This window comes from Hymenobacter mellowenesis (assembly GCF_030581005.1).
Lineage (GTDB): Bacteria > Bacteroidota > Bacteroidia > Cytophagales > Hymenobacteraceae > Hymenobacter > Hymenobacter mellowenesis.
This window is the reverse complement of record NZ_JAUQSX010000001.1, coordinates 979,846-1,022,491: the sequence shown is the minus strand read 5'-3', so window position 1 is coordinate 1,022,491 and position 42,646 is coordinate 979,846. Positions and strand designations below refer to the sequence as shown.

Here is a 42,646-nt window from a genome sequence, read left to right as displayed (position 1 = left end):
AAACTCCCCTGGAGATGAGATTTCCCAATGGAAGGCCCGTCGGAGATGACGACGTGGATAGGCGGCAGGTGAACAAGCGGAAACGCAATAGCTGAGCCGTACTAAGTGGCCGAGGGCTTCTGGTAAGTCCGCAAGGGCAGCGTCAAGCGCGCGCCATACGTTTCGTTTTTGTCCCCTTACGTCGAGTTATTGAGTTGTTGCACGAACACGCAGCAACCCGCCAGCAATGGTGGCTTTAGCCCGGGTGTTCACCTCTTCCCATTCCGAACAGAGCCGTTAAGCCCCGGTGCGCCTATGGTACTGCCTTCACCGGTGGGAGAGTCGGTCGCCGCCAACCTTACACAAGGAAATCCCCCTTTTGGATGCTTTCACCAGCAATCAAGAGGGGGATTTTTCTTTTAAAATGATTTGTACTAATAGACAATGCCGCCCACAGATTATCTGTGAGTGGCATTGTCTATCGTATCCGGGGGTTATCGACCCATCCAACCACCGTCGACGGTGAGTAAGGTGCCGTGTACGTAGTCGGCTGCGGAGGAAGCTAGAAAAACGGTGGGGCCTTTGAAATCGTTGACGTGGCCCCAGCGGCCAGCTGGGATGCGGGCTAGGATAGTGGTAGAACGTTCGGGGTCTTGGCGTAGGGCTTCGGTGTTGTCGGTGGCGATGTAGCCGGGGGCGATGGCGTTGACGTTCACGCCACGACCGGCCCATTCGTTGGCTAAGGCTTTTACCAATGAGGCAATCGCGCCTTTGCTGGCCGCATAGCCAGGGACGTTGATGCCGCCTTGGAAAGACATGAGTGATGCTGTGAAGATGATTTTTCCGGCGCCTTGGGTTAGCATCTGGCTGCCGATGGCGCGTGCCAGGCGGAAAGGAGTGTCGAGGTTGATGGCTAGGACTTCGTCCCACGGTTCATCGCTATGTTCGGCGGCGGGGGCGCGACGGATGGTGCCGGCGTTGTTTATCAGGATGTCGACGCGGGGGAAGTCGTGCTGGACTTGGGTGATGAATGCATCTACCGAATCGCGCTGGCTGAAATCGGCTTGGTAGGCACTGAAATTGCGGCCTAGGGCGCGGACTTGCTGCTCGGTTTCGCTGCCGCTGAGGGCTAGGGTGGCCGATACGCCGATGATGTCGGCGCCGGCTTCGGCGAGGCCCAGGGCCATAGCTTGGCCGATGCCTTTGTTGCAGCCGGTGACTAGTGCGACTTTGCCGGTGAGGTCAAAAAGGGGAGTCATAGCTATCGAATAAAACGAGAAGGGGATGGATTGCCGGGTGAGGCTAGTTTTTAAGCAACTTGGCTAATTCTTTTTGGGTGATGCGGAGGACGGTGCCGTGGCGGGTGCCTTTGGGGAAGTTGAGGCGGTCGGAGACGTCGGTCCAGTGCTCCAGGTCAGTGGATGAGACGGCGCCGTATTTGTGCTCGGTGTATTTGTCGAAATACACCAGCCATTCGCTGCCTAGCTGGATGGCGGTGGGGCCTTCGGCCCAGTACTTGCCGGTGATGGGGGCGGAGGGTGGGCCGTAGGGGCCGGTGGGCTGGTCGGCGAAGGCGACGCGGAGGTTTTTTTGGACGGGTTGGCGGGTTTCGTCTTTTAGGAACATGACGAAGCGCTTGCCGGCGGGCTGGATGGTGGCGTCGATGACGTTGAAGCCTTGGTCGTAGAGGATTTGGGCGGGGGAGTAGGTTTTGAAGTTTTTGGTGGTGACGTAGTAGATGCGGTGGTTGTTGCCGCCTTCGAGGGTGGTTTCGCCCTGAGGGAAGCGGCCGGGGATGGTGGTGGCCCAGTATATCAGGTACTGGCGGTTTAGGGCGTCGTAGGTGATTTCCGGGGCCCAGCAGTTTTTGGCGGTGGGTTCGGCAGCCATGACGGGGACGTTTTGCTGCTCGGTCCAGTGGATAAGGTCGGGGGAGCTGGCGTAGCCGATGCCGCGCTCGTGCCAGCTGGTGGTCCATACCATGTGGAAAAGGCCGTCGTGGCCGCGGATGATGCAGGGGTCGCGCATAAGCTTGTCGGTGCTCACGGTGGGCTTCAGGAAGGACTGGTCATTGCGCAGGGCAGTCCATTTGTAGCCGTCGGGGCTGCTGGCCAGGTGCAGGCCGTCTTCGCCATTGCCCCGAAAGGAGGCGAAGAGCAGGACTTCGTTTTTGCGGAGCGGCTTTTGGGCCTGAGCGGGTTGGGCGGCGGCTACACAGAGACTCAGGCCGCAGGCAGTGGCAGCTAGCTTGTTGAGGAAAAACATTGCGAGGGATTTTATAGCGCGTGGTCGGTCTTCACATCCTGGCCCGACCAGATGCGGCGGGCGGTCCAGTCCTGCGCGGAAGCGGCCCAGAAGGGCGCACTGGCGGGCAGGCCCAGCGGCAGGAAGGCCGTGGTGCACAAATAAAGGCTGCCCGTGGAGATGTAGCCTTCGCCGATGCTGGGTTGGTGGCCGCAGAGGCCGATTTGCAGCCATCCCTGGGCATCGAAGGTGCCTTTGGGTTCCAGGGTGCGGCGGATGACGGCGGTGAGGGCGCTACGGACCTGGCCGGCGGGCAACTCGGCGGGCAGCAGGTTTTGGAGGCTGACTTGGGCGAGGTGCTGGAAGGCGCCGCAACGGTAGGCGAGGGAGCGGCCGAAGGCGGCAAAGGAGCCGTCGGGGCCGATGAGGCGCTCCTGGACGGCGGCGTAGCGTTGGGCGCGGGTTTGGAGGCGCTGGAGCAGGTCTTTGCTTTCCTTGCCGGCGGCTACCAGCGTGGCTACGAGGTCGAGCAGCATGGGCTGGATGACGTAGCTGTTGTAGTAGTCCCAGTGGAAATCGGGGCCGTCGCCGTAGGTGCCGTCGCCTTTGTACCAGGTTTGGTGTTCTTTGATGGCGTAATCCATCCGCATGAGGTCGGCGCTGCCGGTGAATTTGAGCAGGGCGGCTTCGATGATGCCACTGAAGAGCAGCCAGTTGCTGTACACGGGCTTGATGACGCGGCTGCTTTGCAGGGCTTGAATCAGCTGGGGCTTGGTGGCTTCGGGTAGCTTTTCCCAGAGCTGTTGGGGCGCCCGCAGCAGGGCGTGCGCCAGGAAAGCGGCATCGACCACGGGCTGACCGCCCTGGTTGAAGTTCAGGAAGCCGGGCGACTGCGGGTTCACGGCGTGGGCAATGGCCTGGCGGGCCTGCTCAGCGCAGCGCTGTTGGGGGGCCTGCTCGGCGGTGGGCACTTCGGCCAGCTCCAGCCAGGGGGCCAGGCCGGCCAGGGTGCGGCCTAGGGCTTCGAGGTGCGTGACCTTGCGGCGGCCGTCCTGCTGGCCGGCGGCGGCTTCGACGGGCATGGCCGTTTTTAGGGTGCCAGCGGCCCCGGCGGCCAGTACGGGTCCGACGATGCGCAGCAGGGTGCTGACCCAGTACTCGCGGTCGGAAACGGGCTTGGCGGGGACGTTGGGCAATGCCTCACTCGCTGCGGGGGCAGCGGTAGCGGGCAGGGCCAGCGCGGAGAGGCCGGCTCCAACGCCGGCGATGAATGAGCGGCGCTCCATGCGCTACTTCAGCTTCAATTTCATCACCTCGGAGCCGGCCAGCAGGTAGGCGCCGGTGCCGTACACTTCCCAACTGTCGGCCGAGAAGTCGCGGCGCGGGTCGGCGCCAATGGGCTGCACCCAGCCCACTTTGCCGTCGGCGCCGACTACTTTATCGAGGGCCAGCCAGGCTTTTTGCACGGCGGGGAGGTAGGTGGCGCGGTCAAGGATGCCGTTGTTGATGCCCCAGGCCATGGCGTAAGTGTCGAAGCCAGAGCCGGAGGTTTCGCCGCCGGGGTAGGCGGCGGGGTCGAGGAGGCTGGAGCGCCAGAGGCCGTCGGGCTGTTGGAGCCTGACGAGGCTGGCGCTCATTTCCCTGAGAATGTTGATGTAGAAGGGGCGCGTGGGGTGGTTGGGGGGCAATTCCTGCAGAATCTGGACGAGGCCGCCCATCACCCAGCCATTGCCGCGGCTCCAGAAAATGGGCTGGCCGTTGCTTTCCTTCTTGGTTTTGCCTTCGTTAGCGACGTTCCAGAGGTAGCTGGCGTCGCGCGTGAACAGGTGCTGCTGTTGGTTGTAGAGCCGGCGGTAGGTTTGCGCGTAGAGGGTATCGCTGAAGCTGAGGTACTGGGGTTGGTTTTCCAGCATTCCCAGCTTCACGAGCACGGGCGGGCCCATGAAGAGGGCATCGCACCACCACCAAGTGATGCCGTTGTGCTGCACCTCGGGGCCGGGCACGGTGCGCAGCTTTTCGACCACGGCCAGGGTGGGCTCCAGCATGCGCCGGTCTTTTTTGAGGCGGTAGAGGTTGAGGTAGGTCTGGCAGATGGCGATGTCGTCGGCGTGGTCGTAGCGGCGGTCGGGGCGCCACTGGGTGCGGGTGCCCATGGCCATCAGGGAATCCAGAATTAGCCGGGATTTGGTGGCTTGGTAGGCGGCGAATACGCCGGAGTAGAAGGCGCCGTTGGTCCAGTCCGTGACTTTGTGCTTCGGGTGCGCCAGCTGCCACTGGGTGGCTTTCAGCATCTGTTTCTTGATGTATTTCGGCTTGAAAACGGCCTGGTCGGCTTTGGTTAGCGTCTGGGCGGGGGCGCTGGGGGCGAGGCCGAGCGTCAGCAGCAGGCCGCAGGTTAGCGGACGAAGGGCACGAACGAGAAAGGACATACGGGAGGGTGGGAAGTAAAGGAGATTAAAAATCGAGGGCAGAAACCCCTCAACCTGAAATTTGGGTAACCTACCGCAATATTAGGTTTTTACGGCGTAGGCGGCCGGGGGCATTTTCAGAGATTGAGCGGGCCATTTTTGATGCGCGGCCGAACTGGCCGCGCCAGACGGCGCGGCTGGGCAGGCGCAAGCGCTATTTCTCCTCCACTATCTGTACGCCCCAGGCGCTCAGCGTCAGGGGCTGACCTTTTGCGACGGTGGTGCCGCTCAGCAGCTCCCGGCCGGCGGCGTGCGGGTAAGTCACGGTGGCGGGCTGGGCGGCGTAGTTGAAGTAGTAATGCACTGGGCGGCCCTGCTGGTTGCGGCCGGCGCGGGTGATGAGCGGGAAGGCCAACTCTTGGTCGGCGCTCCAGAGGCCGGCTTTGCGCACGGCGTCGGTCACCAGCTTTTCCACCACGGGGTCGGAGGTGTGGCAGCCCACGTAGGTGGCCAGGCCCTTGCCGTAGTGGTTTTCGGTGATGGCGGCGTAGCAGCCCCACACCGGGTGGTCGTAGCGGGCCAGCACCGTGGCGGTGGTGGGCGTCAGAAATTCCATCCAGCGGTCCACTTTGTTGTCGTTTTCGCTTACCTGGAAGGGGTTGCCCTGCAAACTCACGCCCACGGGCACGGTGAATTCCTGGTAGGTCACGCCGCAGGCCCGGCTCAAGCCGCCGGGCTGCGCGGTGTGGCGCACCTGCACGTTTTCGTCGGAAAAGCCGCTGCGGTAGGTGGTGAGCAGGTGGCCGCCCTGCTGCACGTAGCGGTCCAGGCGTTCGAGCAGGCGGTTGGGCGCGGCGTAGAGCATGGGCACGATGAGCAGGGCGTACTGGTCGAGGCTGGGGCTGCTGGGGTCCACGAGGTCGCAGCCCACGTTGTGGCGGTAGAGCGGGTCGTAGAACGAGCGCAGCACCGAGTTGTAATCCAGGCCGTTGTTGAACCAGCCTTCGGCCGTGAGGGCTTCGTTGCTGAAAAGCACGGCCACCTTGTTGGTCTTTTTCAGGCTGAGGAGCTGGGGGCTGAGACGGGCGAAATCGCGACCGATGGTTTTAGCTTCCTCGTACAGGTAGTTGGGCTGCAGGTCGTGGCTGAGCAGGCCCTTCCAGTAGGTTTCGGCCGAGTTGTGGATGCTGCCCCAGTGCCAGTACTCCACTAAGTTGGCCCCCGAGGCCAGATGGCTGAAGGCCTGCTGCCGCAGCTGGCCGGGGTAGGGCGTCCACTGCGGGAAACCCTGGGCCTCGGTTTCGAGCACCAAGTAGTTCTGCCCGCCCTTCATGCCGCGGGTCAGGTCGCCGCCGAAGGAAATTTCGGTGCCCGTGAGCTGGCTCTGACTGGGGTGGTAGATGTCGACCCCGGCCACATCCAGGGCCTTGGCTGCGGCGAAGTGGTCCACATCGGGCTGAATGCCGAACGAGTAGCCGCGCCAGCCCAGGTCGAAGTTCTGGGTGATGAACTGGTTTGGCTTTTTGTATTCGCGCACGATGCCCGCCTGCCAGGCCAGAAACTCGGTGACCAGCTGGCGCTGAAACCGCGCAAACTCGCTGCCCTGGCTGGCGTTGATGGTGCCCACCATCGACGGAAAATCTTCCCAGCTATTGATGCGGTTGCTCCAGTAGTCGAGCCCGTAGGCCTTGTTCATGGCGTCGAGCGACGCGAATTTCTTTTGCATGTACTGCACGAACAGCGCCTGTACGCCCGGCCCGGCCGTGCCGTAGGCCTTGGTTTCGTTATCGACCTGGTAGCCGATGATGGCCGGATGGTTCTTGACGTGGCCCAGCAGCGCCCGAATCACGGCCTCGCAGTGGCGGCGGTAGTCGGGGTTGGTGATGTCCATGTTTTGGCGCGAGCCGTACTGGTTGGCGCCCCGGCTGGTGGTGGCCAGCACGGCCGGGTACTTGCGCGCCAGCCAGGTCGGGATGGCGTAGGTGGGCGTGCCGATGATGACATGGATGCCGCCCTTGTGCATGGCATCGAGCACCCGGTCGACGTGCGAGAAATCGAACACGCCCTTCTGCGGCTCCAGCGTGCTCCACGTCGATTCGGCAATGCGCACCACGTTGATGCCGGCTGCTTTCATCATCGCCACGTCCTTGTCGAGCCGCTCGTAGGGCATGTACTCGTCGTAGTAGGCCACGCCGTAGAGCAGCTTGTCGGGCTTAGGAATCTGGGCAGCGGCGTGGCCCAGCGAGAGGGCTAAAAGGAGGAGCGAGAGGAAGCGTTTGGGCGAAATCAAAGCTTAGAAGGCAGGAGAAGGGCCGGCAATGGCGTCAATGGATGTCCCTGCAATACTAGCGCGCGGCTTACTGGCTGGATGGGGGCGTTTTCGAGGAATGCAGGGGCCATTTTGGGCGATGGTTGGCGTTCGAAGTAGGGGCGGGGCTTGCCCCCGCCCGGCCGTTGGCACGGAATCGTTGGCACGGTGCAGGCGCCCGGGCGGGGGCAAGCCCCGCCCCTACTCCGCCACTCCGGCCACCTCCCGGCCCGGCCGGTGCTGCTTGGCGTACTCGGAGGGCGAGACGTTGTAGATTTTCTGAAAGGCCTTGCGGAAGTACTTGGCGTCCTCGATGCCCACTTCAAACGCCACTTCCGACACGCGCATCTGCGTCTGGGCCAGGAGCTGGGCGGCGCGCTTCATGCGCACGTCGCGGATGAATTCCACGGCCGTCTGGCCGGTGATGCTCTTGATGCGGCGGTAGAACACCGACTGGCTCATGGCCATTTCCTTCACCAGCACCTGCACGCTGAACTCCGAGTTGTCGAGGTTGCGCTCCACCACGGCCATGGCGCTTTCCAGGAACTGCCGGTCGGCGTCGGCCACCACTATTTCGTTGGGTTCGAGCAGGATGTGGCGCTGGTAGTACTCGTGCAGCTTGCGGCGGTTGCGGAGCAGCGCGTCGGCTTTGGCCTGGAGCAGGGTGGGGTTGAAGGGCTTGCTCATGTACTCGTCGGCGCCCATGCCGGTGCCTTCGAGCTCGTGGGTCTCTGCTGTGCGGGCCGTGAGCAGCAGCACCGGAATGTGGGCCGTTTTGGGGTGCTGCTTGATTTTCTGGCACAGCTCCAGGCCGTCGGAGCGCGGCATCATCACGTCCGAGATGACGAGGTCGGGCAGCTGGGCCAGGGCTTTTTCCCAGCCTTCGAGGCCGTCTTCGGCCGTCACAACTTCGTAATCAGCCGCGAACAGTTGCTGAATGTACTGGCGTACCTCGTCGTGGTCTTCCACCACCAGCAGGCGCGGCTGGCGCGCTGCGGCTGGCTCAGTAGCGGCGGGCGCAGCAGCAGCAAAAGATTCAGCGTCAACAAGCTCCGGTTCAGTGGTGTCTGGCTCCGGTGCTTCAGGTGTGGTTTCAATCACCCCTTCCGACATCGGCTCTTCTTCTTGAATATCATCAGGTTGCAGATGCTGGCGGCCGAAGGGCAGGCGCAGCTCAAACGTGGTGCCCAGCCCCTCGCCGCTGGTGGCCGTGAGCCGGCCGCCGTGCCGCTCGGCAAACTGCCGGGCCAGCGCCAAGCCGATGCCCGTGCCCGTCATGCGCAGCGTATTGGTGTGCGAGGCTTGGTAGTAAGGGTCGAAAATTCGCTCAATCTCGTGGTACTTGATGCCCACGCCGTTGTCGGTCACGGTCACTTTCAGGTAGTTGCCGGTGAGCTTGCCGTTCTGGTACACGGCCTCGCCGCCGGGATTGCCCACGGGCGTGGCCAGCAGTTCCACGCGGCCATTGGGGCGGGTGTACTTGAAGGCGTTGGCCAGCAGGTTGGTGAGGATGATTTCGAGCTTGCTGCGGTCGAAATACAGGCGCACGGGCTCGTTGGGCAGGTCGAGCACGTACTTCACGCCGCGCTCCTGGGCCTTGAGGGTGAAAGCGGGGTAGATGTCGGTGATGAAGGCCACGGCATCGCCGGGGGCGGCGCGCAGGGGCACGTGGCCGGTTTCCACCTTGCGGAAGTCCAGCAGCTGATTCACCAGGTCTAGCAGCTTGCGCGTCTGCTTATGCATCAGGCCCACTTTTTCGTGCAGGCCCGCCACCGGCCCGGGGCTGTTGATGATTTCCTCCATCGGCCCGAGAATGAGGGTGAGCGGCGTGCGCAGCTCGTGGCTCACGTTGGTGAAAAAGCCCAGCTTGAGGCCGGTGAGCTCCTTTTCCTTCTCGGTCTGGAACTGCTCCAGTGCTACTCGGTTTTTCAGCCGCTGCTGGGCCATCTCGATGCGGCGATACAGGGCTACCGCGCCCAGCAGCACCAGAGCATAAAGACCGTAGGCCCAGCCGGTTTTGTACCAGGGCGCGCGAACATCGAAGCGCACGGTGGCGGCCTTTTTCGACCAGGCGCCCTCGCCGTTGCTGGCCTTCACCTCGAAAGTATACTGGCCCGGTGGCAGGTTGGCGAAGCTGGCCGTGCGCTGGCCGGGGGCCGGGTACACCCAGTTTTCGTTGTAGCCCACGAGGCGGTAGGCGTAGCGGTTTTTCTGCGGGTTGGCGTAGTTCAGGCCCACGAATTCGACCGAAAAGTCATTTTCCGAAGCCTTAATGGTCACCGTCTGGGGGCGCGAGAGGGGCCGGGGCAGCACCACGCGGCCGTTCAGCGTCTGGCCCACGGCCACGGGCTGGTTGGCAATGCGCAGGCCGGTGAGCTGCACCACCGGCGGGTAGGGGTTGGGCTGGATGGCGTGCGGCTGGAAGTAGCTGATGCCGTTGATGCCCCCGAAATACAGGGTGCCGTCCTGGGCGCGGGCAGCGGCCCCAATCTTGAAAGCGTTGCTTTGCAGGCCATCGGCCACGTCGTAGCGCAGGTACTGGCGGGTGGCCGGCGTGTAGCGGTAGAGGCCGGTGCCGCCAATCCAGAGGTGGCCCTCGTCATCGGCCAGAATGCTTTCCACGTCGCTCTCGGGCAGGTACTTGGCCAGGCTGTGAATGGTTTCGTTGCCGCGCGCATCAGTCGTCAGTTGGTGCAAACCGCCGCCGATGGTGCCAATCCAGAGCGTGCCCTGGTCGTCGAGCAGCAGGGGCCACACGTAGTTCACGCGCAGGCCGTCGGGCGCGCCGGCGGTTTGCCTGAACTGCTTGAGCACGATGAGCGAATCGGCGGTGACGCGCAGCTTGAGCAGGCCCGCGTCGGTGGTGCTGGCCCAGAGCACGTCGTGCCGCCGGTCGTAGAGCAGGTTGGTGAAGCGGTTGGTGGGCAAGGCGCTGTTGTCTTTGCGGAAGGTGCCCAGGAACTGGCCGTCGGCACTCAGGCGCAGCAGGCCGGTGTTGAAATTGGCCACCCACAGCGTACCAAACCGGTCTTCGGCCAGGCTCTCGATGCTAAAGCTGCGCAGGTCGGGGCCGCCGGGCAGCTGTTCGTAAGTCGTCAGGGTTTCGCGGCCGTTGGCGCGGGTGAGGCGGCTGAGGCCGGAGCTGCGCGTGCCGAACCACAGCGCGCCGTTGCGGCTCTGGAAAATGGTCGACACGTCGACGCCGCGCGTGGCGCCGGCCCACTGCTGGTTCAGGTAGCTGTGCGTGACTTTATGGGCCAGGTCGTAGCCGTACACGCCGTTGCGCGTGCCCGACCACAGCGTATTCGTCCCCTCTTCCTTATAAACCGTGTTCACGTAGTTGTTGGCCAGCGTGGAGCTGCCCGACAACTGCTGGCGCAGCCGCCCAAAGGGCTTCTGGCGCAGGTCGACCTGATTGAGGCCGCCGGCCGAGGCGCAGAGCCACATAATCTGGTTGCGGTCTTCAAAAATCTGGTGCACCCGCTCCGAGTTGATGCCGAAGGGCTCGTTGTCCTGCGGCAGCAGCAGGGTGGGGGTGGGGCGCAACGGCGGCGCTACGCCGGTCACGGCGCCCGCCTCCCACACGTACAGGCCGTAGATGGTGCCCACCCAGAGCCGTCCAAACGAATCCATTTGGATGGCTTGCAGCTGCGGGTAGGTTTGGGGCTGCGGGTGGGCTTGCAGCTGGCGCACGGTGCGGCGGTTGGCCGCGCTCACCCACCACACCTGCTGGTCGGTGCCCACCCAGAGGTCGCCACGGCGGTCGAGGTGCAGCACGCGCACCGTCTGGGTGAGGTCGGTGGGCTCGGCGCGCAGGTCGGGGCTTTCGGGGCGCACCACGCGCAGGCCGGCGTTGTAGGTACCAATCCAGACCTTGCCCTCGGCGTCGGTGGCCAGGCTGCTCACCTGGTAGTTGGCGGGAAGCGGCTTGCCGGGGGGCGGCACCTGGCGCAGGCTGCTGAGGCGGCCCTGCCCGTCGAAGCTGAGCACGAACAGGCCTTCAACCGCCGTGCCTACCCACAGGCGGCCCTGCTTGTCCGAAGTCAGTGCGTTGACACTGGCCTGGCTCAGGCGCTGCATCAGGGGGCGGTAGGGGGCAGGCACCTGCTGCTCGTCGTAGCTGAGCAGGCGGTCGGCGGCGGCATCGTAGAGGCCCAGGCCGGCGCGCTCGGTGCCGGCCCAGAGGCGGCCGTCGGGCGCCACGTGCAGGGTCTTGAAGCGGTTGGCCGAGATGCCGTTGCGCGGGTTGATGGGCAGGGTGTACTGCTTGAGGCCGTAGCCGTCGTAGCGGTCGAGGCCGCGGTTGGTGCCCACCCAGATGAAGCCGGCCGGGTCCTGGGCCACGGCCATGGCGTCGGAGTGCGAAAGGCCTTGGTCGACGGTGAGGTGCTCGAAGCGGAACTGGCTGGGGGCGGTGTCCTGGGCCCGCGCGGCGGGGCCGGACAGCCACAGCAAAATGACGAAAAGAAGGGCCCACTTGGGGGCGAGAAATGCCTGCACGTTGGATGGGATGGGGCGGGAATGCAGCGGAGCGGAGAAGGGCAGTGGCAACGAAAAACCGGCCCGGCCGGGTTCCGAAAAGCCTCGGCCGACGGGCCTGAACCCGGGGCAATGGTCCGGTTTCGGCGGCCACCAAGGGCCGGGTTGCTATGCAAGGTAGGGTTATTTGGCGGGGCTGGCAAAGGCCCCGCGTGCGGGCGCGTAACGGCCACATTTGCTGCGCGAAAGGGAAGGGAGTTTTTCAACAAGGATGCCAATTTCACCCGCTCTTTTAACGAAAATGCCCCCCTTTTTCCGTGCAACCGGCCGGTAGCTTTGTCCTGTCAATATTCCCTCAGTGCTTTAAAAAGCGGCTATTGTGAAATGCTGACGAGTCGCTCTGTCTAGCCCTAAGCGCCGGATACCTGCTGTTCCCACCCACGTCCCAGCTTACCCCCTTCTATGAGAAAACCTGTACCCTCCCCGGGACTACCGCGGCTGCTGTTGCTGGCCGCCGGCCTCACCGGCACCCACGCCGCGCTGGCCCAAACGTTGCCCACCGAAATTGCCCCGCCGCCCGCCGTCACCACCCCTGCGGCGCCCGAGCCCGAGCCGGTCAGCACGATGTTCATCCCGTCGGTAACCGACGAAAACACCGAGCCGCTCCGGGGCGTGAAGGTGGCCAACGCCAGCGGCTCGCTCTCGGCCGTCACCGACTCGGTGGGGCAGGTGCGAATGGACGCGCCGCAGGGCGAGGTGCTTATTCTGAGCATCGACGGCTCGGAGGTGCGGCGCTTTGTGGTGGGCACCAGCCTGCGGCCCATCATCCTGCTCGACACCAAGCACCCGGCGGTGGCCCGCCTCAAGCCGGTGCAGCTGCTCAACAGCACGGCCATCCGGCCTGATTTGACGGCCGCTTCTACACAAACGATTTACTACAACGACCTGCAGAAGCTGCCGGTCACGTCCTTCCTCACGGCCCTCACCGGCCGCGTGGCGGGCCTGCAAACGTTCTCGTTCTCGGGCCAGCCCGGCAACGACATCGTGGGCGCCTCGCTGCTGGGCCAGAGCCCGACGGTGGTGATTGACGGCATCGTGCGGCCGATTTACGCCTTCGATTTGGAAGAAATTGAATCGGTAACGGTGCTGAAGGACGCGCTGAGCTCGGCCATGCTGGGCGTGCGCAACTCCAACGCCGGCGTGCTGAACGTGACCACCCGGCGCGGCACGCCCGGCCAGCCGCGCATCTCGTTCACGGTGCAGTCGGCCATTCAGCAGCCCTTGAAATTGCCGCAGGCGCTGGATTCCTATAATTACGCCACGCTCTACAACGAGGCGCGGGTGAACGACGGCCTGGCGCCGCTCTACACCGCCCGCGACCTGGAGCTGTACCAGAACGGGCAGGACCCCATCGGCCACCCCAACGTGAACTGGCGCGACCAGGTGCTCAAGAAGTCGTCGCAGCTGAACCGCTATACCTTCAGCGCCAGCGGCGGCAATAAGTACGCCAAGTACTTCGTGTCGGTGGAGCACCTGAATCAGTCGGGCCTGCTGAAAACCAGCGACATCAACAAGTATAATACCAGCAACGACTACAAGAGCTACACGTTGCGCTCGAACGTGGACTTGCAGCTCAATAAGAAGCTCTCGGCCGGTGTGCACCTGCTCGGGCGCATTCTCGATTCCAACGACTCGGGCGCGGGCATCAGCAGCGTGCTGAGCTCCATCGTGAACACGCCGGCCAACGCCTACCCCGTGTACAACGCCAACGGCAGCTACGGCGGCACCCAGCAATTTCAGAACAACATTCAGGCTCAGGCCATTGGCTCGGGCTACCGCGAGAACTACCGGCGCGACGTCATCGCCGACTTCTACCTCAAGCGCAGCCTTGATGAGCTGACGCCCGGCCTGTGGGCCCGCGCCACGGGCTCGTACTACGCCAGCTTGTCGGAAAACATTGCCCGCAACAAGGCCTACGCCACCTTCCTGCAAACCACGCCGGCCACCGGCGAGCCCACCTACCAGCAGTTCGGCGCCAACGGCGACCAGGCCAACGGCAACGGCATCGCCAACCAGAACAACACCACCTACCTGGAAGCCGCCCTGGGCTACGACCGGCAGCTGGGCGCCCACGGCCTCAACGCCATCGTGCTGGGCAGCCGCCAGGCTTTCACCCAGGATTCGGACCTGCCCTACACCACGCAGGGCATTTCGGGCCGGGCCTCCTATAACTACCAGGGCAAGTACGTGGCCGAGTTCGCCTTCGGGCTGAACGGCACCAACCGCTTCCCCGATGACGGCGCCTTCCGCTACGGCTTCTTCCCGGCCGGCGGCCTGGCCTGGAACATCTCGCGCGAGGACTTTATGAAGTCGCAGCAGTGGCTGTCGTACCTGAAGCTGTACGGCTCCTACGGCCTGACCGGCAACGACGTGCCGAGCTACTTCACCTACCTGCAAACCTACTTTGATACCTCGGGGCCGTACTTCGGCACCAGCGCCGGGCAGGCCAGCGGCATCAGCGAGCAAGTGCTGGCCAACGTGAACCGCACCTGGGAAAAAGCCCAGAAGCTGAGCGTGGGCGTGCAGGGCGCCGTGCTCGACAACCACCTGGGCTTCACGCTGGAGTATTACAACTCGAAGTACTACGACCTGCTCCAGCAGCGCGGGCTCAGCACCAGCCTCATCGGCCAGCAGTATCCCGACGAGAACATCGGCCAGAACCGCAACTACGGTTTCACCGGCCAGCTCACCTACCAGCAGTCGTTTGGCAAGCTGAGCCTGCTGATGGCCGGCAACGTGGGCGTGCAGCAGTCGAAAGTGCTGTTTGCCGACGAGGTGTACCGGCCCTATCCTTGGATGCGGCGCACCGGCCAGCGCATCGGCCAGAGCTTCGGCTACATCGCCGACGGCTTGTTCCAGAGCGCGGCCGAAATTGCCGGCAGCGCCACCACGGTGGGCTACCGCCCCCAGCCCGGCGACATCAAGTACAAGGACCTGAACGGCGACGGCGTGATTGACCAGCTCGACCAGGCCGTGATTGGCAACACCCAGCCCACGGTGCCATTTGGCGCCAGCCTGAGCCTGCGCTACGGCTCGTTCGACTTCTCGGTGCTGGCCCAGGGCGTGCTCAACCGCACGGTGTACTTGTCGGGCGGCAGCGAGTACGCCTTCCAGAACGGCGGCTTCGGCGGCGCCTTCGAGCAGCACCTCGACCGCTGGACGCCCGACAACCCCAACGCCACCTACCCGCGCCTGGGCCTGGGCGCCAACCCCAACAACCAGGCCGTTTCCAGCTACTGGGTGCACGACAACAACTACCTGCGCATCAAGAACGTGGAGCTGGGCTACACCCTGCCGCTGGGCCTCAGCAGCAAGGCCCGCCTGCAGAGCGTGCGCCTGTTTGCCAGTGCCACCAACCTGCTCACCTTCAGCCAGTACGACCGCATCGACCCGGAGGTGTTCAACAACGCCTACCCGCAGCAGCGCCTGCTCAACCTCGGCCTCAACATCAAGCTGTAATTCCCACCCCCGCTGCTTTTCGCCATGCTTAAGAAACTGAGAACCCCGTTTGTTGCCCTGCTGCTGGCCCTGAGTGCCACGGCGTGCAAAGACGTCGAAACCGAGCCGCGCTACCTCATCGAGGACGACTTCATGTGGGACGAGGCCGACCGCAACGCCACCCTGGCCGGCTGGTACCTCAACGACATTTACAACTACCTGCCCGGCGGCTTCAACCGCATCGCGGCCGGCTTCAACAGCGGCAGCGGCACTTCCGACGGCGACGTGCTGGAAGCCGGCGCCGGCGACGCCGTGCCCTCGCGCCTGGCGCGGCCCGTGGAGTGGTACACCAACGGCACGATAAGCGTGGTGAACAACCCCGACACCTACTGGGCCAGCAGCTACGCCGGCATCCGCCGCGTGAATATTTTCCTGGCCAACATCGACCGCGTGCCGGCCACCGCCGCCACGCTGGTGTTCTGGAAAGCCGAGGCCCGCTTCATCCGGGCCATGCTCTACTTCGAGCTGGTGAAGCGCTACGGCGGCGTGCCGCTCATTGCCGACAAGGTGTTTACGCTGGAAGACAACCTGGCCCTGCCGCGCAACAACTACGCCGAGTGCGTGGAGTACATCGTGAGCGAGTGCGACGCCATCAAGGGCCAGCTGCGCACGGAAAGCGCCATTTCGGACGCCGACTGGGGCCGCATTCCGCGCGGCGCGGCCATTGCCCTCAAGAGCCGCATTTTGCTGTACGCCGCCAGCCCGCTCTTCAACGGCGGCGGGGCCAGCGGCGCGGGCGCCCTGCAAGGCTACCCGAGCTACGATGCCAGCCGTTGGCAGCGGGCGCTTGATGCGTCGCAGGAGCTGATTAACCTGAACTACTACGCGCTGCTCACGTCCACGTCGGCGGCGCCGGCGGCGTTCAACAACGTGTTTACCACGAAGAAGAGCACCGAAATTATTCTGGCCAAGCAGTCGGCCAACAGCTCGATGCTGGAAGCGCTGAACGCTCCTATCGGCTACACGGCGCCCACGGCCAGCCTGGGCCTCACCAGCCCCAGCCAGAGCTTCGTGGATGCGTTTCCGACGCTGACCGGCCTGGATATCAACGCCGCCGGCTCGGGCTACAATGCCCAGAACCCCTACGCCAACCGCGACCCGCGCCTGCTGGCCTCGGTATTTACCAACGGCGTGACTACCGGCACCACCACCGTGGGCAGCCGCTGGCTGAGCCGCAACGTGGAAACCTTTGAGGGCGGCCGCGACCGGCCTGGCGGCAACGCCGTGCAAACCCGCACCGGCTACTACCTGCGCAAGTTCCTGCCCGACCTGTCGGCCGCCTCGGCCTACACCAACGTGAGCCACAACTTCCCGATTTTCCGCTACGCCGAAACCCGCCTCAACGCCGCCGAAGCCCTCAACGAGCTGGGCCGCACCGAGGAGGCCGTGACGCACATCATCGCGTTGCGGCAGCGGGCCGGCATCACGGCGGGCACGCCGGCGCGCTACGGCATTGCGGTGGGCATCACGCAGGCGGCGGCCCGCGATTTGATTCGCAACGAGCGCCGCATCGAGCTGGGCTTTGAGGAGCACCGCTTCTGGGACGTGCGCCGCTGGAAAATTGCCGAGAACGTGCTGAGCGGGCCCATCACCGGCGTGCGCATCGTGCGCGGCGGCACGGCGCCGAACTACACCTATACCTACACTTACCCGCAGGTGACGACCATGGTGTTTCAGCCCAAGCTCTACTACATGCCCCTGCCCTACGACGAGGTGACCAAGAACACGAACCTCTCGCAGAACCCGGGCTGGTAGGCTGCCGCAAACCACCGTCAGGCTGACTAAAAGAACGGTCATGCTGAGCGTAGCCGAAGCATCTCTACCGCGCAACGCAATTCAATCGACAGGATTTACTACTGCGGTAAAGATGCTTCGACTGCGCTCAGCATGACGTTCTTTTTCAGCTTGCCCGCCTTTTTTTAAGCCAGCCCAGCGGCTTTCCCAACAACTTCAAATTCCCACCTTATATGAAAAACTTCTTACTCTTATTAGTACTGCTGCTGAGCACGGCCAGCCAGCTGGCTTTTGGCCAGGCCCGGGTGGTGACCGGCACGGTGCGCGATGCGCAGGGCGCGGTGCCCGGCGTGTCGGTTTATGAAAAAGACATGACCTCCAACGGCGTTTCGACCGACCTGGATGGCGGCTTTAAGCTGACGCTCAAGGGCAACGGCGTGCTGGTGTTCCGGGCCGTGAACTACAAGCTGACGGAGGTGCAGGTGGGCACGCGCACCAGCATCAGCGTGAAGCTGGAGTCGGCCGACCAGAGCCTTGATGAGGTGACGGTGGTGGGCTACGGCGAGCAGAAGAAAATTACCCAGACCGGCTCGGTGAGCCAGGTGAGCGGCAAGGACATCCGCGAAAACCCTTCGGCCAGCTTGCAGAACACGCTGGTGGGCCGCCTGCCGGGCTTCTTCTCGCAGCAGGCTTCGGGCCGGCCCGGCGCCGACGGCGCGGCCTTCTTCATCCGCGGCATCAGCAGCTACAACGGCAACTCGCAGCCGCTCATCATCGTGGACGACATTCAGTACAGCTACGACCAGTTTGCCCGCATCGACCCGAACGAGATTGAAAGCCTGTCCATTCTGAAAGACGCGGCCACCACGGCCATCTACGGCGTGCGCGGGGCCAACGGCGTGGTGGTGGTGACCACCCGGCGCGGCAAAACCGGCCCGCCCCAGATTTCGGCCCGCGTGGAGGGCAGCCTGCAGCAACCCACCAAAATCACGAAGTACCTCGACTCGTACCAGACGGCCTCGCTCTACAACCAGGCCCAGATTAACGACAACGCGGCCAGCCCGTCGCCCACGTTCACGCCGCGCTTCTCGGCGCTTGATTTGCAGAAATTCCAGGACGGCTCCGACCCCTACGGCCACCCCAACGTGAACTGGCGCAAGGAGCTGTTCAAGGAATTCAGCCAGCAGTACCGCGCCAACCTCGACCTGTCGGGCGGCACGGACCGGGTGAAGTACTTCGTGAACGTGGGCTACCTGTTCCAGAACGGCATGGTGAAGGACTTCGGCAGCGCCGAGGGCGTGAACAACAACTACTACCATAAGCGCTACAACTACCGCTCGAACCTCGACGTGAACGTGGCCAAGGGCCTCAACGCCCGCATCGACCTCTACGGCAACTTCGGCGAGGTGAACACGCCGCAGCTGGGCAGCCCCTTCGGCTACAACGACCTGTTCTACGACTACAGCAGCTTCCTCACGCTGGCGCCCTTCGCATACCCCATCTACAACCCCGACGGCTCGTTCGGCTACAGCAAATGGTCGCGCGATGTGGTGGGCACCAGCTACAACGTGAACAACGTGGTGGGCCGCCTCACCAACTACGGCTACTCGCGCAGCAACGAGAACAACATCAACAGCGTGCTCTCCCTGAAGCAGGATTTGGGCGTGTACGCCAGCGCTTTGCAGGGCCTGACGGCCACGGGCCTGGTGTCGTACACGTCGAACTACGTGTACAGCCGCAGCAACATCCGCGACGCTTTCCCCTCGTTCATCTACGACCCCACCAAGGCCGGCGACGACCCCACCGCCTACGAGGCCCGCGACCCCAACCTGTACCGCACCCGCCGCTTCTTCCTGGGCTACAACGGCGGCAGCACCTCGCGCACCGTGAACCTGCAGGCCATTCTGAACTACGACCGCACCTTTGGCAAGCACCACGTGTCGGGCCTGGCGCTGTACAACCGCAACTCGGTGACGGCCCAGAACAACAACAATATCTACAACTTCATCCCGAACAACTTCCTCGGCTACTCGGGCCGCCTGGGCTACGACTACGACGCCCGCTACCTGTTCCAGATTAACGTGGGCTACAACGGCTCCGACCGCTTCAGCGCCGACAACCGCTACGGCCTGTTCCCGGCCGTGTCGGCGGGCTGGAACATCGCCGAAGAAACCTTCTTCAAAACCGCCCTGCCCGTGTTCGACCTGCTGAAGCTGCGCGGCTCCTACGGCCTGGTGGGCAACGACGCCCTGGGCTCGAGCTACAGCTACTACTACCAGCAGAACTACGCCAACAGCAACGGCGTGAGCCAGCCCAACTTCGGCATCAACAGCACGCCCGTGACGGGCATTGCCGAAGGCACCCTGGCCAACAACAGCGTGACCTGGGAAAAGGAAAAGAAGCTCGACGTGGCCCTGGAATTCCGGCTGCTGAAAAACAGCGTGTCGGGCAGCGTGGACCTTTTCCGCAACGAGCGGTACGACATCCTCACCACCCGCGGCACGGTGTCGGGCATCTTCGGCCAGGGCCTGCCCCCGGTCAACCTGGGCCGCGTGCGCAACGAGGGCTACGAGCTGGAGCTGGGCTACCAGAGCCCCATCTCGAAGGACTTCTCCTACTTCCTGAAAGCCAACTACTCGGTGGCCAAAAATACCATCCTGTTTCAGGACGAGCCCAACAACCAGTATTCCTACCAGAACTTCACCGGCAACAGCATCGGCCAGCAGCGGGTGTACGAATTCCTGGGCTTCTACACCCAGGCCGACATTGCCGACTCCAAAGTAGCCAAGCCGGCCGTGGCCGTGCAGCCCGGCGACCTGAAATACAAGGACCTGAACGGCGACGGCATCATCAACGAGTTCGACCGCGCCGTGACCGGCTTCCCCGGCCTGCCCAACACCACCTTCGGCGTGAACCTGGGCATTCGCTACAAGGGCTTCAGCATCAGCGCGCTGTTCCAGGGCTCGCGCAACTTCAACGTGGCCGCCGCCTCGGAGGCCATCCGCGCCTTCAGCTCGAACCTGACCCAGGTGCACACCAAGGCCTGGACGCCGGAGCTGGGCGACAACGCCGCCTACCCGCGCCTGACGCTGCTCGGCGGCATCAGCGACCCGGTGGCCAACCCCTCCACCTTCTGGCAGATTTCGGGCGACTTCGTGCGCCTCAAAAACGCCCAGGTCAACTACGACCTGCCTTCGGAATTCACCCGCAAGCTGGGCATTCCCTCGGCCCGCATCTACGCCAACGGCTCGAACATCCTGACCTGGACCGTGGCCGACAAGCTCTACGATTTCGACCCCGAAATATCCCTCAACACCCAGCGCCTGATTTATCCGCCCCAGCGCATCTACAACCTGGGCCTGAGCGTGACCTTCTAAGGTGGATTTGTGGATTGGTGGAATGGTGGGTTTTGATTTTTTAGCGGCGTCACTTGCGCCAATTGAACAGAAAACCCATCAATCCGCTAATCCACCACCCCACCAATCCGCCACTTCCCACCCGAACTTCTTATGAAAAAGCTACTTGTATTTCTGATGGCCGCCGGGGCTCTGACCACGGCGTGTAAGAAAGACGACTTCCTGGAGCCCAAAACCAGCGCCCTCACCGAGGACACGGTTTTCGGCGACAGCACCCGCACGATGGCCTTCCTGGCGCGCATCTACGGCGACATCGGCTACACCTTCAACAAAGGCCGCTGGTCGTCGCACGGCAACACCGAACAGGTGACCGACGACGCCGAGTACCTGTACTCGGGCGGCGGCCAGAGCGCCGTGCAGCTCTACAGCGGCAGCCTGAGCCCGCTCACCTTTTATGGCAACGTGCCCAGCAACGACTTCTGGCAGGTGCCGTGGGATAACATCCGCCGCGTGAACCTGCTCATGAGCGAGCTGCCGCGCACGCCCTTGTCCAAAGCCAAGCAGGCCCGCATGGTAGCCGAGGCGCGCTTTCTGCGCGCCTGGTACTACCACTGCCTGCTCTCGCACTACGGCGGCGTGCCCATCATCAACGACCAGGTGTTCGGGCTCGAAGACTTCATCAACCTGCCCCGCACCTCCTACGCCGACTGCGTGACCTACCTCATTCAGGAGCTCGACGCCGTGGCCGCTGTGCTGCCCGACGTGAACGGCTACCCGGCCGCCGACTACGGCCGCGTGACCCGCGGCGCCGCCCTCGGCCTCAAAAGCCGCCTGCTGCTGTATGCCGCCAGCCCGCTCTTCAACGGCGGCGCCGAAACCAGCGACGCCAGCCTAGCCTCGGTGGTGAGCTACCCCAGCGCCAGCGTGGCCCGCTGGCAGGCCGCCGCCGATGCCGCCGCCGCCCTCATGACCGGCCCCGACGCCAAGTACGCCCTGAACGTGGACAACACCACGGCCCCCGGCTACGGCTTCTACAACGTGTTTTTGCTGCGCCAGAACACCGAGTACATATTCTTCGTGAACCGGGCGCCGAACCGCGACATGGAGGTATTCTACAACCCGCCGTCGCGCGGGGGGCAGACGAACTCGACGCCCACCCAGAATCTGGTCGACGCCTTCCCGATGAAGAACGGCCTGCCCATTTCCGCCGCCGGCTCGGGCTACGTGGCCACCAACCCCTACGCCAACCGCGACCCGCGCTTCTACAACTCCATCCTATATAACAGCACCGCCCAGACGCCCTGCCGCTATTTCCTGACGACGGCTAACGCTCAGTCCGAGGTGTTTACCTACGAAGGCGCGGCTTCCGACGGCATCAACATTTCCAACTCCTCGACCGGCTACTTCAGCCGCAAGATGTGCGACGTGAACATTGCCGCCAACAGCGGCACCAACACCCAGCGCGGCTGGCCGCTGATGCGCTACGCCGAAATCCTGCTCAACTACGCCGAGGCCATCAACGAGGCCGGCCAGCCCGCCCTGGCCTACCCGGCCCTGATTCAGCTGCGCACCCGCGCCGGCATCGAGCCCGGCACCAACGGCCAGTACGGCCTCACGCCCGGCCTGAGCCAGGCCCAGATGCGCGACCTCATCCGCAACGAGCGCCGCGTGGAGCTGGCCAACGAAGACCACCGCTGGAACGACATCCGCCGCTGGAAAATCGCCATGGTGACCAACAACGCCTTCAACAACCGCATGCGCATCGTGCGGGCCGGCACCTCGCCCAACTTCACGTATACCTACAACGTGGTGCCCACCATCCGCCGCCACAACTTCCGCCCCGAGATGTACCTGCTGCCCATTCCGGACTCGGAAATCCGCAAGGTGCCGTTGATGCGCCAGAACCCGGGCTGGTAGGGTTGGCTAGGCTTTGTTCTGGCGGGCGCCTCACCCCCTGGCCCCCTCTCCCTAGGGAGAGGGAGCACCGGTTTTGCTCGTTTTAAAATCGTCAGGCTCCCCTCTCCCTGAGGAGAGGGGTCGGGGGTGAGGCGCCACATAGAACGAAGCTCGTAAGACGCTCCGCACGAGATTCAGAATTGATTTTCTGAACGGCAAAAAAACAGTTGATTATCCGATTTATGTCCGCTGCCTATATCCCTTTCCGCCGCCACCTGCTGCCCCTGCTGCTGGCCGGCGGCCTGGCCCTACCCGCCGCGCAGGCCGCGCCGCCCACCCACACCTTCGCGCTGGGCACCGAGCAGTTTTTGCTCGATGGCCAGCCGTTTCAGATGATTTCGGGCGAGCTGCACTACCCGCGCATTCCGCGCGAGGCCTGGCGCCAGCGCCTGAAAATGGCCAAGGCCATGGGCCTGAACACGGTGGGCACCTACGTGTTCTGGAATGCCCACGAGCCCCAGCCAGGCCAGTACGATTTCAGTGGTAACAACGACGTGGCTGCCTTCGTGAAAATGGCCCAGGAAGAAGGCCTGTGGGTGGTATTGCGCCCCAGCCCCTACGTGTGCGCCGAGTGGGAATTCGGCGGCTACCCCTACTGGCTTCAGAACGTGCCCGGCCTGAAAGTGCGCAGCCAGGAGCCGCAGTACGTGGCTGCCTACCGCCGCTACCTGCAGGCCGTGGCCAAGCAGCTGGCCCCGCTGCAAGTCAACCACGGTGGCCCCATCCTGATGGTGCAGGTCGAAAACGAGTACGGCTCCTACGGCGCGGACAAGGCTTATCTGGCCTCGAATAAAAAGATGTTTGAGGACGTGGGCTTCGACGGCCTGCTCTACACCTGCGACCCCGTGCGCGACGTGGCCGCCGGCCACCTCGACGGCCTGCTGCCGGCCGTGAACGGCACCGATAAGCCCAGCCAGATTCGGAAGCTGGTGCAGGCCAACCACGGCGGTAAGGGCCCCTACTATGTGGCCGAGTGGTACCCCGCGTGGTTCGACTGGTGGGGCACCAAGCACCACACCGTGCCGGCCCGCAACTACACGCCGGGGCTGGATTCGGTGCTGCGCGCGGGCATGAGCATCAACATGTACATGTTCCACGGCGGCACCACCCGCGGCTTTATGAACGGGGCCAACTACAAGGGCGACTCCTCGCACTACGAGCCCCAAATCAGCTCCTACGACTACGACGCGCCCCTCGACGAAGCCGGCAACGCCACGCCCAAGTTCCGGGCCTTCCGCGAGGTGATTGCCAAATACCGACCTGCCGGGCAGCCCTTGCCAGCCGTGCCCGCCGCCAAGCCCAGCGCCGCGCTGCCCACCCTCACGCTCAACGCCAGCGCCGGCCTGCTCGACCGCCTGCCCGCGCCGGTGGCCAGCGCCACGCCGCTCACCTTCGAGGCCCTGAAACAGGCCTACGGCTTCGTGCTCTACCGCGCCACGGTGCCGGGCGGCGGCACCAAAAAACTCAAAATCACCGACCTGCGCGACTACGCCGTGGTGCTGGTGAACGGCAAGCGCGTGGGCACCCTCGACCGCCGCCTGCGCCAGGATGCGATGGACGTAGCCCTACCCGCAGGCCAGGTGCAGCTCGATATTCTGGTGGAAAACCTGGGCCGCGTCAACTTTGGCGAGTACCTGCTCCAGAACACCAAGGGCATCACCAAAAGCGTGAGCCTAAATGGGCAGGAAGTGAAAAGCTGGAAGCAGTATGGGTTGCCAATGGAGCAGGCCCCCCAATTGGTAAAGGCCGACCGCGCGAATGCGGACAGTACGCCCGCCGTGCGCTACTCCACCTTCACCCTCGCCCAACCTGTTGATACCTACCTCGACATGCGACAGTGGGGCAAAGGCGTGGTGTGGCTGAACGGCCACAATCTGGGCCGCTACTGGGCCATCGGCCCGCAGCAAACCCTGTACGTGCCCGCCGAGTGGCTGAAAAAAGGCTCGAACAACATCACCGTGTTGGAATTGCTCAAGCCCGAGCAAACCAAGCTGCCCTTCCTCGACCACGCCATCCTGAACGACCTGCAGCCGGGCGCGGCGGCGGCCAACGACTGATTTCCGCTCATGAAAAAGACTTACCTGGCCGCAGCCCTGCTGGCACTGGCCGCCGCGGCCCAGGCGCAGCCGCAAAAGCGCACGGCTTTCGAGCCTGGCAAAACCTGGCCCGATAACAAAGGCACCCACCTCAACGCCCACGGCGGCGGCGTGCTCTACGACCAGGGCCGCTACTATTTGTTCGGCGAGCACAAAATTGCGGGCGGCAAGGGCAACAGCGCCCAGGTGGGCGTGCACTGCTATTCCTCTACCGACCTTTACAACTGGACCGACGAAGGCATTGCCCTGACGGTGGCGCCCGCCGGCTCGGGTTCCGAAATCGAGCAGGGCAGCATCATCGAGCGGCCCAAGGTGGTGTTCAATCAGAAGACCGGGAAGTACGTGATGTGGTTCCACCTGGAGCTGAAGGGCAAGGGCTACGAGGCCGCCCGCACGGCCGTGGCGGTGAGCGACCGGGCCACCGGCCCGTATGCCTACGTGAAGTCGTACCGGCCCGGGGTGGGGCAGTGGCCGTTGGGTTTTCAGGAAGCCTGGAAAAAGCCCGTGCCCGGCGAGAAAGACCTGAAATGGTGGACGCCCGACTGGACCAAGGCCGTGGCCGAGGGCCTGTTCATCCGGCGCGATTTCGCGCCCGGCCAGATGGCCCGCGATATGACCGTGTTCGTGGACGACGACGGCACGGCCTACAACATCCACTCCTCCGAAGACAACCTGACCCTGCACGTGGCCGAGCTAACGCCCGATTACCAGGGCTTCACCGGCCGCTGGAACACCATTGCGCCGGCTGGCCACAACGAGGCGCCGGCCCTGTGCAAGCGCAACGGCAAGTACTACCTCATCACCTCGGGCTGCACCGGCTGGGAGCCCAACGCGGCGCGCTCCTTCGTGGCCTCCTCCATCTGGGGGCCGTGGACGGCGCTCGAAAACCCTGCCACCGGCCCGCAGGCCAATATCACCTACAACTCGCAGAGCACCTACATCCTGCCCGTGGCCGGCCGCCAGGATGCCTTCATCTTCCTGGCCGACCGCTGGACGCCGAAAAACCCCATCGACGGCGGCTACATCTGGCTGCCGCTTAGCTTCGAGGGCGACCAGCCCCGCCTGCAGTGGGCCGACCGCTGGGACCTGGGCGTGTTCGATGCGGCCAAAGCCAAGGCAGCGGCTAATTGAACCAGTACCCCGAAGCTCCGCTTCGGCCCGCGTCCGCATCGTTCAACGAGCCGAAGCTGGAGCTTCGGGGTACTGGTTCAACCCTCAACAAATGCACCGCTCCGGTCAGGCCATCCGGGCTTCGCGCCCGGTACAGTGAGTGAGCCGGCGCCGCCCCACGCGGGCGGTTTGGCCCGAAAGGAGGTGGGACTCTTTGCGGCCACTGGCCGGAGCCGTGCATTTGTAGTGCCGTAGCAATGGGAGAGCCTTGCCTTGTCTGATGGATTGGGGCACTGGCGTGCCCGATGCCATTTTTTCAATATCACAGGTTTGATGAATCATTTACGCGCAAAACTGGCGACGCTGCTGCTGGGCGTTGCCGGCGCTGGTCCGGCTGGTGCCCAGTCGTATACCTGGACCAGCAGTACCGAAGGCCACGAGTGGACGCAGGCCAAAACGAGCTTGCAAAAAACGGCGCCGACGGCGCCCCTGCTCACGGTGAAGGGCGGCGAGAAAATCGTCACCTTCAAGGCCTGGGGCACCTGCTTTAATGAGCTGGGCTGGGACGCCCTGCAGCAGCTGCCGCCGCCGGAGCGGGAGGCCCTGCTGGGCAAGCTCTTCGCGCCGGCCGGGGAGCTGCGCTTTTCCCGCGGCCGCTTCGCCATGAACGCCAACGACTACGCCCGCGCCTGGTACAGCTGCGACGAGGTGGACGGTGACTTCGACCTGAAGCACTTCAACCTCGACCACGACAAGGCTACGCTGATTCCCTACCTCAAGGCCGCCCAGCGCCACAACCCGGCCCTGACGTTCTGGATTTCGCCCTGGTCGCCGCCGTCGTGGATGAAAATCAACCACAGCTACGCCGTGCGCAGCGACGCGAAGTACAACCAGCTCGCGCCCGCCTCCGATGTGGCGCTCTATGAAGGCACGACCGTTAAGGACAAGGGCGTTTTCCCGGAGCGGCTGGCCGCCAACGATTACCTGATTCAGGACCCGCGCTACCTGCGCGCCTACGCCAACTACTTCTGCAAGTTCATTTCGGCTTACAAGGAGCAGGGCATTCCCATCACCACGGCCATGTTCCAGAACGAGGCGTGGAGCTACACCATCTACCCCGGCTGCGCCTGGACGGTGCCGGGCATCGTCCGCTTCAACACCGAGTACCTGGCCCCGGCCCTCCGGGCCCAGCACCCGGCGGTGGACGTGTACCTGGGCACCATCAACACCAACCGCTACGAAACCATCGACCAGGTGCTGGCCGACCCGCGCATGGCGCCGGCCATCAAGGGCGTGGGGCTGCAGTGGGAGGGCGGGCAGCTGCTGGCCCGGCTGCGGGCCAAGTACCCGCAGTACCGCTACATGCAGTCGGAAAGCGAGTGCGGCTGGGGCGCGTTCGACTGGAAGGCGGCCGAGCACACCTTCGGCCTGATGACGCACTACCTCGGCAACGGCTGCGACGAATACACCTTCTGGAATGCCGTGCTGGCCGATGGCGGCGTCAGCCCCTGGGGCTGGAAGCAGAACGCCCTGATTCGGGTCGACTCCAAAACCCGCACCGCCACCTACACCCCCGAGTACTACGCCGCCCGGCACTTCAGCCACTTCATCGGGGCGGGCACCACCATCGTGGCCTTCCGCGAAGGCACCGCCGACCAGCTGCCGGTGCTGGTGGCCGCCACCGCGCCGGACAAGTACGTGGTGGTAGCGGGCAACTTCGGCGCGACGCCCCGCAGCGTGGCCGTGAAGCTGGGCGAGCGGTACCTGAGCGCGACGCTGCCCGCGCACTCTTTCAACACCTTCCAGGCAAAATAGGCCGGGGTAAACGAAGCAATGCCGTGAAAACAGGGTGGCTATTTGCCGAAAATGGCCCCGCCGGCCCCTTCCCGGCGGGGTACCTTTGAAATAACTTCTCTGCTCTGATTACGTGCGCTTTTCCTCGCCTTTCCCACCCGCTCGTTCGTTTTTAGTTGCCGCACTGGCCGGGCTGGCGGTTGGGTCGGCCCATGCCCAGCCCGCCGCGCCGGCTGCCTTCGATACCCACGTAGCCCCGGCTGCCACCAAGCTGCCGCTGTTCGAGGTGCAGCGGCCCGACCGGCAGCTCAGCCCCTTCACCGGCATGACGCGCCGGCACTGGCAGGACGCCGCTCGCTACCTGCTCACGGGCGCCTTCAGCTACGTGCACACGCTGGACGACCCCATGCAGTTCCCCAAGCAGCCCGGCAAAAGCTACCCACGCAACGCCGGTCAGGTGCCCACCGAAAAGCTCGAAGGCCTGTGCCGCACGCTGTTCATGGCCGCGCCGCTGCTCAAGGAAGAGCCGGGCCTGACGCTGAACGGCGTGCGCGTGGGCGACTACTACCGCCACCAGCTGGCCCAGCTGGTGAACCCGGCCAGCCCGAGCTACATCCGGCCCCGCGCCAAGGACGGCGGCCCCAGCCAGATTCTGGTGGAGTTCGGCGGGCTGAGCGTGGCCCTGTTCGCGGCGCCCGAAATCCTGTGGGACCCGCTGCCCGCCGCCACCAAGGAAGCCCTGGCCGCCACCATGCTCAGCTACGGCGACGGGCCCACCGTGCCGCAGAACTGGCGCTACTTCAACATCTTCATTCTGAGCTTTTACAAAAGCCGGGGCTACGCCGTCAATGAGAAGTTGATGGAGGAATACCTGCAAAAGCAGCTGGCCCACTACAAGGGCGAGGGCTGGTACGACGACGCGCCCACCTTCGACTACTACAGCATGTGGGCCTTCCAGATGTATGGCCGGCTGTGGAGCGAGTACTACGGGCGCCAGCACTACCCCGCCGTGGCGGCGCAGCTGGCGGCCAATTTTGCCCCGCTCAAGGATAATTATCCCCGCCAGTTCGGGCGCGACGGCAGCATGATAATGTGGGGCCGCAGCATTAGCTACCGCTTCGCGGCGGCGGTGCCCTTCCCGCTCATGGGCCTGCAGCCTGAGGCCGGCACCAACTTCGGCTGGATGCGGCGCATTGCCTCCGGCTCGGTGCTGCAGTTTTTGCAGAACCCCGACTTTTTGCAGGACAACATCCCCACGCTGGGCTTCTACGGGCCGTTCGAGCCGGCCGTGCAGGCGTACAGCTGCCGGGGCAGCGTGTTCTGGCTGAGCAAGGCCTTTCTGGGCCTGCTGGTGCCGGCCACCAGCCCGTTCTGGACGGCCACCGAGAACGAGGGGCCGTGGGCCAGCGAGATGAAGCCCGGCACGGTGTTCAACCAGTTCGAGCCCGGCCCCAACTTCCTCATCACCAACTACCCCAACAGCGGCACGGCCGAAATCCGCAACGCCCCGCGCCAGCCGGCCAGCGACGCCAACCGCGGCAACGAGAACTACAACCGCTTGAGCTACAACAGCGCCTTCCCCTGGCAGGCCGACGGCCCCCACGGCGAAGTGGCCATGAGCTACGTGGCTCAGGGCAAAGACGGCCAGTGGGAGGCGTTGCGCTTCTACACCTTCCGCCAGTTCGAAAACGGCGTGTACTACCGCGATGCCGAGCTGGAAAAAAACAAGGCCGTGAAGCTGCAGCTGGCCGAAATGCCCCTACCCGACGGCATCCTGCGCGTGGACCAGTGTCAGGCCACCGAGGCCACGCCGCTGCGCCTGGGCCACTACGCCCTGCCCGCCCTCAGCGGCAACATCAAGCGCAGCACCCGCCGCCTGCACGGCCGCGAGGTGCAAATCATCGACAACGGCACCTGGCAGCTGGCCCTGGTATCGCTCAGCGGCTGGGACCGCCTCGAAGACGTGGACGCCACCGGCCTGAACCCCGTGCGCCCCGCCAGCACCGTACTCAACGCCGTGGGTACCGCCCCGGCTGGCGCCCCGCAGCTCTACGCCACGCTGATGCTCTGGAAGAAGTCGGGCCGGAAATGGACCGATGCCGAGCTGGAGCCCGTGAAGCAGGTAGCAACCGATGCCACGGGCGGCGCGGTCGTGACGTTGGCCGACAGCAGTACCCGCATTATCACCTTTAAATCAGTTTCTGATTCAACCAAATAACGAACGTACGGCCTTCAAATCAGCGTGACGCAGGCATACGGGCCTGCTGAGTGAGACCACGCGGCGGCGCACCCAAGCCGCCGTTGGCCGCGAGGAGGTGGGACTTTAAACGGCCACTGATGCGGGGCCGTGCGTTCGTAAGTTTTGAGTAGGGGCGGGGCTCGCCCCCGCCCGGCTATTCGCGCCTTCCCAATGGCATCGTTCAACGTCAGGGCGGAGGCCGGCCCCACCCCCTATATCGTTCTGCCGGCTCATTCAGTCCCAAACCGTTCACATGCAGGCACTGCGCTTTCCCTTCGTTGCCCGGCTGGCCCTTGTAGCTGCTCTGGCCGCCACGCTGCCAGCCGCTGCACAAACCCCGGCTGGCGCGGTGGTCACGGTGCGTATCGACGACACCAAGCCCCAGCAGACCATCGCCCACTTCGGCGCTTCGGATGCCTGGGCCTGCCAGTTTGTGGGCAATTGGCCGGCGGCTAAAAAAGAGGCCATTGCCGACCTGCTGTTCAGCACCGGCACCGGGCCGGGTGGGCAGCCTCGGGGCATCGGGCTGTCGCTGTGGCGCGTGAACCTGGGGGCGGGCAGTGGCCAGCAGGGCGAACAAAGCGGCATCCGGGACGAGTGGCGGCGGGCCGAGTCGTTTCTGAACGCCGATGGGAGCTACGACTGGTCGCGCCAGGCGGGGCAGCAGTGGTTGGTTTATGCGGGCCGCCTGGCGGCGGGGCGTGCGCCGGTTTCTGGGCTTTATGAACAGTCCGCCCGTGGCCTTCACCACCAACGGCAAAGCCTTCGCCACCAACAAGCAGCCCAACCTGGAGCCCGCCCGCTACGACGATTACGCCGCCTATCTGGCCACCGTGCTGGATGGCCTGCGCCAAAAAACTGGCATCGCCCTCGACTACCTCAGCCCCGTGAACGAGCCGCAGTGGGACTGGAGCGACGGCAGCCAAGAGGGCAGCCCCTTCCGCAACGAGCAGGTGGCCGGCATCGCCAAAGCCCTGAGCCGCCAGCTGGTGGCCCACAAGCTGCCCACCCAGATTATAGTGCCCGAAGCCGGCAAGCTCGATTACCTGTATACGACGGCCGACAAGCCGGAGCGCGGCAACCAATTGGCCGCCTTCTGGGCCGACAGCACGGCCGTAACCTACCTCGGCGCCACGCCCCGCGTGGCCCGCATTGCGGCCGGGCACGGCTATTTTACCACTTCGCCTTACGCTTTGGCAGTGGGTGTGCGGCAGAAGCTGGCCGCCAAAGTGCAGGCCCTGCCCAAGCTGGATTTCTGGCAATCAGAATATTGCATCCTCAACGACAACGCGGGCGAAATAAACGGCAATGGCCGCGACTTGGGCATGACGCCGGCGCTGTACGTGGCCCGCGCCATCCACGCCGACCTGGCCGTGGCCAACGCCACCTCCTGGCAGTGGTGGCTGGCCGTGTCGCCCCATGACTACAAAGATGGCCTCGTGTACACCGACAAGAACAAGACCGACGGCCGCTACTACCCCAGCAAGCTGCTGTGGGCCCTGGGCAACTACAGCCGCTACCTGCGGCCGGGCGCCGTGCGTTTTTCGACTAGCCTCGATGCGCCGGCCGCTGGTGCGCTGCTGGTGTCGGCTTATCAGGATGCTAAAGACAAGAATCTGATAACCATCGTAGTAAATGATGCCGACGCGCCCGCCGACCTGCGCCTGGAGCTGGTGAAGCGCCGCCTCGGCGCGGGTCGTACATACGTCACGTCCGCCAACGCCGACCTGCAGCCCGGGCCCGCGGTGGCGGCTGGCCAGGTTTTGCACGTCGCGGCGCGCTCCATCACCACGCTGGTGAGCGAGCTGCGCTAGTTTTGGTTGGCAGCGGACAGCAGGGACTAAAAAACACGCGCAACTGGTATCCACACACTCAAAGCGTTGCTGCCGCAGAAGTACGTCAACCAACTCCATAAAACAGCAACGCTTCGATAAGTCAGGGTGCTGCATTCACAATTTCATGCCTCGTAAACTCCTGACCTTTTTGCTTTTGCTGACGGCCGCGCTGCCCGCCGTGGCGCAGCGAACCAAGGCCCCGGCCTTTCTGCAAAACCCCACCTGGACTTCGGACAACGGCAACGGCACCTTCACCAATCCGCTGTTTTACGACGAGTTTTCGGACCCCGACCTCATTCGCGTCGGCACCGACTACTACCTCACCGGCACCACCATGCACGCCATGCCCGGCCTGCCGGTGCTGCATTCCAAAGACCTGGTGAACTGGACCTTCCTGACCTACGCGGCGGGCACGCTGGATTTCGGCCCCGCCTACCGGCTGGAAGAAGGCAAGAGCATTTACGGGGGCGGTATCTGGGCACCGAGCTTCCGCTACCACAACGGTACGTTCTACATCTTCACCAACGTGAACGGGCGCAAAACCCAGCTCTACACCGCCACCAACCCGCGCGGCCCCTGGACGCACACGGAGTTGAAAAAGTCGTTTCACGACCTCTCGGTGCTGTTTGACGACGACGGCAAAGTGTACGTGGTGTGGGGCTACGAGGACCTGCACCTGGCCGAGCTGACCGACGACCTGACCGACATCCGGCTCGGCTCGGAGCAAATTATTGTGAGTAAAGGTAGCGGAGCAGGGGAGGGCTGCCACTTCTACAAGATTGACGGCAAGTACTACATTACCAGCACCGTGTACGACCCGCTGTGCTACCAGGTGTGCCTGCGAGCCGACAACTCGCGCGGCCCCTATCAGGTGCAGGTGATGAGCGCCGAGGAAAACCTGGGCTTCGGCAGCGGCTACGCGCTGGCCGGCGGCAGCCAGCCACCCTTCAAGCTCAATCCGCCGGTGCCGAACCTGGTGCGCAGCATCACGCTGCACCAGGGCGGCATTGTGCAAACGCCAGCCGGCGAGTGGTGGGGCTGGTCGATGATGGACCACAACTCCGTGGGCCGCCTCACCTGCCTCTCGCCCGTGACCTGGCAGAACGGCTGGCCCTACTTCGGCCTGCCTGGCAACTTCACCCGCACCCCCGTCACCTGGATTAAGCCTAACACCGGCGCCACCGAGGCGCCCCACGCGCCCTACCGCCGCAGCGACGACTTCGCGGCCGCCACCCTGCAGCCCGTGTGGCAGTGGAACCACGCGCCCACCGCCGGCCGGTGGTCGCTGGCCGAGCGCCGGGGCCACCTGCGCCTACATTCGCTGCCCGCGCCCGACTTCTGGCAGGCCCGCAACACCCTGACGCAGCGCGCCATCGGCCCGGAATCGGTGGTGACGACGGAGGTGGATTTGAGCAAGCTGCAGGCCGGCGACGTGGCCGGGCTGGCCCTGCTGAACTGGCCCTACGCCTGGCTGAGCGCGGCCCGCACCGCTACCGGCCTGGAGCTGCGCCAGTACGACCACGTGACCGGCCAGACGGCCCGGCAGCCGCTCGCCGGCGCCCACCTGTGGCTGCGCGCCAGCTGCAACTTCGACACCGAGAAAGCCCGCTTCAGCTACAGCCCCGACGGGCGCACCTTCACCGAGCTGGGCCCGGAATGCACGATGGTGTTTCAGCTGCGCACCTTTCAGGGCGTGCGCTATGGGCTGTTCAATTTTAATACGCTGGGCCAGGCGGGCGGCTACGCCGACTTCAACACCTTCGAGGTGGCCGAGCTGCGGCCGCGCGGCCTCACGCGGCCCATCCCATACGGCCAGGAAATCAAGCTAACGAGCCTGGCCGACAGCGCGGTGCTGGTGAGCTGGAAGAACTTCGTGCGCCCGGTGCCGGCCCGCGACAAGCTGGCCGCCGACGGCCCCACCAACCGCTTTCGGGTGGTGGACCGGGGCCAGGGCCGGGTGGCGCTGCAGTCGGTGGCCACCGGCGGCTGGGTGACGGTGCGCGGCCTGGGCGGCATGGCCGAAGTACGCCTCGAAAAAGAAGCGCAGGGCGACGCCTCCCTGTTTCAGTGGCAGGACATGCAGCGCGGCGACCTGATGCTGCAGTCGCTGCTGACGCACCGCTACCTCTTCGCCGACCCGCACGCGGGCAGCTTGTGCTCGGCTGACGCGCCCGGCACCCGCCCCGACCGCCGCGACGGCGCCTGCTTTGCCTGGGTGGCGCTGCCCTAACTTGTCCGCCTCCTTCGACTATTCATCCTGCTTTCTGACCCAATGCCTGATTTTTCCCTTGGCCGTTTCACGGCCGTTCTTTCCCTAGCCGCCGCGCCGCTGCTGGCCCAGGCCCAAACCGTGCAGCTCACCGTGCAGCCCGGCAACCCGCAGCTTATTATCAGCAAGCACATTCAGGGGCAGTTTGCCGAGCACCTGGGGCGCTGCATCTACGACGGCTTTTGGGTAGATGAGAAGCTGAACGTACCCAAGCAGGGCCGCATTCGGATGGACGTGGTGCAGGCGTTGCAGAAAATCCACGTGCCCAACCTGCGCTGGCCCGGCGGCTGCTTCGCCGATACCTACCACTGGCACGACGGCGTGGGCCCCGCCGCCCAGCGCCCCAAGATGCTGAATCTGTGGTGGGGCAACACCCTGGAAGATAATAGTTTCGGCACGCACGAGTTTCTGGAATTATGTAAGCTGCTCGGCACCGAGCCCTACCTGGCCGCCAACGTGGGCAGCGGCACCGTGCAGGAAATGGCCGGCTGGATGGAATATCTGAACTCGAACGAGGACACGCCCCTGGTGCTGGAGCGCCGCCGAAATGGCCACCCCGAGCCCTACAAGGTGAGCTGGTGGGGCATCGGCAACGAAAGCTGGGGCTGCGGCGGCAACATGACCGCCCAGTACTACACCGACGTGTACAAGCGCTACGCCACCTTCGCCCACGACTACCCCGGCACCAAGCTCAAGCGCATCGTGAGCGGCGCCAACGGCGACGACGCCAACTGGACGGAGACGTGTATGAAAAACATCCCGCTCAACCAGATGTGGGGCCTCACCCTGCACCAGTATACCCTGCCCACCGGCAGCTGGAGCGGCAGCAAGGGCAAGGCCACCGGCTTCGGCGAGGACCAGTACTTCAGCACCCTGCGCAACTGCTTGCGCATGGACGCCATCGTGGCCCGCCACGCAGCCATCATGGACAAGTACGACAAGGACAAGCGCGTGGCCCTGCTGGTGGACGAGTGGGGCGTGTGGACCGATGTGGAGCCCGGCACAAACCCCGGCTTCCTCTACCAGCAAAACTCGCTGCGCGACGCGCTGGTGGCCGGCACTACGCTCAACATCTTCAACAACCACTGCGACCGGGTGAAGGGCGCCAACCTGGCCCAGGCCGTGAACGTGCTGCAGGCCGTCATCCTTACCGACAAGGAAAAGATGCTTCTCACGCCCACCTACCACGTTTTCGACCTCTACCAGGTGCATCAGGACGCCGAGTTTCTGCCCGTGCAGTTCGCCAGTCCCGACTACGTGTTCGGCAACGAAAAAATCCCGGCCCTGAACGCTTCGGCCTCGAAGGACAAAACCGGCGCCGTCCACATTTCCCTCGTCAACCTCGACCCCAACAAGCCCTTGACTCTGGAAACCGCCCTGCCCGGCGTGAGCTGGAAAACCGTGACCGGCCGCGTGCTCACCTCAGCCAAAATCAACGACTACAATACTTTCGACAAGCCCAATGCCGTGGCGCTGGCTGACTTCAAAGGCGCCAAAAAGAAGGGCGACAAGCTGGCCGTGACGCTGCCGGCCAAGTCGGTGGTAGTGCTGGAGTTGAAGTAGGAGGAGCACGGCGGTGCGGCCGGGCGCCTCACCCCCTGACCCCCTCTCCTGAGGGAGAGGGGGCACCGGACTTGCGCGGTTAGGAATCGTTGAACGCACCCCCTCTCCCTGAGGAGAGGGGGCCGGGGGGTGAGGCGCCCGTCAGAGCTACTAGAGTAACTATATGAACATGAGTCTGAAAAACAACTGGCTGGCCTTCCTATTCGCCATCCTGCTCCCCGCCATCGCCGCCGCCCAGCCGGCCCGCCCCGTCCGCCTGCAGGTGCCGCTGGATTCCATTCACCTGAGCGACCCGTTTATTCTGGCCGATAAAAAGACGCACCTCTACTACATGACCGGCACGGGCGGCCTGCTCTGGAAAAGTCGCGATATGAAGCGCTGGGACGGCCCTTACCCAGTGGCTCAGCCCGACCCGGCCTCCTGGATGGGCCCGAAACCCATGATTTGGGCCGCCGAAATCCACCCCTACAAAGGCAGGTATTACTACTTCGCCACCTTCACCAACGAGGCCCTGAAAATCAGCGCCAAGGATGGCCGCCAGCTGGACCGCCGGGCCTGCCACGTGCTGGTGAGCGACCGGCCCGACGGCCCCTATAAGCCCATGCAGGACGCCACCTACCTGCCCGCCAACCGGCTGACGCTGGATGCCACACTGTGGATTGATAAGGACAAGAAGCCCTACTTGGTGTACTGCGACGAGTGGCTGAACGAGATGAACGGTACCGTCGAGAAAATCGCCCTCAAGCCCGACCTGAGCGGCACGACGGGCGAGGCCCAAGTGCTATTCCGCGCCAGCGACTCGCCCTGGAGCCGCGAGGACCCGCGCTCCGGCCCCGTGCGTCCCAATAAAGTGACCGACGGCCCTTACGTTTTCCGCACCGGCACCGGCCGCCTCGGCATGGTCTGGACCAGCTGGATATACGACGTGTACACGCAGGGCGTGGCCTACTCCACCAGTGGCACCCTGGCCGGCCCCTGGACGCAGGAGTCCAACCCCATCACGCCGCCCAACTTCGGCCATGGCATGCTGTTCAAGTCCTTCGAGGGCAAGACGCTGATGGCCATTCACAGCCACCGCAGCGAGGGCGGCCGCTACATCCGGGTGCCTCACTTGTTTGAAGTCGATTTGACCGGCGACAAGCTGGTGGTGGGCAAGGCGTATCGGCCGTGAGGAGAGGGGTGGGGCAGACGAGAGAGGAGAATAACAAGAACGTCATGTCGAGCGCAGCCGAGACATCTCGCGTGCCGAAGTAATCAAACCCGTTTTCACGATTGAGTTACTACCACACGCGAGATGTCTCGGCTGCGCTCGACATGACGTTCTCAGTTCGACATGACGTTCTTATCAGTCTAAAAATCAGGGGGTGAATATGCCCCCTTTTTTTACGTGAAATGACCCCGGTACTGGGCAAGAGGTGAGGGTAGTATTGTCTGGCGAAAGCAAGGCCGGGTTGAAACCGGCGGCCGCCTGACGTTTCCACTTCCACCATTTTTCCCACCCAGCAATGGCAAACCTTTCCCCTGCGCGGGCGCTCTGGCGGCGCCCTGTTTCTCTGTTACTAACCCTAGCCTGGGCCTGGCTAAGCGCCCCGGCCGCCCGGGCCCAGTCGACGGCCAACGACCTGACGGCCGCCTGGCTCGGCACCATCGACCAGGCCAACCTGCAGGTGACCGGCCTGCCCGCCAACGGCCGGGTGGCGCAGCTGCTGTCGGGTGCCCGGGCCTCGGCCGGCGCGAGCATCAAAGTGGTGAATGCGGCCGGCGTGCCGGTGGCCAAGGCCACGGTGCTTGGCAGCGGCCTGAGCGTGCTGGTGACGGCCGCCAGCGGCGCCCAGAAAAGCTACGCCCTGCAAGCCGGCGGCGCGGCCCTGCCGGTGCAAACCATCAGCAACGCGCCGAGCAGCACGCAGACCAGCATCACCAACAGCATCCTGAGCATCAGCGGCAACTCGGAGTACCACATCACGGGCAGCAACCCGCTGCCGGGCACGATGATAGATATGCAGGGCGAGGACGTGTGGCTGTACTTCGAGGGCGTGAAGCCGTCGAAATTCAACCAGCGGCTGCTGGCCCAGGTGACCGTCAACGGGCAGCGCGCGCAACTTGATACCACCGTGCGCCTGGTGCAGTACCTGCAGGGCTGCGTGCTCATCAGCCAGCCCGGCACCTACCAGCCGCTGGAGGCCTTCGCGAGCGCCAACTACGGCGGCAGCTCGATGAAATTCAACCAGTATGACTACTACAAGACGCCGGAGCTGGGCGCGTTCAACGACAACATCGGCTCGTTTAAGCTCAAGAAGGGCTACATGGCCACGTTTGCCGAAAACCAGGACGGCACGGGCTTCAGCAAGGTCTACATCGCACCCGATAACGACGTGACCATCAATACGCTGCCGCTGAGCCTGCAGGGCCGCACCTCCCTGGTGCGCGTGCTACCCTGGCGCTGGGTGAGCAAGAAGGGCTGGTGCAGCGCCCCGCTGCTCGGCGACTCGCTGCATATGACCTGGAACTACAACTGGAACAACAACGGCAACTCGACCCTCGACGCGGAGTACGTGCCCATTCGCCAGACGCAGTACTGGCCGGCCTTCAGCATCACCAACGCCAAGAAGAACGTGACGCACTTCCTGGGCTTCAACGAGCCCAACACGGCGTCGCAGTCCAACATGAGTGTGAACCAGGCCATTGCGGCCTGGCCGGGCCTGATGCAGTCGGGCCTGCGCCTGGGCTCGCCCGCGCCGACGGACGGGGGCGCCAACTGGCTCTACCAGTTCATGGACAAGGCCGACTCGGCCGGCTACCGCGTTGATTTTGTGGCGGTGCACTTCTACCGCGGCTGCCAGACGCCCCAGCAGTTTTATTCCTTCCTGAAAGCCATTTACGACCGCACCAAGCGGCCCATCTGGATTACGGAGTGGAACAACGGGGCCAACTGGACCACCTCGACCGGCTGCCCCAAGCCCACCTACGCCGAGCAGGCGGCCAAGATTCAGGGCTTCGTGACGATGCTCGACACGGCCCGCATTGTGGAGCGCTACTCGCTGTACCAGTGGGTGGAAGACACCCGCAAGCTGTTCGTGAACGACGGCGACCCCACCAGCATCACGCCGGCCGGCATCGTGTACCGCGACAAGATTTCGCCGATGGCCTTCAACCCCAACCTCGTGCCGCCCACCGTGAGCGTGCCCGTGCCCATTCCCTTCCAGCGCGGCAACCTGGTGGTGACGCGCTACGGCAGCGCCACCTGGACCGGCGGCACCGGCGTGACCCTGCCCGCCTTCATCGACGAGGTGGTGCCCATGAACAGCACGCTCTACACGGCGGGGCAGTTTATCCGCAGCGTGACCATCCCGACGGGCAGCTACGGGCCGAATTTCGGCTACGTGGGCTCGGCCATGAAAGCCAACGCCGACGGGGCCATCGGCATCTCGCCCGACCGCACCAAGATGGCCATTTCGGGCTTTAGCTCGGCCACCGGCAACGGCAACGTGAACGGCGGCACCTCGCCCCGCGTGGTGGCCATTCTCGATGCCGAGGGCAACCTCGACACCCGCACCGGCTTCTCGGACGGCAACAGCCAGCCCATGCGCACGGCCACCGTCACGGACAGCGCCACGGTGTACATCGCCTACGGCAACAACAGCTACGGCCTGCGCCACGCCTCGCTGCCCCGCACCCTGACCAGCGTGCCGCAAACCCGCACGGGCGTCACGGTTTTCCCCACCATCAGCCTCAAAAAGCTGGGCGTGTACGAAGGCAGCATGTACTTCACCACCTCCACCGTGCCGGGCGCGTCGTCCACTTCGGGCGGCCCCGTGGCGCCCACTACCACCAAGGTGATGCGCCTCAGCGGCCTGCCGGGCCGGGCCTCCACGCCCGCCACGCTGCCGGGCCTGCCGGCGCCGTCGTCCACGTCGCAGCCGGGCGGCTTCGTCATGTTTGACGTGAACCCCAGCGTGCCGGGCTTCGACCTGTTGTATTACACCGACGACACGCCCACGCCCACGCTCAACAAGTACACCTTCAACGGCACCACCTGGACGGCGCGCGGCACCTACGCCATTACGGGCCTGAACGACAACCTGCTGCGCGACATGACCGGCACGCTGGTGCGCGGCGTGCCCACGCTCTACGGCGTGAGCTACACCTCCATTGTGCGCCTCGAAGACCGGTCCACGACCTACACGCTGGCCAACACGGCCTTCACCAACACGCTGAACGTGACGCAAACGGTGCTGAGAAACAACGCCACCAGCACCACCTACGCCTACCGCGGCATTGCCTTCACGCCCGGTACCCGCGACTCGCTGTATGTGCGCGTGCCCCAGACCATTACGTTCGGCGCCATTTCGGACAAGGCGATGGGCGCGCCCGATTTCTACCCCACCGCTACCAGCACCTCGGGCCTGCAGCTGGGCTACGCGACTTCCGATTTGAACGTGGCCACCGTGAACAACGGCCTCGTGAGCATCGTGGGCCCCGGCACGGCCACCATTACCGTGAGCCAGCTGGGCGACTTCAAGTACCTGGCCGCCGCGCCGGTGTCGCGCACCTTCACCGTGCTCAGCGACCTAACCGTAGTGGCCGGGCAGCAGATGACGATGGCCGCGCCCGCTACCTACGGCAACGTGCTGGTGCAGGGCGAGTTGACCCTGAGCGCCCCGCTCACGGCGGCTGGCACCATCACCGTGGCCGGCGGCGGCATGCTGAGCACCGGCTGCCAGCCCATCACGGGCGCGGCCGATTTTAAAGTGGAAGCCGGCGCCGAATTGCGCGTGTGCGACGCGGCGGGCCTCATGCCCACCGGCACCATGAGCGGCGCGGTGCAAACCACCGGCACCCGCACCTTCAGCCCCGATGCCACCTACGGCTACATGGGCACCCAGGCGCAGCAAACCGGTGCCGGCCTCCCCGCCCAGGTACGCGCCCTGCTGGTGCAAAACCCGGCCGGCGTGGCCCTGAGCGCGCCCCTGCGCGTGGCCCAGCTCGTGCGCCTCACCCAGGGCGACCTCAACCTGGGCAGCCAGCCACTCACACTGCTCTCGGAAGCCAGCGGCACGGCCCTGGTGGACAACACCGGTGGCGTGGTGAACGGCACCGTGACCATGCAGCGCTACCTCGACCCCAGCCTGAACCCCGGCCCCGGCTACCGCCACTACAGCGCCCCGGTGAGCAGCACCACCGTGGCCGACTTGAGCACCAGCACCTTCGCCCCGGCCGTGGCCGGCAGTACGTTCCCCACCGTGTACGGCTACGACCAGAGCCGCCTGACGGCCGCCGCCAACTTCTTCGACCAGGGCTGGGTGGCTCCGGCCTCGCTGAGCACCCCGCTGGCCGTGGGCCAGGGCTACACCGTGAACATCGGCGGCACCGAGCTGGTCGATTTCGTGGGCACGCTCAACAACGGCCCCCTCAATCTGAACCTATCGCGCGGCGTGCCCTCCGAAGCCGGCTGGCAGCTGCTGGGCAACCCCTACCCGGCCCCCCTCGACTGGAGCACCGTGACGGTGCCCGCCGGCCTCGGCAATGCCATGTACGTGTACCAGAGCACCGGCCAGTACGCCGGCAGCTACCGCAGCTTCGCCAACGGCATCGGGCAGTCGCCGCTGATTCCGGCGGGCCAGGGCTTCTTTGTGCGGGTGAGCACGGCGGGCGCCACGCCCACGCTGGCCCTCACCAACGCCAACCGCGTCACCACCTTCGGCGCCCAGCCGGCCATGCAGCGCACCGCCGAAACCCGCCCGCTGGTGCAGCTGCAGCTGAGCGGCACTAATGGCGTGTCCGATGATGCCTACGTGTACTTCGAAGCCGGCGCCACGGCCGCGGCCGATGCCCGCTACGATGCCCACAAGCTGCGCAACGTAGGCCCCAAAGCCCTGAACGTCTTCTCGCTGGCGGCCGGCACCGAGCTGAGCATCAACGGCCTTCCACAGCCGGGCGCGCAAAGCCTGGTAGTGCCGCTGGGCGTGGCCATGCCCCAGGCCGGCACCTACACCCTGCGCGCCGCGCAGCTGCTGAACCAGACCGGTAGCGTATCGCTCCGCGACGCGCTGACCGGCACCGTGACGCCGCTGACGGCCCAGGCCACCTACCGCTTCTCAGTAGCTGCCGGGGCTTCGGCCACGGGTCGTTTCGAGCTGCTGTTTGGTCCGCAACAGGTGCTGAGCACTGCCAGCGCCCTCAGCCAGCAGGTCACGCTTTTCCCCAACCCGGCCCACGGCGAGGTGCAGCTGACCCTGACTTCGGCCCTGCAATCGGAAGTGCTGCAAGCCGAGGTGCTGAATGCGCTGGGCCAAACGGTGCTCACCCGCACGCTGCCGGCCGGCGCGCTTCGCACGCTGCCGCTCGGCGGCCTGGCCACGGGCGTGTACACGGTGCGCATGCTGAGCCGCCAGGGCGTCATCAGCAAGCGCTTGGTGGTGCAATAGCCTTTTAGTAGCTGAGTTATCCCTAAACAGCTGCGGCTGTTTGGGGATAACCAGCCTTTTGCTCATGCTTTTCCCCATTACTATGTTTTGCAATTCACCTTTTGGCCGGCGGGCTTTGCTGGCGGCCGGCCTGTTGCTGGGTGCTGCCACCTTGCCCACCGCCCAGGCGCAGCCCGGCTCCGGCGGGCCCGGGCCCGGTACTCCTACAACGCCAACCAACCCCACCGACGTGCCGCTGGACGGCGGCGCTTCCTTGCTGCTAGCTTCGGGCGTGGGCTACGGCCTGGCCCGGCTGCGGCAGGCGCGGGCCGCGAAGAAGACGGTAGGTGCTTAACTGATAGAACAAGGGCGCTATCATTCAGGGCTGGTTGACTTCGCGTCGGCCAGCCCTTTTTGGTTTTGGGGAGAGCTGCCTGAACGACGTAGGGGCGGGGCTTGCCCCCGCCCGTCGTTGAACGAAATCGTGGACATGGCGCCCGCGTCCGGGCGGGGGTGAGCCCCGCCCCTACGTCGTTCAGGCGGTTTTAATGGATGCCGCCCGAAAACTACCCCTCTATTTACCAAAATGTCCCCCCTGACCGAAAAGCCGCGGCGGTAGTATTGTGCTGCTATTACTGCCCCGTTGATTCTATAAAACAAGCCCTGGCTGCGCACCTCTTTTCCACCCTGTCTATGTCCGTTTTTCAGTACCTGACCGCCGCCGCGCTCCTGACCGGCGGCGCGGCCCTGGCCCAGTCGGCCCCGCCCAACGAGTGGGAAAATCCGCAGGCTGTCGACCAGAATAAGGAGAAAGCCCACGCCAGCTTCATGGTGTATGACAAGGCTGCCGACGTGGCCGCCAACAACTACGCCCGCTCGCCCTACTACCAGAGTCTGAACGGCACCTGGAAATTCAACTACGCGCCCCGGCCCGACCAGCGGCCCACGGATTTCCAGCGGCCGGGCTTCAACGACGCGGGTTGGAAAACCATTGCCGTGCCCTCCAACTGGGAGATGCAGGGCTTTGGCGTGCCCATTTACACCAACATCACCTACCCGTTTCCGCGCAACCAGCCGTTCATCGATGGACGCGACAATCCGGTGGGCACTTACCGGCGCAGCTTCACGGTGCCGGCCGGCTGGGCGGGGCGGGAGGTGCTGCTGAACTTCGGCTCCATCTCGGGCTACGCGGTGGTGTTCGTGAACGGGCAGCGCGTGGGCATGAGCAAGGTGGCCAAGTCGCCGGCCGAGTTCGACATCACGCAGTACCTCAAGCCGGGCGAAAACGCGCTGGCCGTGCAGGTGTTCCGC

At 64.6% G+C, this 42,646-nt stretch carries 21 protein-coding genes, 2 rRNA genes and 1 pseudogene (1 of these 24 cut by a window edge); 18 read left to right on the top strand and 6 right to left on the bottom strand.

Features of this window, described 5'->3' with window-relative positions; genetic code table 11:
- Together Q5H92_RS26775 and rrf are read left to right on the top strand one after the other, a co-directional pair.
- Positions 1-125: ribosomal RNA gene (locus tag Q5H92_RS26775) — 23S ribosomal RNA — on the top strand; the annotation flags it as partial.
- A gap of 100 nt (positions 126-225) precedes the next feature.
- Positions 226-337: ribosomal RNA gene (gene rrf, locus Q5H92_RS04110) — 5S ribosomal RNA — on the top strand.
- 136 nt (positions 338-473) lie between these two features.
- Here the strand turns inward: rrf and kduD are convergent.
- From kduD to Q5H92_RS04080, 6 genes are all read right to left on the bottom strand, one after another.
- Positions 474-1,238 carry a 2-dehydro-3-deoxy-D-gluconate 5-dehydrogenase KduD gene (kduD, locus tag Q5H92_RS04105; RefSeq protein ID WP_305010211.1) on the bottom strand — a complete coding sequence of 255 codons (765 nt, stop codon included), beginning with the start codon at positions 1,236-1,238 and terminating at the stop codon, positions 474-476.
- Between the two features lie 43 nt (positions 1,239-1,281).
- Positions 1,282-2,244 carry a glycoside hydrolase family 43 protein gene (locus Q5H92_RS04100; RefSeq protein ID WP_305010210.1) on the bottom strand — a complete coding sequence of 321 codons (963 nt, stop codon included), beginning with the start codon at positions 2,242-2,244 and terminating at the stop codon, positions 1,282-1,284.
- 11 nt (positions 2,245-2,255) lie between these two features.
- Positions 2,256-3,509: a DUF2264 domain-containing protein gene (locus Q5H92_RS04095; protein ID WP_305010209.1), complete on the bottom strand. Its 1,254-nt coding sequence runs from the start codon at positions 3,507-3,509 to the stop codon at positions 2,256-2,258.
- 3 nt (positions 3,510-3,512) lie between these two features.
- Positions 3,513-4,652 carry a glycoside hydrolase family 88/105 protein gene (locus Q5H92_RS04090; RefSeq protein WP_305010208.1) on the bottom strand — a complete coding sequence of 380 codons (1,140 nt, stop codon included), beginning with the start codon at positions 4,650-4,652 and terminating at the stop codon, positions 3,513-3,515.
- Positions 4,653-4,845: 193 nt separating this feature from the next.
- Positions 4,846-6,921, bottom strand: a complete 2,076-nt coding sequence (locus tag Q5H92_RS04085) for a beta-galactosidase (RefSeq protein ID WP_305010207.1) — start codon at positions 6,919-6,921, stop codon at positions 4,846-4,848.
- 219 nt (positions 6,922-7,140) lie between these two features.
- A complete protein-coding gene (locus Q5H92_RS04080; protein WP_305010206.1) occupies positions 7,141-11,439 on the bottom strand; it encodes a hybrid sensor histidine kinase/response regulator transcription factor in 4,299 nt (1,432 codons plus the stop codon).
- Positions 11,440-11,880: 441 nt separating this feature from the next.
- On the opposite strand from Q5H92_RS04080, the gene Q5H92_RS04075 reads away from it, so the two are divergent.
- The 16 genes and pseudogenes from Q5H92_RS04075 to lacZ form a co-directional block, all read left to right on the top strand.
- Positions 11,881-14,937, top strand: coding sequence for a SusC/RagA family TonB-linked outer membrane protein (locus Q5H92_RS04075; protein WP_305010205.1), 3,057 nt, complete (start codon positions 11,881-11,883; stop codon positions 14,935-14,937).
- A gap of 24 nt (positions 14,938-14,961) precedes the next feature.
- Positions 14,962-16,731, top strand: coding sequence for a RagB/SusD family nutrient uptake outer membrane protein (locus tag Q5H92_RS04070; protein ID WP_305010204.1), 1,770 nt, complete (start codon positions 14,962-14,964; stop codon positions 16,729-16,731).
- A gap of 212 nt (positions 16,732-16,943) precedes the next feature.
- A complete protein-coding gene (locus tag Q5H92_RS04065) occupies positions 16,944-20,087 on the top strand; it encodes a SusC/RagA family TonB-linked outer membrane protein (protein WP_305010203.1) in 3,144 nt (1,047 codons plus the stop codon).
- A gap of 132 nt (positions 20,088-20,219) precedes the next feature.
- Positions 20,220-21,983, top strand: a complete 1,764-nt coding sequence (locus tag Q5H92_RS04060) for a RagB/SusD family nutrient uptake outer membrane protein (RefSeq protein ID WP_305010202.1) — start codon at positions 20,220-20,222, stop codon at positions 21,981-21,983.
- A 221-nt stretch (positions 21,984-22,204) separates the two neighbouring features.
- Entirely contained in the window at positions 22,205-24,079 is a 1,875-nt protein-coding gene (locus Q5H92_RS04055) for a glycoside hydrolase family 35 protein (protein WP_305010201.1), read from the top strand.
- Positions 24,080-24,088: 9 nt separating this feature from the next.
- Complete coding sequence (locus Q5H92_RS04050; RefSeq protein ID WP_305010200.1) at positions 24,089-25,249, top strand: glycoside hydrolase family 43 protein; 1,161 nt, start codon at positions 24,089-24,091, stop codon at positions 25,247-25,249.
- A gap of 312 nt (positions 25,250-25,561) precedes the next feature.
- A complete protein-coding gene (locus Q5H92_RS04045) occupies positions 25,562-27,043 on the top strand; it encodes a glycoside hydrolase family 30 protein (RefSeq protein WP_305010199.1) in 1,482 nt (493 codons plus the stop codon).
- Between the two features lie 112 nt (positions 27,044-27,155).
- Positions 27,156-29,240: a DUF2264 domain-containing protein gene (locus tag Q5H92_RS04040; RefSeq protein WP_305010198.1), complete on the top strand. Its 2,085-nt coding sequence runs from the start codon at positions 27,156-27,158 to the stop codon at positions 29,238-29,240.
- A 274-nt stretch (positions 29,241-29,514) separates the two neighbouring features.
- A pseudogene (locus Q5H92_RS26615) lies at positions 29,515-29,886 on the top strand (glycoside hydrolase); the annotation flags it as partial.
- 97 nt (positions 29,887-29,983) lie between these two features.
- Positions 29,984-31,075 (top strand): glycoside hydrolase, encoded by a 1,092-nt coding sequence (locus Q5H92_RS04035; RefSeq protein WP_369811111.1) that lies wholly within the window; start codon positions 29,984-29,986, stop codon positions 31,073-31,075.
- Positions 31,076-31,220: 145 nt separating this feature from the next.
- On the top strand, positions 31,221-33,326 hold the full coding sequence (locus tag Q5H92_RS04030; RefSeq protein ID WP_305010197.1) for a glycoside hydrolase family 43 protein: 2,106 nt from the start codon (positions 31,221-31,223) through the stop codon (positions 33,324-33,326).
- A 42-nt stretch (positions 33,327-33,368) separates the two neighbouring features.
- The gene (locus tag Q5H92_RS04025; protein ID WP_305010196.1) at positions 33,369-34,928 is read left to right on the top strand and encodes an alpha-N-arabinofuranosidase; all 1,560 of its coding nucleotides are present in this window, start codon (positions 33,369-33,371) and stop codon (positions 34,926-34,928) included.
- Positions 34,929-35,097: 169 nt separating this feature from the next.
- Positions 35,098-36,099 carry a glycoside hydrolase family 43 protein gene (locus Q5H92_RS04020; protein ID WP_369811110.1) on the top strand — a complete coding sequence of 334 codons (1,002 nt, stop codon included), beginning with the start codon at positions 35,098-35,100 and terminating at the stop codon, positions 36,097-36,099.
- Positions 36,100-36,433: 334 nt separating this feature from the next.
- Positions 36,434-41,356: a glycosyl hydrolase gene (locus Q5H92_RS04015; RefSeq protein WP_305010195.1), complete on the top strand. Its 4,923-nt coding sequence runs from the start codon at positions 36,434-36,436 to the stop codon at positions 41,354-41,356.
- Positions 41,357-41,438: 82 nt separating this feature from the next.
- Positions 41,439-41,690, top strand: coding sequence for a PID-CTERM protein-sorting domain-containing protein (locus tag Q5H92_RS04010; RefSeq protein ID WP_305010194.1), 252 nt, complete (start codon positions 41,439-41,441; stop codon positions 41,688-41,690).
- 338 nt (positions 41,691-42,028) lie between these two features.
- On the top strand, positions 42,029-42,646 hold the beginning of the coding sequence (gene lacZ, locus Q5H92_RS04005; RefSeq protein ID WP_305010193.1) for a beta-galactosidase, LacZ type. 2,568 nt of this gene lie beyond the right edge of the window; 618 of the gene's 3,186 nt are visible here — the first part of the coding sequence; it begins with the start codon at positions 42,029-42,031; the stop codon falls past the right edge of the window.

Excerpts from the sequence above, each read along its gene's own strand:
- Q5H92_RS04075 (WP_305010205.1), top strand. The coding sequence starts at position 11,881 with ATGAGAAAACCTGTACCCTCCCCGGGACTACCGCGGCTGCTGTTGCTG.
- Q5H92_RS04025 (WP_305010196.1), top strand. The coding sequence starts at position 33,369 with ATGCCTGATTTTTCCCTTGGCCGTTTCACGGCCGTTCTTTCCCTAGCC.
- Q5H92_RS04100 (WP_305010210.1), bottom strand. The coding sequence starts at position 2,244 with ATGTTTTTCCTCAACAAGCTAGCTGCCACTGCCTGCGGCCTGAGTCTC.
- Q5H92_RS04020 (WP_369811110.1), top strand. The coding sequence starts at position 35,098 with ATGAGTCTGAAAAACAACTGGCTGGCCTTCCTATTCGCCATCCTGCTC.
- Q5H92_RS04065 (WP_305010203.1), top strand. The coding sequence starts at position 16,944 with ATGAAAAACTTCTTACTCTTATTAGTACTGCTGCTGAGCACGGCCAGC.
- Q5H92_RS04030 (WP_305010197.1), top strand. The coding sequence starts at position 31,221 with ATGCCTCGTAAACTCCTGACCTTTTTGCTTTTGCTGACGGCCGCGCTG.
- Q5H92_RS04060 (WP_305010202.1), top strand. The coding sequence starts at position 20,220 with ATGAAAAAGCTACTTGTATTTCTGATGGCCGCCGGGGCTCTGACCACG.
- kduD (WP_305010211.1), bottom strand. The coding sequence starts at position 1,238 with ATGACTCCCCTTTTTGACCTCACCGGCAAAGTCGCACTAGTCACCGGC.
- Q5H92_RS04090 (WP_305010208.1), bottom strand. The coding sequence starts at position 4,652 with ATGTCCTTTCTCGTTCGTGCCCTTCGTCCGCTAACCTGCGGCCTGCTG.
- Q5H92_RS04055 (WP_305010201.1), top strand. The coding sequence starts at position 22,205 with ATGTCCGCTGCCTATATCCCTTTCCGCCGCCACCTGCTGCCCCTGCTG.
- Q5H92_RS04070 (WP_305010204.1), top strand. The coding sequence starts at position 14,962 with ATGCTTAAGAAACTGAGAACCCCGTTTGTTGCCCTGCTGCTGGCCCTG.
- Q5H92_RS04015 (WP_305010195.1), top strand. The coding sequence starts at position 36,434 with ATGGCAAACCTTTCCCCTGCGCGGGCGCTCTGGCGGCGCCCTGTTTCT.
- Q5H92_RS04035 (WP_369811111.1), top strand. The coding sequence starts at position 29,984 with ATGAACAGTCCGCCCGTGGCCTTCACCACCAACGGCAAAGCCTTCGCC.
- Q5H92_RS04095 (WP_305010209.1), bottom strand. The coding sequence starts at position 3,509 with ATGGAGCGCCGCTCATTCATCGCCGGCGTTGGAGCCGGCCTCTCCGCG.
- Q5H92_RS04010 (WP_305010194.1), top strand. The coding sequence starts at position 41,439 with ATGTTTTGCAATTCACCTTTTGGCCGGCGGGCTTTGCTGGCGGCCGGC.
- Q5H92_RS04050 (WP_305010200.1), top strand. The coding sequence starts at position 24,089 with ATGAAAAAGACTTACCTGGCCGCAGCCCTGCTGGCACTGGCCGCCGCG.
- Q5H92_RS04045 (WP_305010199.1), top strand. The coding sequence starts at position 25,562 with ATGAATCATTTACGCGCAAAACTGGCGACGCTGCTGCTGGGCGTTGCC.